This is a genomic window from Synechococcus sp. H55.7, from assembly GCF_047462395.1.
GTDB lineage: Bacteria > Cyanobacteriota > Cyanobacteriia > Thermostichales > Thermostichaceae > Thermostichus.
The window spans coordinates 1-57,028 of the sequence record NZ_JANSJD010000004.1; the positions used below are offsets into that span (position 1 = coordinate 1).

General features: G+C 60.1%; 50 protein-coding genes, 1 tRNA gene, 2 pseudogenes and 1 CRISPR repeat array (1 of these 54 cut by a window edge). Of the genes and pseudogenes, 32 read left to right on the forward strand and 21 right to left on the reverse strand.

Annotation, left to right across the window (positions count from 1 at the left end; genetic code table 11):
- The coding region (locus NW851_RS02540; RefSeq protein ID WP_414336911.1) for a transposase at positions 1-213 on the forward strand (213 nt) is incomplete at its 5' end.
- A gap of 18 nt (positions 214-231) precedes the next feature.
- Positions 232-462: pseudogene (locus NW851_RS02545) on the forward strand (zinc ribbon domain-containing protein); the annotation flags it as partial.
- Between the two features lie 109 nt (positions 463-571).
- Here the strand turns inward: NW851_RS02545 and NW851_RS02550 are convergent.
- The gene (locus tag NW851_RS02550; RefSeq protein ID WP_414335325.1) at positions 572-1,675 is read right to left on the reverse strand and encodes an alpha/beta fold hydrolase; all 1,104 of its coding nucleotides are present in this window, start codon (positions 1,673-1,675) and stop codon (positions 572-574) included.
- Positions 1,676-1,836: 161 nt separating this feature from the next.
- Here NW851_RS02550 and NW851_RS02555 point away from each other — a divergent pair, with 161 nt between their 5' ends.
- The 3 genes from NW851_RS02555 to cbiE are packed head-to-tail and all read left to right on the forward strand — an operon-like array spanning position 1,837 to position 4,755.
- The gene (locus NW851_RS02555) at positions 1,837-2,499 is read left to right on the forward strand and encodes a cobalt-precorrin-8X methylmutase (protein ID WP_414336912.1); all 663 of its coding nucleotides are present in this window, start codon (positions 1,837-1,839) and stop codon (positions 2,497-2,499) included.
- A gap of 33 nt (positions 2,500-2,532) precedes the next feature.
- Positions 2,533-3,507 carry a hypothetical protein gene (locus NW851_RS02560; RefSeq protein ID WP_414336914.1) on the forward strand — a complete coding sequence of 325 codons (975 nt, stop codon included), beginning with the start codon at positions 2,533-2,535 and terminating at the stop codon, positions 3,505-3,507.
- 12 nt (positions 3,508-3,519) lie between these two features.
- Positions 3,520-4,755 (forward strand): precorrin-6y C5,15-methyltransferase (decarboxylating) subunit CbiE, encoded by a 1,236-nt coding sequence (cbiE, locus tag NW851_RS02565; RefSeq protein ID WP_414336915.1) that lies wholly within the window; start codon positions 3,520-3,522, stop codon positions 4,753-4,755.
- Positions 4,756-4,789: 34 nt separating this feature from the next.
- On the opposite strand, the gene NW851_RS02570 is transcribed toward cbiE, so the two are convergent.
- A complete protein-coding gene (locus NW851_RS02570; RefSeq protein WP_414335330.1) occupies positions 4,790-5,386 on the reverse strand; it encodes an NYN domain-containing protein in 597 nt (198 codons plus the stop codon).
- 195 nt (positions 5,387-5,581) lie between these two features.
- Between NW851_RS02570 and sfsA the strand changes: the two genes are divergently transcribed.
- From sfsA to msrA, 3 genes are all read left to right on the forward strand, one after another.
- Positions 5,582-6,301: a DNA/RNA nuclease SfsA gene (gene sfsA / locus NW851_RS02575; RefSeq protein ID WP_414336917.1), complete on the forward strand. Its 720-nt coding sequence runs from the start codon at positions 5,582-5,584 to the stop codon at positions 6,299-6,301.
- A 24-nt stretch (positions 6,302-6,325) separates the two neighbouring features.
- Complete coding sequence (xth, locus tag NW851_RS02580; RefSeq protein ID WP_414335333.1) at positions 6,326-7,111, forward strand: exodeoxyribonuclease III; 786 nt, start codon at positions 6,326-6,328, stop codon at positions 7,109-7,111.
- Between the two features lie 96 nt (positions 7,112-7,207).
- Positions 7,208-7,876 carry a peptide-methionine (S)-S-oxide reductase MsrA gene (gene msrA / locus NW851_RS02585; protein ID WP_414335345.1) on the forward strand — a complete coding sequence of 223 codons (669 nt, stop codon included), beginning with the start codon at positions 7,208-7,210 and terminating at the stop codon, positions 7,874-7,876.
- A 103-nt stretch (positions 7,877-7,979) separates the two neighbouring features.
- On the opposite strand, the gene cysW is transcribed toward msrA, so the two are convergent.
- The 10 genes from cysW to pflB form a co-directional block, all read right to left on the reverse strand.
- Positions 7,980-8,819 (reverse strand): sulfate ABC transporter permease subunit CysW, encoded by an 840-nt coding sequence (cysW, locus tag NW851_RS02590; protein WP_414335334.1) that lies wholly within the window; start codon positions 8,817-8,819, stop codon positions 7,980-7,982.
- A complete protein-coding gene (gene cysT / locus NW851_RS02595; protein WP_414335336.1) occupies positions 8,809-9,621 on the reverse strand; it encodes a sulfate ABC transporter permease subunit CysT in 813 nt (270 codons plus the stop codon). Before cysT ends, cysW begins: the two co-directional genes overlap by 11 nt.
- Positions 9,622-9,627: 6 nt before the next feature.
- Positions 9,628-10,707, reverse strand: a complete 1,080-nt coding sequence (locus tag NW851_RS02600) for a sulfate/molybdate ABC transporter ATP-binding protein (RefSeq protein ID WP_414336919.1) — start codon at positions 10,705-10,707, stop codon at positions 9,628-9,630.
- A 146-nt stretch (positions 10,708-10,853) separates the two neighbouring features.
- A complete protein-coding gene (locus NW851_RS02605) occupies positions 10,854-11,954 on the reverse strand; it encodes a sulfate ABC transporter substrate-binding protein (RefSeq protein WP_414336921.1) in 1,101 nt (366 codons plus the stop codon).
- Positions 11,955-12,110: 156 nt separating this feature from the next.
- Positions 12,111-14,855 (reverse strand): GNAT family N-acetyltransferase, encoded by a 2,745-nt coding sequence (locus NW851_RS02610; RefSeq protein ID WP_414336923.1) that lies wholly within the window; start codon positions 14,853-14,855, stop codon positions 12,111-12,113.
- A gap of 55 nt (positions 14,856-14,910) precedes the next feature.
- Positions 14,911-17,541, reverse strand: a complete 2,631-nt coding sequence (gene adhE, locus NW851_RS02615; protein WP_414336924.1) for a bifunctional acetaldehyde-CoA/alcohol dehydrogenase — start codon at positions 17,539-17,541, stop codon at positions 14,911-14,913.
- Between the two features lie 91 nt (positions 17,542-17,632).
- Positions 17,633-18,043, reverse strand: a complete 411-nt coding sequence (locus NW851_RS02620; RefSeq protein ID WP_414335832.1) for an OsmC family protein — start codon at positions 18,041-18,043, stop codon at positions 17,633-17,635.
- Positions 18,044-18,231: 188 nt separating this feature from the next.
- Positions 18,232-18,984 carry a pyruvate formate-lyase-activating protein gene (pflA, locus tag NW851_RS02625; protein ID WP_414335833.1) on the reverse strand — a complete coding sequence of 251 codons (753 nt, stop codon included), beginning with the start codon at positions 18,982-18,984 and terminating at the stop codon, positions 18,232-18,234.
- A gap of 160 nt (positions 18,985-19,144) precedes the next feature.
- Entirely contained in the window at positions 19,145-19,522 is a 378-nt protein-coding gene (locus tag NW851_RS02630) for a pentapeptide repeat-containing protein (RefSeq protein ID WP_414336927.1), read from the reverse strand.
- A gap of 81 nt (positions 19,523-19,603) precedes the next feature.
- Positions 19,604-21,910 (reverse strand): formate C-acetyltransferase, encoded by a 2,307-nt coding sequence (gene pflB / locus NW851_RS02635; protein ID WP_414336929.1) that lies wholly within the window; start codon positions 21,908-21,910, stop codon positions 19,604-19,606.
- Between the two features lie 397 nt (positions 21,911-22,307).
- Between pflB and NW851_RS02640 the strand changes: the two genes are divergently transcribed.
- Positions 22,308-23,351 carry a VOC family protein gene (locus tag NW851_RS02640; RefSeq protein WP_414334587.1) on the forward strand — a complete coding sequence of 348 codons (1,044 nt, stop codon included), beginning with the start codon at positions 22,308-22,310 and terminating at the stop codon, positions 23,349-23,351.
- A 127-nt stretch (positions 23,352-23,478) separates the two neighbouring features.
- Positions 23,479-24,087 (forward strand): chromophore lyase CpcT/CpeT, encoded by a 609-nt coding sequence (locus NW851_RS02645; RefSeq protein ID WP_414334588.1) that lies wholly within the window; start codon positions 23,479-23,481, stop codon positions 24,085-24,087.
- Between the two features lie 15 nt (positions 24,088-24,102).
- Here NW851_RS02645 and NW851_RS02650 read toward each other — a convergent pair whose 3' ends face one another.
- The 7 genes from NW851_RS02650 to NW851_RS02680 all read right to left on the reverse strand — a co-directional run bounded on the left by NW851_RS02650 (position 24,103) and on the right by NW851_RS02680 (position 30,149).
- On the reverse strand, positions 24,103-24,420 hold the full coding sequence (locus NW851_RS02650) for a hypothetical protein (RefSeq protein ID WP_414336931.1): 318 nt from the start codon (positions 24,418-24,420) through the stop codon (positions 24,103-24,105).
- Between the two features lie 80 nt (positions 24,421-24,500).
- A complete protein-coding gene (locus NW851_RS02655; RefSeq protein WP_414334591.1) occupies positions 24,501-25,112 on the reverse strand; it encodes an ATP-dependent Clp protease proteolytic subunit in 612 nt (203 codons plus the stop codon).
- Positions 25,113-25,146: 34 nt separating this feature from the next.
- Complete coding sequence (locus NW851_RS02660) at positions 25,147-25,434, reverse strand: Uma2 family endonuclease (RefSeq protein ID WP_414334593.1); 288 nt, start codon at positions 25,432-25,434, stop codon at positions 25,147-25,149.
- A 17-nt stretch (positions 25,435-25,451) separates the two neighbouring features.
- Positions 25,452-26,087, reverse strand: coding sequence for an ATP-dependent Clp protease proteolytic subunit (locus NW851_RS02665; protein WP_414334595.1), 636 nt, complete (start codon positions 26,085-26,087; stop codon positions 25,452-25,454).
- Positions 26,088-26,248: 161 nt separating this feature from the next.
- Positions 26,249-28,723 carry an ATP-dependent Clp protease ATP-binding subunit gene (locus NW851_RS02670; protein WP_414334597.1) on the reverse strand — a complete coding sequence of 825 codons (2,475 nt, stop codon included), beginning with the start codon at positions 28,721-28,723 and terminating at the stop codon, positions 26,249-26,251.
- A 119-nt stretch (positions 28,724-28,842) separates the two neighbouring features.
- Positions 28,843-28,916 (reverse strand) — tRNA-Arg (locus NW851_RS02675).
- Between the two features lie 150 nt (positions 28,917-29,066).
- Positions 29,067-30,149: a tocopherol cyclase family protein gene (locus tag NW851_RS02680; protein ID WP_414336934.1), complete on the reverse strand. Its 1,083-nt coding sequence runs from the start codon at positions 30,147-30,149 to the stop codon at positions 29,067-29,069.
- A 213-nt stretch (positions 30,150-30,362) separates the two neighbouring features.
- On the opposite strand from NW851_RS02680, the gene NW851_RS02685 reads away from it, so the two are divergent.
- The 4 genes from NW851_RS02685 (at position 30,363) to NW851_RS02700 (ending at position 36,034) form a co-directional block, all read left to right on the forward strand.
- Complete coding sequence (locus NW851_RS02685; protein WP_414334600.1) at positions 30,363-31,667, forward strand: CmpA/NrtA family ABC transporter substrate-binding protein; 1,305 nt, start codon at positions 30,363-30,365, stop codon at positions 31,665-31,667.
- 475 nt (positions 31,668-32,142) lie between these two features.
- Entirely contained in the window at positions 32,143-32,970 is an 828-nt protein-coding gene (gene ntrB, locus NW851_RS02690; protein ID WP_414336936.1) for a nitrate ABC transporter permease, read from the forward strand.
- Positions 32,971-33,137: 167 nt separating this feature from the next.
- Positions 33,138-35,135, forward strand: a complete 1,998-nt coding sequence (locus NW851_RS02695) for a nitrate ABC transporter ATP-binding protein (RefSeq protein WP_414334603.1) — start codon at positions 33,138-33,140, stop codon at positions 35,133-35,135.
- Between the two features lie 62 nt (positions 35,136-35,197).
- Positions 35,198-36,034 carry an ABC transporter ATP-binding protein gene (locus NW851_RS02700; protein WP_414336938.1) on the forward strand — a complete coding sequence of 279 codons (837 nt, stop codon included), beginning with the start codon at positions 35,198-35,200 and terminating at the stop codon, positions 36,032-36,034.
- 46 nt (positions 36,035-36,080) lie between these two features.
- Here NW851_RS02700 and crn3 read toward each other — a convergent pair whose 3' ends face one another.
- Positions 36,081-36,986: a CRISPR-associated ring nuclease Crn3/Csx3 gene (gene crn3 / locus NW851_RS02705; protein ID WP_414334606.1), complete on the reverse strand. Its 906-nt coding sequence runs from the start codon at positions 36,984-36,986 to the stop codon at positions 36,081-36,083.
- 151 nt (positions 36,987-37,137) lie between these two features.
- Here crn3 and NW851_RS02710 point away from each other — a divergent pair, with 151 nt between their 5' ends.
- The 4 genes and pseudogenes from NW851_RS02710 (at position 37,138) to cas2 (ending at position 39,566) form a co-directional block, all read left to right on the forward strand.
- The gene (locus NW851_RS02710; RefSeq protein WP_414336940.1) at positions 37,138-38,523 is read left to right on the forward strand and encodes a TIGR03985 family CRISPR-associated protein; all 1,386 of its coding nucleotides are present in this window, start codon (positions 37,138-37,140) and stop codon (positions 38,521-38,523) included.
- Positions 38,520-38,655 (forward strand): annotated as a pseudogene (locus NW851_RS02715) (hypothetical protein); the annotation flags it as partial. The gene NW851_RS02710 and the pseudogene NW851_RS02715, both read left to right, overlap by 4 nt.
- 54 nt (positions 38,656-38,709) lie before the next feature.
- Positions 38,710-39,288 carry a CRISPR-associated endonuclease Cas1 gene (cas1, locus tag NW851_RS02720; protein WP_414336942.1) on the forward strand — a complete coding sequence of 193 codons (579 nt, stop codon included), beginning with the start codon at positions 38,710-38,712 and terminating at the stop codon, positions 39,286-39,288.
- Positions 39,288-39,566 carry a CRISPR-associated endonuclease Cas2 gene (gene cas2 / locus NW851_RS02725; RefSeq protein WP_414334612.1) on the forward strand — a complete coding sequence of 93 codons (279 nt, stop codon included), beginning with the start codon at positions 39,288-39,290 and terminating at the stop codon, positions 39,564-39,566. Before cas1 ends, cas2 begins: the two co-directional genes overlap by 1 nt.
- Before the next feature lie 274 nt (positions 39,567-39,840).
- Positions 39,841-42,708: a CRISPR direct-repeat array (repeat unit 37 nt; unit sequence GTTGATCCCTACCTTTTCCCCGCAAGGGGACGGAAAC).
- Positions 42,709-42,771: 63 nt separating this feature from the next.
- Here the strand turns inward: cas2 and cas6 are convergent.
- Complete coding sequence (cas6, locus tag NW851_RS02730) at positions 42,772-43,923, reverse strand: CRISPR-associated endoribonuclease Cas6 (protein WP_414336944.1); 1,152 nt, start codon at positions 43,921-43,923, stop codon at positions 42,772-42,774.
- Between the two features lie 420 nt (positions 43,924-44,343).
- On the opposite strand from cas6, the gene cas10 reads away from it, so the two are divergent.
- From cas10 to NW851_RS02800, 14 genes are all read left to right on the forward strand, one after another.
- Complete coding sequence (gene cas10, locus NW851_RS02735; protein ID WP_414336946.1) at positions 44,344-46,638, forward strand: type III-B CRISPR-associated protein Cas10/Cmr2; 2,295 nt, start codon at positions 44,344-44,346, stop codon at positions 46,636-46,638.
- Positions 46,638-47,351, forward strand: coding sequence for an RAMP superfamily CRISPR-associated protein (locus tag NW851_RS02740; RefSeq protein ID WP_414336948.1), 714 nt, complete (start codon positions 46,638-46,640; stop codon positions 47,349-47,351). The genes cas10 and NW851_RS02740 overlap by 1 nt, the downstream gene beginning before the upstream one ends.
- Positions 47,351-48,574: a CRISPR-associated RAMP protein Csx10 gene (csx10, locus tag NW851_RS02745; protein ID WP_414336950.1), complete on the forward strand. Its 1,224-nt coding sequence runs from the start codon at positions 47,351-47,353 to the stop codon at positions 48,572-48,574. The genes NW851_RS02740 and csx10 overlap by 1 nt, the downstream gene beginning before the upstream one ends.
- Positions 48,571-49,017 carry a hypothetical protein gene (locus NW851_RS02750; protein ID WP_414334138.1) on the forward strand — a complete coding sequence of 149 codons (447 nt, stop codon included), beginning with the start codon at positions 48,571-48,573 and terminating at the stop codon, positions 49,015-49,017. Before csx10 ends, NW851_RS02750 begins: the two co-directional genes overlap by 4 nt.
- 131 nt (positions 49,018-49,148) lie before the next feature.
- Entirely contained in the window at positions 49,149-49,991 is an 843-nt protein-coding gene (csx7, locus tag NW851_RS02755; RefSeq protein ID WP_414334139.1) for a CRISPR-associated RAMP protein Csx7, read from the forward strand.
- Between the two features lie 54 nt (positions 49,992-50,045).
- Entirely contained in the window at positions 50,046-51,020 is a 975-nt protein-coding gene (locus NW851_RS02760) for an RAMP superfamily CRISPR-associated protein (protein ID WP_414334140.1), read from the forward strand.
- Positions 51,017-51,493 carry a hypothetical protein gene (locus NW851_RS02765; protein WP_414334141.1) on the forward strand — a complete coding sequence of 159 codons (477 nt, stop codon included), beginning with the start codon at positions 51,017-51,019 and terminating at the stop codon, positions 51,491-51,493. Before NW851_RS02760 ends, NW851_RS02765 begins: the two co-directional genes overlap by 4 nt.
- Before the next feature lie 89 nt (positions 51,494-51,582).
- A complete protein-coding gene (locus tag NW851_RS02770; protein ID WP_414336952.1) occupies positions 51,583-52,563 on the forward strand; it encodes an RAMP superfamily CRISPR-associated protein in 981 nt (326 codons plus the stop codon).
- Positions 52,564-52,573: 10 nt separating this feature from the next.
- Positions 52,574-53,290, forward strand: coding sequence for a hypothetical protein (locus tag NW851_RS02775; protein ID WP_414334143.1), 717 nt, complete (start codon positions 52,574-52,576; stop codon positions 53,288-53,290).
- 53 nt (positions 53,291-53,343) lie between these two features.
- A complete protein-coding gene (locus NW851_RS02780) occupies positions 53,344-54,240 on the forward strand; it encodes a putative CRISPR-associated protein (RefSeq protein WP_414334144.1) in 897 nt (298 codons plus the stop codon).
- A 316-nt stretch (positions 54,241-54,556) separates the two neighbouring features.
- Positions 54,557-54,895 carry a Grx4 family monothiol glutaredoxin gene (gene grxD / locus NW851_RS02785; protein WP_414334165.1) on the forward strand — a complete coding sequence of 113 codons (339 nt, stop codon included), beginning with the start codon at positions 54,557-54,559 and terminating at the stop codon, positions 54,893-54,895.
- A 17-nt stretch (positions 54,896-54,912) separates the two neighbouring features.
- Positions 54,913-55,212 (forward strand): BolA family protein, encoded by a 300-nt coding sequence (locus tag NW851_RS02790; RefSeq protein WP_414334146.1) that lies wholly within the window; start codon positions 54,913-54,915, stop codon positions 55,210-55,212.
- A gap of 44 nt (positions 55,213-55,256) precedes the next feature.
- Positions 55,257-55,613, forward strand: coding sequence for a phage holin family protein (locus NW851_RS02795; RefSeq protein WP_414334147.1), 357 nt, complete (start codon positions 55,257-55,259; stop codon positions 55,611-55,613).
- 295 nt (positions 55,614-55,908) lie between these two features.
- On the forward strand, positions 55,909-57,028 hold the 5' portion of the coding sequence (locus NW851_RS02800) for a B12-binding domain-containing radical SAM protein (RefSeq protein WP_414334149.1). It continues 437 nt past the right edge of the window; the window shows 1,120 of its 1,557 coding nt (coding positions 1-1,120); it begins with the start codon at positions 55,909-55,911; the stop codon falls past the right edge of the window.

The following is a 57,028-nucleotide window of genomic DNA, read 5'->3' on the forward strand; positions in this document are numbered from 1 at the left end:
AGGGGGACAGGAGCGCGAATTCTATACCTGCCTGTGTATGCGCCGGAATTGAATCCTATTGAGATGATGTGGTCGGTTTTGAAGCATTTTATTCGGCAGTTTTCCAGAGTTGGGAAGTATAGCCTGGAGCAGATAGTGCAGACTTCTTTACTACTGATTAATCCATCCTGCTTCCGAAGTTGGTTTGCTAAGTGTTGCTACTGTACCCCTTGATTCTTTAACAGGCTGTGCAAGGCAGCAAGAGCAGGGGTAAAGGTGGTGGTGCTGCCTGCCTACAGCTCGCAGACTTGTCACCGGTGTTTGTGGATTGGCCAGCGGGAAGGGAAGCGTTTTCGTTGTGTGAACCCGGCCTGTGGCTAGGAAGGGGATGCAGATTTGAACGGTGCCAACGTCATTGCACTTTTGGTGGCTGCCATAAACCAGCCTGGAGGTCCGTGGTTGGCTTGCCAACTGCAGGGCTACTGTTCGCGTCAGCGGCGCGTAGCGCTAAAACCCCACCCGCCTATGCGGTGGGGTAGTTTATCGATAGCAGGGAGGGCACTGCTGAACCTTGGCAGGGCAACTGGCTGGACTAGTCAGCCGCGGGATCCCTGCGAAGGTGGGTGGACAAGTCGGGGAAAGTCTCCAAGCTGGCCGCCCACTCACCAATGAGGGCGTTGACCCAGTGGGGCAGCTCGTCGTGAGCGCAGTGACCCACCCCTGGCAGCTTCACCAAGGTAAGAGCCGGCTGCCAGCGCTTGAATTGGTCTGCCAAAAAGCTGGGCACCGCCGGATCTTCTTGGCCCCAGAGGAGCAAAATCGGCATTTTGAGGGTGGGCAGCAGGCGCTTGGGGCTGTCGAAGCGGCGGCAAAGGATGGCCCTCAGGCTATCCAAAAACACGTGGGCTGCCCCCGGCTCAAAGGCAGGCCTCTGGAAGATCTGCACCAACTCCTCGTCCACCTGCTCGTCCCGTTTGTAGACATTTTTGATCCAGGCCCGCAGCACCTCGGTTTGTCGCAGCCAGTTAAACAAATGGGGATAGGTGAGCGGGCAGCCCAAAACAGCCAGGATCCCTTCGCAAAGGGCTTGAACCAGGGCATCCCAAGGAGAGGGCAATTCTTCCGGGTGAGGCCCATCGGCACAACTGATCAAGCACAAACCCTTCACCATCTGGGGATAGCGGGCAGCCGCGATCACCCCCACCAACCCGCCGATGGAGTGGCCCACCAGGATGCTGGGCTGTTGGATGTGGGCATACCAAAACTCGTACACCTGCTCCACCCACAGATCGACGCTGTAGGCGATCTCCGGCTTGGCGCTTTTCCCAAATCCCAGCAAGTCAAGGGCATAGACGGGGCGCTGGGATCCCAAGGGAACAATGTTATGGCGCCAATGGCCCACCGAGGCTCCCAAGCCATGGATCAAGATGGCCGGAGCCGCCGTCAAGTTCACCTGGCCCTTGGAGGTTTGGGCGCGACTGGGGGTGTAGGTGAAATGGATAGACCAGCCACGCCAGAGCCAGGTTTGGGAATGGCCATAGCGAGGGAGCACGGCAAGGGGATCCCTGTTGCCGACCGAAGAGGGGGCCGGCGCGAGGGGAGGGGAGCTTGCCCCGCCGACAGCAGCAGAGGGAGAAAAGTTGGGTTCAGGCAAGGGAGGAGCGTGTGACAACAACAGGCCCATCTCCACCAGCATAGACCGATCTTAGCGGCTGCTTCGGGGCGTCTAGAGTGGAACTAAAGGGGCGTTTCTCTCAGGTAACCCTTTTGAGCACAGCTTTTCTGGACGTTCTGCGCGACTTTCCCCGAACAAGACTGCTCGCGTCAGCAGGACGTAGAAACCACCCTAGCCGAACCATGGCTCCGCCTGTGGATCCCACGATGGCTGAGATGATGGATGAGACAGCTTGGATAGACCCCATTACGGCGGCCAGCTTTCGCCAGATCGACCAAGAGATCGGCCCCCACCCCTGGCAAGGGATCCCCTATGAGATCGTGCGCCGCGCCATCCACGCCACCGCCGATTTTGAGCTGCGGGATCGCTTTGTGTTTAGCCCCACGGCGGTCGAGGTGGGGCTGGCGGCCCTGCGGCAGCAAAGGCCCGTGGTGGTGGATGTGAGGATGGTGGCTGCCGGGATCCAAGCTGGCCTTGAGGCGCAGGGGATCCCGCTCTATTGCGCTTTGGACTGGGTGGAAGACCCCCCCGCGGCAGGGCAAACCCGCACTGCCCAGGGGATGATCCAGGTGGCCCGCCGCTACCCGGAAGCCATCTTTGTTGTCGGCAATGCGCCCACGGCGCTGCTGGCGCTGGTGGAAGAGATTCGGGCAGAGCGGATCCGGCCCAGCCTGGTGATCGGGGTGCCGGTGGGCTTTGTGGCCGTGGAGGAGGCCAAACAGGCATTGGCACAAACGGATGTCCCCCAGATTCGGGTGGAGGGCCGCAAAGGCGGATCCCCGGTGGCCGCTGCCATCGTCAATGCTCTGCTGCTGGCCGCTCGCCGGGATCCCATTCCCAACTGACTAGAATTGGAACGACATCTTCAGACCTTTCCCATGACCCCCGAACAAGAGGAGTGGCTGATCCGCAACCTTCAGCTCCAACAAGAACAGCTTCAAGAGCTGCGGGCTGAGCAGCAGCGGGCCGCCCAGCGCTTTGAGGCCCAGATGACGGAAATGCGACAGGCCTTTGCAGCCCAGATCGCCGAGATCCGAGCCGAGCAGCAGCGGGCCGCTGAGCGTTTCTCCGCCGAGATCGCCGAACTCCGGGCCGAGCGGCAACAAGCTGCCGAGCGCTTTGAGGCCCAGATGACGGAAATGCGGCAGGCCTTTACAGCTCAGATCGCCGAGATCCGGGCCGAGCGGCAACAAGCCGCCGAGCGCTTTGAGGCCCAGATGACGGAAATGCGGCAGGCCTTTGCAGCCCAGATCGCCGAGATCCGAGCCGAGCAGCAGCGGGCCGCCGAGCGTTTCTCCGCCGAGATCGCCGAGATCCGGGCCGAACAGCAGCGGGCCGCCGAGCGCTTTGAGGCCCAGATGACGGAAATGCGGCAGGCCTTTACAGCCCAGATCGCCGAGATCCGAGCCGAGCAGCAGCGGGCCGCCGAGCGTTTCTCCGCCGAGATCGCCGAGATCCGAGCTGAGCGGCAACAAGCTGCCGAGCGCTTTGAGGCCCAGATGGCTGCAATGCGAGCCGAGCGGCAGGCCATCGAAGCCCAGCTCCAGACCGAAATCCAGGAGATCCGGGCGTTAATTCAGCACAACCAGGAGCGGATTCGCCAGAACGAAGAGCGGGGAGATGAGCTGGAGAGGGCCATCCAGGAGTCTCGCCGCGATATGCAGGCCGGGTTTGCCGAGCTGAGGGAAGCGCAAGCCATGATGATGGAGCAATTTCGGGATCGGGATGGTCGCCTGATCGAGGCTCATCTGGGCTTTATTCGGGAAATGCGGGAGATGCAGCGGGAAGTAGCGGAGCTGCGCCTGGATTTTCTCAACCACATGCGCCAGTACCACCCGCCTGTCGAACGCTAGATGGCGAGCCGGTTGCCTCAGCTTGCGGTCGTAGGGGTAGCTGGAGATGGCTCGGTGGCCTCTTGGGCGATTCCCCCCCTCTCCCAAGCGCAAACCCTGGCCGGGCCCCCCAGCCTGCTGCAGCACTTTGCCGACCATCCGGCCCGCCAGATCCGGCTTACTGGATCGGTGGAAAGTTGGATCCCGCTTTTGCAAAAGGAGCTGGCACAGGGATCCCTGGTTTTATTGGCCAGCGGGGATCCCCTGTTTTTTGGGATTGGGCGCCTGCTGACCCAGTATTTCCCGGCGGAGCAACTGGCTTTTTACCCCCAAGTCAGCTCGGTGCAGTTGGCCCTCAACCGCCTGCAGATCCCCTGGCAGGAGGCCACCATTCTCAGTCTGCACGGGCGGGGAATGGAGCCGTTGGAACCCGCTCTCAAACAGGGATCCCCTGTGATTGTGGTGCTTACCGACCCAGAGCACACGCCAGCCAGCTTGGCCCAGTTCATTGCCGACCTGCGGTTGCCGGTGCGCTACCAGGGCTGGGTATGCAGCCAACTGGGATCCCCCCACGAGCAGATCCTGCCTCTGCAGGAAGGTGAGAACTCCGCTTTCCCCAGCCCCAATCTGGTGGTGTTGCGCCGCGTTGACCCGGAACCGGATCCCCGCCGCTGGCCCCTAGTCGGGATCCCCGACGACCAGTTCCACACCTTTCCCGACCAGCCCGGCCTGATCACCAAGCAACCCATCCGCCTGCTCACCCTGGGGGCCTTGCAATTGCCGCGGCAGGGAGTGGTGTGGGATGTCGGGGCCGGCACCGGCTCCGTGGCCGTAGAGATCGCCCGCCTCTCCCCCCAGCTCCAGGTCTATGCCGTTGAGCGCAACGCCATGGGTATTTGTCTCATCCGGCGCAACCGCCAACGCTTCGGCCTGGAGAACCTGCACGTGATCCCCGGGGCAGCGCCCCAGGTGCTGGCCGACTTGCCGGATCCCGATCGGGTGTTGCTGGGGGGAGGCGGCAAAGGGATCCGCGATCTGCTGCCGGTGGTGGCTGCCCGCCTGCGGCCTGAGGGGATCTTGGTGGCCAACTTTGCCACTCTGGAAACCTGCAGCGAAACCCTGCAATCGCTGCGCTCGCAGGGCTGGCAGGTGCGGCTAGAACACATCCAGATCTCCCGCTCCACAGCCCTGGCAGAAGGCACCCGCTTCGCCCCCCTTAACCCCGTTTACCTGCTGCAGGGGATCCCTTCAACTTTGCAATCTCGCTGAACCCCCTCCTTTGGGGTGGGGGGTGAGAGAAAAATTACCCCTCATCCTCCTCGTCGGTGGTGAACCCGGGTCGGTACAGATAGGAGGGGCGATTGGTCTTCTTAATTTGGTCTTTGAGGGATTCTAGGTCGATGTAGCGATCTGCCAAGTTGATCAGTTGGTCGCTGGTCATGGAACGCAAGCTAACCACCTCCACCCGTGCCCCTTGGTAGCTGACGGCATTGACCGCGTAGGCCAAATCCCCATCGCCGCTCACCAGCACTGCCGTCTCGTACCAACGCACCAGCGACAACATGTCCACAGCAATTTCCACATCTAGGTTGGCCCGCTTGGATCCATCGGGCAGTTGGGTCAGCTCTTTGGTAACCACGCGGTAGCCGTTGCGACGCATCCAGAGCAAAAACCCCTGCTGCTTTTCGTTGTTGCGATCGACGCCGGTGTAGAAAAAGGAGCGCAGAAGGGGAGAACGGCCGGTTAGCGTCTTCAGCAGGCGGGTGTAGTCGATCTCAATGCCCAGTTGCAGAGCGGCATAGAACAGATTGGATCCGTCGATGAAGATGGCCACACGACCACGGTTGTCCTGCAACGGATCCGAAGGCTGAAAGCCGGGATCGGGGTCAAGACGCAACATTCGGCTTTTCTTCTCCAAGTGGTTTTGGCAAAGGGATAGAAAAAGGTAAGGTATTAAAGGATATATGAACAAGGCATCGGCAAAAAAAGGCCCTGGCCGGGGAGATACGTCATTTACCCTAGCGCAGGAAACACCCCACCCCTGGAAGACTTCCAAAATCCTAAAGAAAAAATACTTATCGGAGAGCTCTTGCGAATGACAGGCCAACAGGGGGCGCTGCCCTATCGTTTCCCGACCTCCCTGCACAGAGGGGTGTTGCGCAGCCGCCACAAGCGCTTCTTTGCCGAGGTGGAGCTGGAAAATGGGCAACAGGTAACCGCTCACTGCCCCAACACCGGGCCGATGACGGGGGTTTGCCAGGTAGGGGCACCTGTGTACCTCTCCCATCACCCCGATCCCAAGCGCAAATTGGCCTACACCTGGGAGATGATCCAGGTGGAAGGGGTGTGGGTGGGGATCAACACTGGCCTGCCCAATCGCCTGGTGGAATGGGGGCTGGAACAAGGGTGGTTTCCCCAGTTGGCGGGGTTTTCTCGTTGGCAACGGGAAGTGACCTGCGGCAGGAGCAAAATCGACTTCCTGCTGATAGGAGACTCTGGCTTGGCCTACCTAGAGGTTAAAAATACCACCTGGGCCGTGGGATCCCGCGCCCTCTTCCCGGATACGGTGACGACTCGCGGGCAAAAACACCTGGAAGATTTGATTGAGATCCGCCGGCAAGGCCAGCGGGCTCTGCTGCTGTACTGGATCAACCGTGCCGATTGCACCGAGTTCGCCCCTGGCGCAGAACGGGATCCCCGCTATGCCCATCTGTTTCGCCAGGCGCTGCAGGCGGGGGTCGAGGTGTTGCCCTACCGGATCGCGGTCTCGCCCCAGGGGATCCATCCCCTGGGTTTGGCCAAAATGGTGGCCTGAGCGTTGTCTTGGGAACCTGCTGCTATGCAAGTGGCCACCTGGAATGTCAACTCCATTCGCACCCGGTTGCCGCAAGTTTTGGCTTGGCTAGACAAGCAGGGATCCCTGGATGTGCTCTGCTTGCAGGAGACCAAGGTGGTGGATGAGGACTTTCCCCGCGCCCCCTTTGAGGAGCGAGGCTTTCATGTGGAGGTGTACGGGCAAAAGTCCTACAACGGCGTGGCCGTAATTAGCCGGGAGGTGCCGGAGAAGGTGGAGCGGGGGTTTGGCGCGCTGCTGTCGGCGGCTGCAGACCTGGACGAGCAAAAGCGGCTGATCGGCGCCCTCTACCACGGGATCCGCATTCTCAACCTCTACGTGCCCAACGGCGAGGCGGTGGGATCCGACAAGTACGCCTACAAGTTGCGCTGGCTGGCCACGCTGAAGGACTACCTGGCCGTTGCCCTCAGCCAAGGGGATCCCATCTTGCTCTGTGGGGACTTTAACATTGCCCTGGAAGACCGCGATATCTACGATCCCCAAAAGGCCGGAGAAATCATGGCCTCGGAGCCAGAACGGCAGGCCCTGCGGGAGATCCTGGCTTTGGGGTTTGAGGATGCCTTTCGCAAGTTTAACCCGGATCCCGGACATTTTAGCTGGTGGGACTACCGGGCCGGAGGGTTTCAGAAGAATCGCGGCTGGCGCATCGACCACCTCTACCTTTCTCCCCCGCTCCAGGACAAGGCCACTGCCTGCTGGATCGACGTCGAGCCGCGGCGGCTACAAAAGCCCAGCGACCATGCCCCTGTGGTTGTGGAGCTGGCGGTCTGAAATCCCCAGGCCGCTCCCTTGCCAATCTTTTCTCGAGACAAGAGCGGCTATCTACGCTAGGCTGGTAGATGTTAACGAATGTATCGGGCTACCGCCATGGCGCTCTTTGGTTTTGGCAAACTGAGCAAGAAGCTGACCTTGCCCACGCCGGAAGAGGCTTTGCCGGGCCGCTCCGAGCCAATGGCAATCGTTAACCGGCACTACGTCAAGGGCACGCCCCTAAAGCCCCCTTTTCCCGAGGGCATGGAGCTGGCCCTGTTCGGCATGGGCTGCTTTTGGGGAGCGGAGCGCAAGTTTTGGCAGTTGCCCGGGGTGTTCACCACTGCCGTGGGCTACGCTGGCGGGTATACCCCCAACCCCACCTATGAGGAGGTTTGCACCGGTTTGACTGGCCACAACGAGGTGGTGCGGGTGGTTTACGATCCCAGCCAGATTAGCTACCTGCAGCTTTTGAAGGTGTTTTGGGAAAACCACGATCCCACCCAAGGGATGCGCCAGGGCAATGATGTGGGCACCCAGTATCGCTCCGGCATCTACGTCTATTCCCCGGCACAACGGGAGCTGGCGGAAAAAACCCGCGATCTCTACCAGCAGGCTCTGAGCGCCCACGGCTACGGCCAAATCACCACTGAGATCCTGGACGCCCCAGAGTTCTACTACGCCGAAGACTACCACCAGCAGTACCTGGCCAAAAACCCACGCGGCTACTGCGGCCTGGGGGGCACCCAGGTTTGTCTGCCCGAGATCCTCACCGAGTCTGTCTAAGCCACACCCTAGCCGATGACGGTCATGGCTGCCCTCACCCCCGGCCCCTCTCCCTCAGGGAGAGGGGGGTTAGAGCGTTGATTGCAAGGATCCCAAAAGATGTCTAGAAGATGCGGCGGGAAGGGGATCCCCGCTCCAGCAGCTCCTTGGCCACCAGGGTTACCACCGCCAGCAAGGAGAGCACCACTGCCGCCGCATAGGCCGAGCCCGTGGCATAGCTGCGGTAGGCATCTTCCACAAATAAGGGAAGGGTCTGGGTGCGGCCAATGATGTTGCCAGAGACCACCGCGACAGCGCCGAACTCCCCCATGGCGCGGGCATTGGTCAGGATGACCCCGTACAGGAGTCCCCAGCGGATGTTGGGTAGGGTGATGCGCCAGAAGATCTGCCAGGAATTGGCCCCCAGGGTTTTGGCGGCTTCTTCTTCCTCGCTGCCGGCCTCTTCCAACACCGGCAGTACCTCCCGCACTACAAAAGGGAGCGTGATGAAAGCCGTGGCCAGCACAATGCCCGGAAAGGCAAAGATGACCCGCAGGTTCCAGGATCCCAGCCAACCCTGACGGCCAAAGAGGAGCACCAGCATCAGGCCGGCCACCACCGGGGAAATGGAAAAGGGCAGATCGATCAAGCTGAGCAGCAAAGCCCGCCCCGGAAAACGGCGGCGAGCCAAGGCCAAGGCGGCGCAGAGGCCAAAAAAAGTATTGAGGGGAACAACAACCAGCGCCGTCAGCACCGTCAATCGGAGGGCGCTGAGCAGCTCCCGCTCGGTCAGGTGCTGGAGAAAAGCTGGGATCCCTTCTCGAAACGCTTGATAAAAGATGTTCACCACCGGGATCCCAAGCAGCAGGGCGATGTAGAGCCCGACAATGCCGATCAACAGGCCCGACAGCCAAGGGTTTGTCGATGGCTCCGGTTGGACACCCGCTATCCCGTCAGGTTTCATGGCGACTTCCCCAGGCTTGCAGAAGGTTAATCACCACCAGCGACAAGAACGAGATCCCCAGCATCGCCGTCCCGATCACCGTTGCCCCGGCATAGTCGTACTGTTCCAGCCGCTGGATCACCAGCACTGCCGCGATGAGATCCCGGAAGGGGATGCTAGAGGCGATGATAACAATGGAGCCATATTCACCCACAGCACGGGAAAACCCTAGGGCCACGCCGGTCAACACGGCGGGCAAAATCTGGGGCAGCACCACCCGCCAGAAGGTCTGCCAGCGGGAGGCGCCCAAGCTCCAGGCCGCCTCTTCCACATCTCGTTCCAGCTCCTGCAGCACCGGCTGTACCGTCCGCACCACAAAGGGAAAAGAGATAAACAGCATCGCCACCCCCACCCCCAGCCGGGTAAAGGCAATGCGGATCCCCAAGGGGGCCAAAAGGGATCCAATCCAGCCGTTGCTGCTGTAAACGGTTGCCAGGGTGAGGCCGGCCACAGCCGTGGGCAGGGCAAAGGGCAGATCGATCAACCCCTCAAGGAGCTTTTTGCCGGGGAAGGCGTAGCGCACCAACACCCAAGCCGTCAGGGTGCCCATTACGCCGTTAACCAAAGCCGCCAGCAGCGCGGTTACAAAAGTAACCTCATAGGCGGAGAGGGCCACCGGATCCGTCGCGATCCGCCAGAACTCCGCCCAGCCGACGCTGCTGGACTTGGCGATCAAGGCCGCCAGCGGCAAGGCCAACATCAGGAAGAGATAGCCCAAGCTCAGCCGCCACGGCCAAGACAGTTGAAACCCGGCTTGCTGCAACTTTCCTCAAGCTCCCAGCGACATCGGACTCCGTCCCGCCATTGCCAGCGGGGTCATGGCAGTTTTCTTATCGTTTTTTTTGAGGGGAAAGGCCTTGACCACCTTGGGGCGGACATAGACCTGCTGCCCCACCTGCAGCGGCTGGCTGGCATATTGCTCGCGGCTGAGGTGGGCCCACAGGGATCCGCCATCGCTGAGAATCAGCTCCGCCTGGATCTCCCGCCCCAGGTGGATGATCTCTTTGACCCAAGCCGAGACGCCGCTGCTATTGGGGTTGACCTCGATCTGCACATCGTGGGGGCGCAAGAAGAGCTGGTGCGGGCCCGCCTGGGCCTCGGGAAGCTGGCAAGATAACAGGGAGCGGGGAGAGAGCTCGTTGACCGGGCCGATGAAGCTCATGACAAAGGGAGTGGCCGGGTGATCGTAGATCTCGGCAGGGGATCCCACCTGTTCGATCCGCCCCTGGTTCATGACCACGATCTGGTCGGCTACCTCCATGGCCTCTTCCTGGTCGTGGGTAACCAAGACGGTGGTGACGTGCACCTTGTCGTGCAGGCGCCGCAGCCACTGGCGCAGCTCCTTGCGCACCCTGGCATCTAGCGCCCCAAAGGGCTCGTCCAAAAGCAAAACCTGCGGCTCCACCGCCAAGGCGCGGGCCAGCGCCACCCGCTGCCGCTGCCCACCCGAAAGCTGCGAGGGATAGCGATCCCCAAAACCCGACAGTTGCACCAGCTCCAACAGCTCGTCCACCCGCGCCCGGATCTCGGCCCGCGAAGCTTTGCGGATCTCCAGGCCAAAGGCGATGTTCTGCCGCACCGTCATGTGCTTGAACAGGGCGTAGTGCTGGAAGACAAAGCCGACGTTGCGCTCCTGGACGCTGGCATGGGTGGCATCCCGCCCGGTGAGGAAAATCCGCCCCGTGTCCGGCTTTTCTAGGCCGGCAATCAGGCGCAAGAGGGTAGATTTGCCGGAACCCGACGGCCCCAACAGGGCAACCAGGGATCCCGTGGGAATGGTGAGATCCGTAGGGTGGAGAGCCTGAAACTGCCCAAAACGCTTCGATACCCCTGCAATGGTGATGCCCATAGGTTCTGCCTAGCTAAGGGTTGGCCGGATGGCGCTGCCTATCCCTGAGGAGGTAGGGAGCCTCTAATCTACGGTAAACCTGTCAACAAACCGTTGATACTGCTCCCAGGATACCTTGAATGGGGATGCAAAACAAGGGAGGCTCCCTACAACCCAGCTTGGATGCGGTCAAACACAGCCCCATCGGCAAAGAAGCGGTTTTGGATCGTCTCCCAGCCGCCCAGGTCGGCGACGGTCACCAGCTTCTCGATGGGAGGGTACCGCCGGGCAAACTCTTGCGCCACCGTCGGCTCCACCGGACGGAAACCCACCTCGGCAAAGGCCCGCTGCGCTTCTGGAGTAAACAGGTAGTTCACAAAGGCTTCGGCCACGGCGCGGGTTCCTTTTCGCTCCACCGTGGCATCCACCACGGCTACGGGGTTGTCGATGGAAATGTTGGGATCCGGCACCACGTAGGGCAAGGGCTGGCCGCGCAGGCCGGCCAGGATCACCTCCTGTTCGTAGGTGAGCAGGGCATCCCCCTGCCCTTTTTGGAAAAAGACATCGGTGGCTTCCCGCGAGTCCCGCGGCAGGACGCGGACATTTTTGTAGACCTGGGTGGTGAAGGCCAGGGCCTGAGGTTCAGGGACAGCACTCCAGAGGGCCAAAAAGTTCCAGCGGGCGCCCCCTGAGGTTTTGGGGTTGGCGGTAACCACCTGCAAGCCAGGCCGGGCCAGGTCCAGCCAAGAGTGGATAGCGTGGGGGTTGCCCTGCCGCGTGACGATCACCACCACCGAGCGGGTAACGATCCCTTGGTTGGGCGTGCGGCTTTCCCAGTCCGGTCGAACGAGACCGGCAGCCACAATGCGCTCCACATCCAGGCCCAGGGCCAGAGCCACCACATCGGCATCCAGCCCGTCAATGACCGCCCGCGCTTGTGTGGCCGAGCCGGCATAGCTGCTTTCTACGCGCACCTGTTGGCCGGTCTGGGCCAGCCAGTGGGCCTCAAAGGCAGGGATGATCTGCCGGTAGGCATCGCGGGTCACCGCAAAAGAAGCTAGGAGAATCCTCACTTCCCCTTGGGATCCCACCCCGCAGCCGCCCAGCCCCAGCAGAAGTCCCAGGAGCAGGGATCCCATCGCCAGCCACCGCCCCACTCTCCCCGACCAGGCCACCGCGACAGGTGAGGGGATCCCCAATGGGTTCCCTGCTGTCCCTTCCATGTTCACCCCTATCCCCAAAAACTTCTCCACTTCTGTGTCCCTCACCCCCGGCCCCTCTCCCAAAGGGAAATTGCCCTCACCCCCAGCCCCTCTCCCAAAGGGAGAGGGGAGCTGAAGGGCTTTGCAACCCGTGAGGCTGGCTGCCGCTCTTCACATTCTACGGTAAGCCGGTCGGCAAACCGTTTTTAGGGCCAGGGATCCCTAGGCAGGGCAGGGGGTGGGGAGCGCCGCATCGGCAGCGAGATCCAGCGTGGCCCTGAGGAGGCCGGGATCCTCTGAAGAGGGGAGCAACTGGAACCCCAAGCGCCTGCAGAGGCGGCGCATGCCCTCGTTTTCGCTGAGCACCTCGCCGGTGAGGCGCCGGATCCCTTCGCAGCGGGCCACCTGAATCAAGCGGGTCAGCAGCTCCGTGCCGATCCCCTGTCTTTGGTAGGGATCCGCCACCAACAGGGCAAACTCGGCTTCTTCGGGAGGGCCGTGTTTTTTGGAGAGGCGGCTGATGCCGAGGATTGTAGCTTCTGGCTCCTGTTTTTCCGCCACCAGGGCGATCTCGCGGTCGTAGTCGTTAAAGCAGATGCGAACCAAGCGCTCGTGGGCGATGCGGGCGCTGTATTTGATGGAGTGGAAGTAGCGCAGGTAGATGCTGTAGTCGGAGACGTGGCGGTGAAACTGGATCACCAGCGGCTCGTCTTCGGGACGGATGGGGCGGATGATGATGCCCTCGCGGAAGGGCCAACTGTACTGGCTGGGGTAGGGGCGGATGGCCAACGGCACGGGTGGTTCTTGCTCCGAGCGCAAAATGACGCGGGCATCCAAAGCCAGCAGTTGCTCGCCCGAGGCCAGCAGGGGGTTGATGTCGATCTCTTGGATCTGCCGCTGTTCGGCCACCAGTTGGCTGAAGCGCACCAAGAGCTGTTCCAGCGCTTCCAGATTGACGGCTCGGCGCCCCCGCACCCCCTTGAGGGCCTTGTAGATGAGGGTATTCTCCATCAGGCGGCGCGCCAAGGTGGTGTTGAGGGGGGGAAGGCCAATGGCGCGATCCTGGAACACCTCCACCAGTTGGCCGCCGCTGCCAAACAGCAACACCGGCCCAAACTGGGGATCCTCGCTGCTGCCCAGGATCAGCTCGTAGCCGTCGGTGCGGATCATCGGCTGCACCGTCACCCCTTGGAAGTGCTCTGGCCCTGCTTTCTCACTGACGTTGCGGCGAATCTGGGCGAAGGCCCGCCGCACCGCTTCGGCATCGGGCAGGTTGAGCTGCACGCCGCCCACGTCGCTCTTGTGGGTGAGGGTGTGGGAGTAGAGCTTCAGCACCACCGGGTAGCCCATTTCTGCGGCGGCCTCTACCGCTGCTTCCGGGCTATTGGCCACCCGCGTGGGCACCACCGGGATCCCGTAGGCGGCCAGGATCTCCTTGGACTCGACCTCGGTTAAGAGCCGGCGACCTTGCTGCCGGGCTTGGCCGAGAATTTGTTGCACCCTCTCGCGCTCGACCGCTGTTGCAGGGAGCAGAGTGGGAGTTTCGTAGAGGGCCTTGAGGTTGTCGCTAAAGCGCCACAGATAGCTGAACACCCGTGCCGCCTGATCCGGATAGCGGTAGGTGGGGATCCCCGCTTGGTTAAGGATCTGCTCGCCGGCATCCACCAAGTCTCCCCCCATCCAACTGGCCAGGATGGGTTGGCGGGAGCCGCTGCGCCGCCAGGTCTCTGCCACCTTGGCAGCAGTGGCGGTGGGATCCGTCATTGCCTGGGGGGTGAGGATCACCAAACAGCCCTGGCTGGCGGGATCCCGCAGCACGATCTCCAGCGCCTGGGCAAAGCGCTCCGGCCCGGCATCGCCCAAAATATCAATGGGATTGCCGTGGCTCCAGTGGGGCGGCAGGATGGAGTTAAGCTGCTCCAGGGTTTGGGGAGAGAGCTGGGCCAGGGATCCCCCGGCGCGGATGAGGGTGTCGGTGGCCAGCACCCCCGGTCCGCCGGCATTGGTGAGGATGCTGAGGTGGGGGCCCTGCGGGCGGGGCTGTTTGGCCAGCACCTCCGCCATGTCGAAGAGGTCTTCGATGTGATCCACCCGCAGCACACCGCAGCGGCGGAAGGCTGCATCCAAAACCGCGTCGCTGCCGGTGAGGGATCCCGTGTGGGAAGCTGCCGCCTGGGCCGCCGCCTGGGTACGCCCCGCCTTGATGACAATAATCGGCTTGCTCAGCGCCACCTCGCGGGCCGCCGACACAAACGACCGCGCGTCCCCAATCGACTCCATGTAGAGGACAATGCTGTGGGTATGGGGATCCTCGCCCAGATAGTCGATGAGATCCCCCCAGCCCACATCCAGCATGGATCCCAGGGAGATGAAGGCGCTAAAGCCGACATTTTCCCGCAGGCTCCAGTCCAGGATCGAGGTGCAGAGCGCCCCGCTTTGGCTGATAAACCCCACGTTGCCGGGTCGGGCCATCTGGGCAGCAAAGGTGGCATTGAGGCCAGTGTGGGGATTTTGGATCCCCAGGCAGTTGGGACCAATGAGGCGCAGCTTGCCGCGGGCAGCCTCTTGGATGGCCTTTTCCAGCTCCAGCCCCTCCGGGCCAATTTCCTTAAAGCCTGCCGAGAGGACAATGGCCCCCTTGACGCCGGTCTCGACGCATTCTTGGATAACCGCCGGCACCCCGGCTGCCGGGATGGCGATGATGGCCAGATCCACCGGCTCCGGCAGAGCAGAGAGCCGCTCGTAGGCCCGGATGCCCAACACCTGGTGCCGCTTGGGGTTGACCGGGTAGACCGTGCCGCCAAAGGGGTGGCTGATCAGGTTCCAGAGCACCGTGCGCCCCACACTGCCCTCGCGCTCTGTTGCCCCCACCACCGCCACCGAGCGGGGCAGAAAAATGGGATCTAAGGGGTGGGATCTGGCCTTCCAGATGTCCAGGCTGGGATCGGGGCGGTGCAGCGTAGCCATAGCCGTTGCAAGGAGGGAAGGGAGAAGTACGTTTTGGCGGGGAGGAAGGCCGACCTTAAACCAGAGCCGGCTCCGGCTGGTGGTAGAGGGCAGCCTCCACCCGGCAGCCCCGATAGGCCAAGACGTACAGCTCCTTCATATCCTGAATGAGGGGGTAGCGGGGGTTGGCGCCGGTGCATTGGTCATCAAAAGCCTGCTCCGCCATCGCTTCCAGACGGTCGTAAAAGGCCTGCTCGCTCTCGCTGAGGGCCTCGCGAATGCTGGCCGGGATCCCCAGCTTCCGCTTCAGCTCCTCGATGGCCTCGATAAGGCGCATGACCTTTTCCTCATCATTGGCTCCCCCCAACTGCAGGTAATCGGCAATTTCGGCATAGCGGTGCTTGGCGTTGGGATAGCGGTATTGGGGAAAGATGGCCTGCTTGAAGGGGGCGTCGGTGGCGTTGTAGCGGATGACGTGGGTAATCATCAGGGCATTGGCCAGGCCGTGGGGCAGGTGGAAGGTGGATCCCAGCTTGTGGGCCAAAGAGTGGCACACCCCCAAAAAGGCGTTGGCAAAGGCCATGCCGGCAAGGGTGGCGGCGTAGTGGACTTTTTCCCGCGCTTCTGGATCCTCAGCTCCCTTCTCGTAGGCCCGCGGCAGGTAGGTCATCAGCAGCTTAATTGCCTGCAGCGCCAGCCCGTCGGTAAACTCGCTGGCCATCACCGAGACATAGGCTTCCAAGGCGTGGGTGAGGGCATCGATGCCGCCGTAAGCCGTCAGCTTCTTGGGCATCTTCAGGGTGAGATCCGGATCGACAATGGCCATGCTGGGGGTGAGGGCGTAGTCGGCCAGGGGGTACTTGATCCCCACCCGGTCATCGGTCACCACCGCAAAGGGCGTTACCTCGGATCCCGTCCCGGAAGTGGTGGGGATGCAGACCAGTTGGGCTTTTTGCCCCAGCGGCGGCAGCTCGTAGACCCGCTTGCGGATGTCCATAAAGCGCGTTGCCAGGCCTTCAAACTCCACCTGGGGCTGCTCGTACATCAGCCACATCACCTTGGCCGCATCCATCGGGGATCCGCCGCCCACGGCGATGATGACATCTGGCTGAAACTGGCGCAACTGCTCCAGGCCGCGGTTGATGTTGCTGAGGGTGGGATCCGGCTCCACATCGTGGTAGACATCCCAGTTCACGTGCAGCTCGTCCAAAACCTGGGTAACCGGCTGCAGCACACCCAGCTCGAAGAGGGGCTTATCGGTCACCAAAAAAGCCCGTTTTTTGCCGGCCAACTCCCGCAGCGCCACCGGTAGACATCCCGGCTTGAAGTAGATCTTGGGCGGCACCCGGAACCAGAGCATATTTTCCCGCCGGTAGGCCACGGTTTTAATGTTGAGCAGGTGGCGCGGCCCCACATTGTCGGAGACCGAGTTGCCCCCCCACGTGCCACAGCCCAAAGTTAACGAGGGATCCAGCCTAAAGTTGTAGAGATCCCCAATCGCCCCCTGCGAAGAGGGGGTGTTGATCAGCACCCGCGCTGTTTGTAGGGCATTCTCAAAGTAGGCAATATCATCTCGATTGGCTGGATCGGTATACAAAACAGAGGTGTGGCCCCGTCCGCCAAAATTGACCAGTTGGACAGCAACATCGACGGCGCTGTGGAAATCCTTGGCACGGTAGAAGGCCAAAACAGGGGCCAATTTTTCGTAGGAAAACGGCTCTTCGGGCCCCACCTTGTCCACTTCCCCAATCAGCAGCTTGGTGCCTTCGGGTACCTGGATCCCGGCTAGAGCGGCAATGGTCTGCACCGATTGGCCGACAATAGCTGGATTGAGACGGCCATCCTTGAGGAGGATGCGGCGCACCGCTTGCGTTTGTTCCGGATCCAAAAAGTAGGCCCCTTGATGACAAAATTCCGCCTTCACCTGCTCATAAACGGCCTCCGCCACAATCACCGCCTGTTCCGAGGCGCAGATCATGCCGTTGTCAAAAGTTTTGCTGAGCAAGATTGAACTGACGGCCATGGGAATGTCGGCACTGGTGTCGATGACCGCCGGCGTGTTGCCCGCCCCCACGCCCAGCGAGGGGTGGCCGGAGGAATAGGCCGCCTTGACCATGCCGGGGCCGCCGGTGGCCAGGATCAATTTCACCTCCGGATGCTGCATCAAAGCCTGAGAAAGCTCAATCGTGGGCTCGTCAATCCAGCCAATCAAGCCCACAGGCGCGCCTGCCGCCTCAGCCGCCTCTTTGACCACTTTGGCTGCAGCGATGGTGCATCGTTTGGCGCGGGGGTGAGGCGCAAAAATGATGGCGTTGCGGGTTTTCAGAGTGATGAGGGCTTTGAAAAGGGTCGTCGAAGTGGGATTGGTGACCGGCACAATGCCCGCCAAAAGCCCCACCGGCTCGGCAATGCGCTCGTAGCCAAAGCTCTCGTCCCGCTCAATGACGCCACAGGTTTTCTCGTGTTTGTACTTGTTGTAAATGTATTCAGAGGCAAAGTGATTTTTGATCACCTTGTCTTCCACAATGCCCATGCCGGTCTCCTCTACGGCCAGCTTGGCCAAGGGGATCCGCTCGTTGTTGGCCGCCAGGGCAGCTTTGTGAAAGATTCGATCCACCTGCTCCTGGGTGAAGGTGGCATACTCAGCCTGGGCAGCTTTCACCTGCTGGATTAAAGCTTCCAGTTCCTCGAGATTGGTAACAGGCATAGGTGGATCCCTCCAAAATCACATCCATACGGGTTAAAAGTTGAGGCAACCATTAGAAATTGCTGGAAAACTCCATAGGCTCACTGGCTGGCTAAGCGCCCACAGGTGCGGGAACCTGGATCTCGGTGGTCATTTTTGGGGGATGGGTGAGGGTGTTGTGGATGATGCAAGCGTCGACAGCTTTTTCTAGGCCCTTTTGCTGCCTTTCGTCGAGCGGGATCCCCGTCTGAACGCGAATGCAAATGTTGTCTAAGCGGCTGGGGTGCTCAACTTTATCTGCAGTAACAACCACTTCCAGCCCTCGAGGATCCAACTGCCGCGCTTCCAGATACTTGACGGCATAAAAGCCAACACAAGCACCCAAAGAGGCCAAAAACCACTCCGGCGGCGTCATTCCCTGATCTTGGCCGTGGTTGTCCAAGGGCTGATCGCTGAGGATGCGATGGCCGCGGCTTTCGGCTTGAAATTGAACGCCATTCTGGTAGGTTACGCGCACTTCCACTGGGGATCCCTCCTCTATTTTTCCATCTGCCAGAGTTGACCAGCTCCTAGCCTATAAGTTCAACCTAGCGCTACTTTAGGGGCAGCCTAAGAATTTTAGAGATGACTTTGGGATCAAGCTGATGCAAATGGGGATTGACTCTGTTTTTGTTACTGTTGCTACGGCAATAAACTAAGTCTTAGCAGCCATTAAACCGCCACCAATCCCCGCTCGCGAAAGATTTGCAAAGCGTGGTTGATCTGTTCCGGGGTGGGCGGCTGGACATCGCTGAGGGTGTAGGGCAGTCCCAACTGCTGCCATTTGTATTCCCCCATCTTGTGAAAGGGCAAAACCTCCACCCGCTCCACGTTGGATAGAGTGGCCACAAACTCAGCCAAGCCCTTGATGTTTTCCTCAGGATCTGTTAGTCCAGGAACGAGAACAAAACGAATCCAGGTGGGCTTGTGAATCTGATCCAAATAGCGAGCCAGATCGAGAGTGGGCTGCAGCGAAACGCCGGTAACTTTGCGATAGAGCTCCGGCAGATAGGACTTGATATCGAGCAACACCAAATCAGTATGCTCCAACAAAGGCTTTGCCGTTTCCAGTTGCACATAGCCAGAAGTATCCAAAGCCGTGTGCAAGTCCAGCTCGTGGCAGCGGCGGAAAATCTCGGCCACAAAGTTGGGTTGCATTAACGGTTCCCCCCCGCTGGCCGTGACTCCCCCACCCTTGAGGTAGTAATTGCGGCAGCGCTGGATCTCCGCCATGAGGGAGTCCACCGTCACCACCTGGCCGGCATTGGGATCCCGACAGTCGGGATTGTGGCAGTACAGACAGCGCAGAGGACAGCCCTGTAGGAAGATGACAAAGCGGATCCCTGGCCCATCTACCGTGCCACAGGTCTCGACCGAGTGAATGCGGCCGGTTATCGGCGTCAAGGGGTTGAGCGGGGTATCCATACTTCTATCCTCAATGGCTTTTGCAAAATATCAACTAATCTTGAGGTTTTCTTCCCAATTGCTGGCCATGTTATGCACATCACGGTTTTCTTCCTTATGAAATCTGGACTTTACCCAGACTGTGTTTTTCTTAACGGTTGAAAACCAGTGGAAAGATCTCCTACTGGGAGACCTCCGCCGAGAGGTTGTGCAGGCGATGGGCTTTGGGATCAAAGCCCGCCGGGAAATGGGTATAGGCATCGCAATCGGCGTGATCCAGCAAAGCCCCTTCCAAGAGGGCACCGCGGAAATTGCTGCCAAAAAGCAGACATCCCCGCAGGTCGGCTCCCGATAGGTTGGCGCCGCTGCAATCGGCAAAGCTGAGATCGCACCCCCGCAGGTTGGCGCCTGCCAGGTTGGCGCCGCTGAAATCGGCATAGCGCAGGTCAGCACCAGCTAGGTGGATCCCTTCTAGGTCGGCCTGGGGCAGCTCGATCTCCTGGAAATCTCGCCGTCCCGCTGCGTAGTCTCTAACCAAATCCCCAACGCTATAGTTCATTGAACCTCCTTGCTTGGGGAGGGGGGATCCTTTGCTTTCACCCGGCTAGGGGCAGCCTTCCGGGATCCCCCGCCCCCTCGTTTAGAAGTGCTGATGGAAGGTGCGGTTAATCACATCCAGTTGCTGCTCGCGGGTAAGCTTGATGAAGTTCACCGCGTAGCCGGAAACCCGGATGGTGAGCTGCGGGTAGAGCTCTGGGTGCTCCATGGCCTGCAGCAGGGTCTCGCGGTTGAGGACATTCACGTTGAGGTGAAAGCCGCCATCCCGCATGTAGCCGTCCAGCAGCCCCACCAGGTTGGCAACCCGCTCCTCAGCCGTGCGACCCAGGGCCGCCGGCACGATGGAGAAGGTGTTGGAGATGCCATCCAGCGCGTCGTCGTAGGGCAGCTTGGCCACGGAGGCCAGCGACGCCACCGCTCCCTTGGTGTCGCGGCCATGCATGGGGTTGGCCCCCGGCGCAAAGGGCTCGCCAGCCCGCCGCCCATCGGGGGTGTTGCCGGTTTTCTTGCCGTAGACCACGTTGGAGGTGATGGTGAGAATGGACTGGGTGGGAATGGCGTTGCGGTAGGTTTTGTGCTTGCGCAGCTCCGCCATGAAGGTCTGCACCAATTGCACCGCAATCTGGTCAACCCGGTCGTCGTTGTTGCCGTATTTGGGGAAGTCGCCCTCCACCGCGTAGTCCACCACCAAGCCGCGCTCGTCCCGAATCGCCCGCACCCGCGCGTACTGGATGGCCGAGAGGGAATCCGCCACCACCGATAAGCCAGCCAGGCCAAAGGCCATCGTGCGCAGGATATCCCGGTCGTGCAGGGCCATCTCCAGGCGCTCGTAGCAGTACTTGTCGTGCATGTAGTGGATGATGTTCATGGTGTTGACGTAGGTCTTGGCCAGCCAGGCCATCATCTGCACCAGGCGCGGCCACACCTCGTCGTACTCCAACACCTCAGAGGTGATGGGGGCATAGGCCGGGGCCACCTGCTCACCGGAGATCTCATCCCGACCGCCATTGATGGCATAGAGTAGGCACTTGGCCAGGTTTACCCGCGCCCCAAAAAACTGCATCTGCTTGCCAATGCGCATGGCCGATACGCAGCAGGCGATGCCGTAGTCATCCCCCCAGTAGGGGCGCATCAGGTCGTCGTTTTCGTACTGGATGGAGCTGGTTTCGATGGAGACCTTGGCGCAGTAGCGCTTGAAGGCTTCCGGCAGCCGCTCCGACCAGAGCACCGTTAGGTTGGGCTCCGGCGCCGGCCCCAGGTTGTAGAGGGTGTGCAGCATGCGGAAGCTGGTCTTGGTGACCAGAGGTCGCCCATCCAGCCCCATGCCGCCAATGCACTCAGTTACCCAGGTGGGATCGCCGCTGAAAAGCTCGTTGTACTCCGGCGTGCGCAAAAACCTGACCATGCGCAGCTTCATGACAAAGTGGTCAATGAGCTCCTGGGCCTCTTCTTCGGTGAGGATCCCGGCCTGCAGATCCCGCTCGATGTAGATGTCTAGGAACGTGGAGACCCGCCCCAGGGACATGGCGGCACCGTTTTGCTCTTTGACCGCTGCCAGGTAGGCTAGGTACAGCCACTGGATGGCCTCGCGGGCATTGGTTGCTGGCCGGCCCAGGTCAAAGCCGTAGCTGGCCCCCATTTCCTTGAGCTCGTGCAGGGCTTTGATCTGCTCTGAGAGCTCCTCCCGCAGGCGGATGGTCTCTTCATCCATCGTGTCCAGGTCGAGGCTGGCTTTTTGCGCCTCCTTGTCTTCAATCAGCCGATCCACCCCGTAGAGAGGTACCCGCCGGTAATCACCGATGATGCGGCCCCGCCCATAGGCGTCCGGCAAGCCGGTGATGATGCCAGAGCGGCGGCAGCGGCGCATCTCCTCCGTGTAGGCGTCGAAGACCCCGTCATTGTGGGTCTTGCGGTATTTGGTAAAGATCTCCTTAACCTTTGGATCCAGCTCGTAGCCGTAGGCCTTGAGGGCCGTCTCTACCAGGCGGATGCCGCCAAAGGGCAGGATGGCCCGCTTCAGGGGCTTGTCTGTCTGCAGACCTACAATTTGCTCCAGCTCCCGGTCGATATAGCCCGGCGGGTGGCTGGTGATGCTGGAAGGAAGGTCGGTGTCGGCATCCAAAACCCCCCGCTCCCGCTCCAGCGCCATCAAATCCTTAACCTTGGCCCACAGCCGTTGGGTGCGCTCGGTGGCCGGCGCCAAAAAGCTTTCATCCCCGGTGTAGGGAGTGTAATTGCGCTGAATAAAATCTCGGACATCGATGCAGCGCTGCCACCGTCCCGGCAGAAAATCTCTCGCAACTGCTTGATCAGATACTTTGCGTTCTGTATTTTTTTCGGCCTTCGATTCTGTAGACAAAGCTACAGAACGCTGCGCGCTCGCTATCATAACAATCCTCCCAACTATGACGCCTGACAACTCCGCCAATAGGCTGACAATAGGGCAAGGCGGCGCCCCAGCAACTGCCAAAAGCTACAACAATCTTTGCAAAAGAGAGGGCCTGGTGACTGACTTGAGGGAGAGCTTTTAGCAACTCTGCTGTTTCTTTTTTTGGATGTTGGCCATACACCTCGCCCACTTCAATTTTAGTCCTTTGCCCTGCGAAGATGTTTTTGTGGGCGCATTTTTAAGCGTGTTTTTAATGTTGTCTTAAGGGTTTGCTGGAAAGGGTTTTGACCTTTTCCCTTGCCAAAGGGCCAGCCTATGCTGGGTTAGGGCGGCCCCGGTTACCTGTTGCCGGGAAAACACCAGAACACCTGGCGTTCGCGTTAGCCGTGCGCTTTCTATGAACCAGTCCATTCGAATTGTCCAAGGGATCCATCACCTGCACTTCTACCTTTGGGATCTGCCCCGTTGGCGGGAACACTTTTGTCGGGTTTGGGGCTTCCGACTAGAAAGCGAGGCCGGCAACACCCTGGATCTGCGGCAGGGATCCCTGCGCGTGCGCCTGTCTCAGCCGGCACGGGCGGGGGACGAGGTGGATCGCTATTTGCAGCAGCATTCGCCGGGGGTGGTGGATGTGGCTTTGGCGGTGGGGGAGCAGGAGCTACCGGCCTTGGCGGAGCTGTTGCGGGGGCGAGGCGCCCCAGTGGAATGGATCCCGGCAGCAGCGGCGCTCTGCCTCCACACCCCCTACGGGATCCGGCATTCTCTCGTCCCCGGCCCCTCCAACGTCACCCCTGCGGAAGCAGGCCTGTTCTCCCATTGGGATCACGTGGTGTTGAACGTGGAGCAGGGATCCCTGCAGGCGGCAGCCGACTGGTATGGCCAGGTGCTGGGCTGGCGGCATCTGTACCGTTACAGCATCCACACCGACACCTCTGGCCTGGAAAGCGTGGTGGTAGGGGATCCAGAAGCCGGGATCCAATGGGCCATCAACGAACCCACCTGCGCCGCTTCTCAGATTCAGGAGTTTTTGGATGCCCATGGTGGCCCGGGCATTCAGCACGCGGCGCTGCACAGCCCGGATATCGTTGCCAGCCTGCGGCGGTTGCGGCAGGGGGGAGTGGACTTTTTGCAGGTGCCGCCGCAGTACTACACCAGCCTGGAAAGGGAGTTGGGGTTGGCGCTCCGTTCCGCCCTTGGACAGGCCATCTCCTGGCAAGACCTGGTGGAGCAGCAGATCCTTTTGGATGCCACCCTGCCCGCCTCTGATGGCCAGGATCGTCCCCTTCTGCTGCAAACATTTACCCAACCTCTATTTGGCCGGCCCACCTTTTTCTTTGAAGTCATTCAACGGCTAGGCCGGGCCACAGGCTTTGGAGAGGCCAATTTTCAAGCCCTGTTCGAGGCCCTGGAGCGGCAACAGCGGCAGCGACAACAGCTATGACCAGCCAAGCCAATCTTGACCTCTCCAGACAAGATCGAGGCGGCCCCTACTGCTCGGCCCCCACCCCCCCTTGGCATAGCCGTACAATCGAGAAATCCCTGAAGACAGGCAACCCTCTTTCCTGCCCATGACAGCTTCTGCTGCGGCAACTGCCGATTCCGACTTGCAGACCTTGGCCGATTGGCTAGAAGGCTACTACAGCAACCGCGCCCAAGCCATGGCAGAACCGGTGTGGTTTGTGCCGGTCAGCCTCTGGTACGTGCGCCTACCCCGCTTGTTTTCAGAGGGGATCGGCTTTTTTACCGAGCAATTTAACGAGCACACGCCGGGCCGGTTTTACCGCAGCCGAGTGCTGCAGTTGTTGGCGGATCCCTTGCGGATCGAGAACTACAAGTTGCGGGATCAAGCGGCTTGGGCAGGCGCCTCTCAGGATCCGCAGCGCTTGGCGCAGCTTTCTCTGGCAGACCTGGAGCATTTGCCCGGCTGCCGCATTTTGGTGGAAAAACGTCCCAACTGCTTTCATGGCCAGATGCTGCCGGGCGGCGGCTGCCGTCTCAACCCCGGCGACAGCACCTACATCCACATCGAGTTTGACCTCACAGCCCAAGAATTCATCACCTGGGATCGCGGCTTTGACGCCACCACCGGTCAGCAAACCTGGGGATCCCGCGCCGGCCCCTACCGCTACCAGAAAGGGATCCCTCCTCGCCCTTGGGGAGAGGGGAACAGGGGGTGAAGGCCAGATCAAAGGCTATGGGAACAAAAAAGGAAACAGGTCGCGCAACCCTTTGCGCAGCCTGAGCAAAAAGATCAGCCGCTCCACCTCTGGAGAAACAGATCCGGTTTCGGGCCGGGCCCCCAGCGCTGCTTGGAGTTGCAGAGCTTCGCCGGCGGTGAGGGGCTGATTATCGACCGGAGAGCGAGCCTGCAAATCTGGCTGAGCCCGCAGCACCTCCTCAGGGAGCTCAAAAGCCGGGGGCAAAGCCAAAGCTGGATAGGGGGGATACAGCAGGAACACCAGCAGACCGGCCCATCCACTGCTCCTTCTGACCCAATGCTTTCGGTTCACTGGATGCCAATCTCCCGGTTCACTCCGCTTGATTCGGAATCTTGCCCAGGTCTTCTTTTTGCGGCGAGCCAAAATCCCCCTTAGCTGGCCATGGCTTCCGAGCGCTCTTGGATCACCCGGTCGACAATTCCATAAGCCTGGGCTTCCGTGGCCGAGAGGTAAAAGTCTCGCTCCACATCCCGCTCGATTTTCTCCAGCGGTTGGCCGGTGGTTTGCGCCAAGATCTCATTCATGCGCCGTTTGACCCGCAGAGTTTCGCGGGCGCGAATTTCGATATCGCTGGCCTGGCCTTGGATCGTGCCCAGAGAAGGCTGGTGCAGCATGATGCGGGAGTGGGGCAGGGCAAAGCGTTTTCCCTTGGTGCCGGCAGCCAGCAAAAAGGCCGCCATCGAGGCTGCCTGGCCCACGCAAACGGTTACGATGTCCGGCTTGATGTGGTTCATGGTGTCGTAGATGGCCATGCCCGCCGTCACAGAGCCGCCCGGAGAGTTGATGTACATCACAATGTCTTTTTGCGGATCCTGGGAGTTGAGGTAGAGCATCACCCCCACGATAGTATTGGCCAAATTGTCATCGATGGGCTCGCCAATAAACAAGATCCGCTCTTGGTAGAGGCGGTCGTCGAGGCTGATCCACTGGCTGTAGGGCTCACCGGGCAGACGGTAGGGAACGCGGGGCACTCCAATCGGCATAAGTTTCTCCTGGCAAAGTATGCAGCACGGAACACTACACAGAACGACGCGCTTGCAAGATTTCTTCCACGCTCAAATCTAGCTGGGGCAAAACCGAGGCAACAATGCGTTCAGGGCCGGTTTTAACCTCGTCTTCGTATTCCCCACCAACCCAGCGCAACACGGAAACCGACTGCTTAGCGGGATCCCCAATCCAGTATTCCGGGATCCCACCGGCAGCACAGTCTTTGCGCTTGTCTTGATAATCGCGTTTTTCATAAGGCCAGTTCGTGAGGCGTAGGTACCCCTCCGCCGTTAAAGGCTGTGCAGGGACTTGAACCATCGACGGAGCCCTCTGTTTTAATTTTTGGCTGTTGCCAACTTCGGCAAGACTTTGGAGCTGGTCAACACCTGGTCGATGAGGCCGTAGGCTTTGGCCTCTTCCGGAGTCATGAAAAACAGCCGCTCCGTGTCCTTCTTGATGCGCTCCAGAGGTTGGCCCGTGCTGCGAGACAATTCCTCCAGCATCATGTTGCGCAGGGTCAAGATCTCGCGGGTGCGAATTTCAATATCGCTGGCCTGTCCGCGAGTGCCACCGTAGGGCTGATGCAGCACGATCGTGGCATTGGGCAAGCTGGCCCGGAACCCTTTGGCGCCCGCCGCCAACAACATGGCTGCCATACCGATGGCATTGCCAATGCAGATGGTATGCACCGGCGGCTTGATGTAGTTCATCGTATCCAAAATGGCAAACGCTGCCGTGTCGTAGCTGTAGGTGCCCGTCGAGTTGATGTACATCTTGATCGGCTTTTCCCGATCCTCGTACTGCAAATACAGCAGTTGTTCCACAATCAGCTTGGTGACGTTGGCATTCGACTCCTCTGCTAGGGGCAGGCCCAGGTAGACAATGCGCTCCTGCAACAGCAGCGAGGCCAAATCGGGAGGCGGAGTCCGAACCGGAGCGCCGCCATAGTAGTAGTAGGTCGATTGCACCATGCCAAAGTTCTCCTACGGCCAATCCCTTGACTCTAAAGACAACTGCCTAGAACAGCAACACAGACGAAGGATAAGAGCAAGGGATCCGAGAACAGCAGCGGATCCCTTGTCTTCCTAGCAACCAGAACCTGAAGGGGAGACACAGATGCCCCGCCGCAGCTTTACTCCGCTCCCTGCGGCAAGAGAACCCGCTCCGGCTGCGTGACCAGCACCTTGGGCTTGCGCTCCTCGTCCACATCGATGAGGACTTCCGAGCCCTCTTTGACGTGGCCGGTCAAGATCTCTTCCGCCAAGATGTCTTCCAACAGGCGCTGAATAGCACGGCGCAGCGGACGCGCCCCATAGCTGGGGTTGTAGCCCTCCTCCACCACCAAGTCTTTGAAGCGATCGCTGACCGTGAGGCGGATTTTCTTCTCCGTCATGCGGTCGAACACTTCCTTGAGCAGGATGTCGGCAATCTGCTTCACCTCGTCCTTGGTCAGTTGCCGGAAGACAATGATCTCGTCCACCCGATTGAGGAACTCAGGCCGGAAGTACTGCTTCAGCTCTTCGTTTACCAGGTTGCGGATGCGGTTGTAGTTTGCATCTTCGTCGTTGGTGTTGAACTCGAAGCCGAGGCTGCCGCCGCCCTTCTCGATCACCTTCGAGCCGATGTTAGAGGTCATCACGATCAGGGTGTTCTTGAAGTCCACCGTGCGGCCCTTGGCGTCGGTCAGGCGGCCATCTTCCAGGATCTGCAGCAGCAGGTTGAACACATCCGGGTGGGCCTTCTCGATCTCGTCGAAGAGCACCACCGTGTAGGGACGGCGCCGCACCGCTTCCGTGAGCTGGCCCCCCTCGTTGTAGCCGACATATCCGGGCGGGGATCCGATCAGCTTGCTGACCGTGTGCCGCTCCATGTACTCCGACATGTCGAGGCGGATCATGGCCGACTCGGAGCCGAAGAAGTAGGCCGCCAGGGCCTTGGTCAGCTCGGTTTTGCCCACTCCCGTCGGGCCGGAGAAGATGAAGCTGGCGATGGGGCGGTTGGGGTTTTTCAGCCCCACGCGAGCGCGGCGGATGGCGCGAGAGATGGCCCGCACCGCCTCATCTTGGCCGATGATGCGCTGGTGCAGGGTTTCCTCCATGTGCAGCAGCTTCTCCGACTCGCTCTCGGTCAGCTTGGCCACCGGCACCCCTGTCCAGGCGCTCACCACCTGGGCGATGTCCTCTTCGGTGACCTCCGGCATCTCCTCGCGGCTGCTTTCCTCAGCCTTCTTGGCAGCAGCAATGGCGCGGATCTGCTGCTTGATCTCCATCTCCCGATCCCGCAGCTCACCGGCCCTGTCGAAGTCTTGGGCCCGCACCGCGGCATCCTTCTCCTTGAGCACCCGCCGCAGCTCCTGATCCAGCTCCCGCGCCGCCGGCGGCAGTTGCGAGTTGATCAGGCGCACCCGTGAAGCCGCCTCGTCGATGAGGTCGATGGCCTTGTCCGGCAGGAAGCGGTCGGAGATGTACTGGTCGGCCAGCTTGGCCGCCGCATCCAAAGCCGCATCGGAGATCTTCAGCTTGTGGTGTTGCTCGTAGCGCTCCCGCAGACCAAACAGGATCTCGATCGTCTCTGAAACGCTCGGCTCGCCCACCATAATCGGCTGGAAACGACGCTCCAGAGCGGCATCTCGCTCGATGTGCTTGCGATACTCATCCAGCGTGGTGGCGCCGATGCACTGCAGTTCGCCGCGGGCCAGGGCGGGCTTGAGAATGTTGGCAGCATCGATGGCCCCTTCGGCAGCCCCGGCCCCGATGAGGGTATGCACCTCGTCGATGACTAGGATGATGTTGCCGGCGTTGCGGATCTCATCCATGATTTTCTTGAGGCGCTCCTCAAACTCGCCGCGGTACTTGGTGCCGGCCACCAACAGGCCGATATCCAAGCTGATCACTCGCTTGTCGGCCAAGATATCGGGCACATCCCCCTGCACAATGCGCTGGGCCAGACCTTCGGCAATGGCGGTCTTGCCGACGCCCGGCTCGCCGATGAGGACGGGGTTGTTCTTGGTGCGGCGGCCCAAGATCTGGATCACCCGCTCGATTTCCCGCGTCCGACCCACCACCGGATCCAGCTTGCCCTCTTGGGCCAATTGGGTGAGGTTGGAGCCGAATTCGTCCAGGGTTGGCGTTTTGGTGCGGCTGGAAGACCCACCCCCTGCCGTCACTTCGGCGGTCTCGCCCAACATGCGGATCACCTGGGTGCGCACCTTGGACAGATCCACCCCCAGGTTTTCCAGAACGCGGGCGGCTACCCCTTCCCCTTCGCGGATCAGGCCCAGGAGCAGGTGCTCAGTGCCGATGTAGTTGTGGCCGAGCTGGCGAGCTTCCTCTAAGGAGAGCTCCAGCACTCGCTTGGCGCGGGGAGTGAAAGGGATCTCGACAGCCACAAAGCCGGATCCCCGGCCAATAATTTTCTCGACTTCAATGCGGGCGTCCTTCAAGTTCACTCCCATGGACTTGAGAACTTTGGCGGCGACCCCAGTGCCCTCGCCGATTAACCCCAACAAGATTTGCTCGGTGCCAACGAAATTGTGACCTAACCGTCTGGCCTCCTCCTGGGCCAGCATGATCACCTTGATGGCTTTTTCTGTAAAGCGTTCAAACATGATCCTCGGGCTCCCTACGCCTGCATCAAGGCGGACTTGATAGGCCTAATCCTAACACAGGATTCAGGCCAACTAAGGTAGGGTAAATACCCCAGACGAAAAATCATCTGGGATCGTGACGCGCCTGGAGAGATTTGAACTCCCGACACCGTGGTCCGTAGCCACGTGCTCTAGTCCACTGAGCTACAGGCGCAAGCTATCTACCTACAGGAAAAGCAAAACAGCCACGGTTGAAGACCTGCCTCTCCTCTTCAGAGATGGACGCCTATCAGTGTGGCTTAGGTATTCTAGCACAAGAGCGTTTTTGGGAAAGTCCAAGGGGGGTGTAGATATCCGCCAAGGTTCAACAATGCCCTGGCCAGGAGCGCAGAACTTCTCCCCCCACCTCGAGGCCGGCTTGGGAGCTGCTGGCCGTGAGCACCTGGATCCAGACTTGGCCGTTGCGCCGCCACAGGCGGGTTTGTAGATGCCCGGCCAAGGTGTCGCGGCAGTTGCGCCGCATCCCTTGCGGGCCAGGGGTGAAGACGGTTTGCCCAGGCTGCTGTGTATGACCTTCTACTTGGATGCACCAGTGGGATCCCTCACCGCGCACCTGCCAGGATCCCCAGGGATCTACCTGCCAGCTTAGCCGCGCTTGGCCGGGCCGCCATTCCAAAAAAGGCTGGGATCCCCACCCATGCAAGCTGATTAAGGCGACTTCTTCGGGGCGGGTGAGCACCTGTCGCTCGGCTCCGGCGCAGGTGAGGCTGAGGCCGAGATGGTCGGGAAAAGCGTTGCACTGGATCCAAAACCAGCGACGAGGGAAGCTCTGCCCCCAGTTTTTTTCGGCGTAGGCGGGGGCCTGCTCGAATGCGTAGCGCCTGCCCCGCCACTCCACCCAGCCGCTGGCCAGGCCGTGGCTCATCAGGATCTGCCAGCCCGGCTCAAAGATGGGCAGATAAGACCAGGCTCCCATGGTGGCCCGCGGCGGGATCCCATAGGCGCAGCAGGGTTGGATGCGATAGAGCCAGCGAACCGGCTCGGCCCGGGTGGGATCTGGCAGGATCCCTTGGTTGAGGTGGGCGCTGTATTGGTAGCCGCTGGCGGTGCGCTGGAAAAAGGTGAGGGGCTCCTGCAGCCCTCGCCAGCTCTCGCCTGGCCCGCCGGAGTGCCCCAAGGCCAGATGCCGCCAACTGGCCCAGAAGCGCTGCGGGTTGGGGAAGGTGCGCCACTGCAGCTCCTCGTCCGGCCCCAACACCTGCGCCATGCCTCCTCGCCTGGGATCGATGGCGTACATGAAGGCAAAGCTGAGGGGCGGATCCCCGGGCAAGGTGACACGGCTGTACCAACCTTCAAAAAACGGCTCGGCACAACCGTCCCAGTGATAGCCGGCATGGGGCAGGGATCCCCCATCCGTTGAGCCGTTTTGCTTAAAGCCCTCTGCCACCGGAGAGCAACTCCTTCGAGAATCGCCAAAAGATAGGGAAAAACCTATAGATACCAAAAGAATAATTGTATTGTTTCTATGCCTGTCTGCTTTTAGGATATCAACCAAGCTGAGATTTAAGGATTTCTTTACGAGGGGAATCCGTCGGTCTAGCGGCTTGAACTGGAAAGGTTTTGCTTGGCGCTCACATATTCTGTCAAAGATGAGGTGATCATGACATCACGTCGCAGCTTTTTATTGTCCGCGGGTGCAGCCACAGTGGGTGGGCTTGTGAGTGGCAGCCTAGCACGGGCCAGTACGGGCTACTGGGTTGCTCAAGCCAGCGGCCCGGAAACCCCCAACCTCAGGCTGGGTTTTATTCCGATTGTGGAATCTGCCCCTCTGATCATCGCCAAGGAGAAGGGCTTTTTCGCCAAGCACGGCATGACCGGCGTAGAGGTGTTGAAGCAGGCCAGTTGGCCGGCAGCCCGCGACAACGTGGTGATCGGCTCGGCGGGTGGGGGCATTGACGGCGGCCAGTGGCAGATGCCGATGCCCCATATGATCCACATCGGTGCCATCACCAACAACCAGCCGGTGCGCATGGCGGTTCTGTGCCAGTTGATCACCCAAGGCAACGGGATTGCCATTGCCGGAATGCATGCGGGCAAGGGCTTGGGGCTGGATGTTTCCGGAGCCGCAGACTACATCAAAAATTTCAGCGCCAGCAACGGACGCAAATTCAAGGCCGCCCATACCTTCCCCAACGTCAATCAAGATTTTTGGATCCGCTACTGGCTGGCTGCTGGGGGGATAGATCCGGATCAAGACATCGACCTGTTGGCGGTACCCTCTGCCGAGACGGTGCAGGGGATGCGCAATGGCACCATGGATGCTTTTAGCACCGGGGATCCCTGGCCCTACCGGATTGTGGCCGATAAAATCGGCTTCATGGCGGCTCTCACCCAGCAGATTTGGCCTTTTCACCCTGAAGAATACTTGGCCATTCGCGCCGACTGGGTGGAGAAAAACCCCAAGGCCACGCAGGCCACTTTGATGGCGGTCATGGAAGCGCAGCAATGGTGCGACGATCCGGCCAACCGTGAAGAGCTGGTGCGCATCCTTTCGGGGCGTGCTTATCTAAATGTGCCGGTCGAGGTTCTCACGCCTCCTTTTCAGGGCAAGTACGAATTGGGAGACGGCAAGCCGGCTGTTCAAGATTTCAGCGCCGGGCCCCTGTACTGGGAAGATGGGCGGGGCAGCGTCTCCTATCCCTACAAGAGCCATGACCTCTGGTTCTTGACGGAATCGCTGCGTTGGGGCTTCCACGCTCGCTTCCTCAAGGATCTGGATACTGCCCGCCGTCTGGTGGATGAGGTCAACCGCGAAGATCTCTGGCGCGAGGCCGCCCAGGCTTTGGGGGTGAAGAACATTCCCAGCAACACTTCGCGAGGAACGGAGCGTTTCTTCGATGGGGTGGTGTTTGACCCTCAAGATCCCCAGGCCTACTTGAACAGCCTGAAAATCAAGAGGGCCTAGTCTCGGCTCAGGTCAACATAGACGTGCTTCTTGTGTAGTAGAGATCCAGACCATTGGTGGGATTCCATTGAGTTAAAAAAAGCTGGGCCGAGCTGCCCGCTCCCATCAAGTTAAACTGTTAGCCTTGCGCCTTTTAAAGGATTCTGATGAAGATTTCTGAACGCTATGGCGAGGATCGGCTATGTTAGCTCTACTTCACGTTCCGCGGGAATACTCCAGGGATCCCTGCTTCGAGAGACCGGCTCAGCCCCACTGGGACAAGCTCATCCTCTCGATAGCGATGGGGGCGCTGATTTTACTGATTGTTGTGAGAGTTTTGTCGAGCTTGCAGTCCTTGTGTTTGCCCGTCCAAGGAAAAGGCAAGTCTGATCCAAGTTCGTGCTCTGTTGCCAGCACTCTGTAGAACCCCTCGGTCGAGATGTTCTGGGGGCGCAGCAACGGAGAACTGTGTAAAACCCTATCCTCTCTAGGAGCCATGACGACGACACTTTCTTCTCCGGCAAAGTCTTCGACGGCCAAGTTTGACTTTGCCAAGTATCGGGATCAGATCCTCCCTCCCGTGGTTGGCATTGCGGGATTTTTGTTGATCTGGCAACTTTTGTCCAGCGCCAACCTGATCCGGCTGCCGGGGCCATGGGATATTTGGATGGATGAGCGCAGCCGTTATCTAATCCTGCATCCTCTGTATCGCAACAGCGACCTCGACCAAGGGCTGCTGTGGCAAACCTTGGCCAGCCTGCAAAGGGTTGCCATCGGCTACTGCAGCGCTGCCTTGGTGGGCATTGCCCTGGGGATCTTGGTGGGCAGCAGCGTGTGGATCAACCGCGCTTTGGATCCCCTCTTCCAATTTTTGCGCATGGTGGCTCCCTTGGCCTGGGTGCCCATCTCCTTGGCGGCTTTGCAGCGCAATGAGCCGGCTGCCCTGTTTGTTATTTTCATCACCTCGATCTGGCCCATTTTGATCAACACGGCGGTGGGGGTGAGGCAGATCCCGGAAGACTACATCAACGTTTCTAGAGTGCTGAGGCTTTCCAAGATAGACTTCTTTTTTAAGGTGCTGTTGCCCTCTGCTTTGCCCTACATGTTCACAGGTTTGCGGGTTGGCATCGGTCTCTCCTGGCTGGCGATTATTGCTGCAGAAATTGTCATGTCTGGCGTGCCAGGGATCGGCTTTTTTATCTGGGATGCCTACCAGCAGAATTATGTAACTGAGATCATCGTTGCTGTCATCTACATTGGGGCGGTGGGCTTGCTTTTGGATCGGCTGGTGGCTGCCCTGCAAAACAAAATAGCCAATCGCTAGCCCCGTTTGCAGATCTTTTCACTGCATGTCCATCCAATTGAGTTGGGATCCCTCTTCCATTGTCTTTGAGTGTTTGCTCCAATCCGCTCTTCAAAAAGAGTAGAATTGAGGTCTGGGATCCGAGTTGCCGAGCAAATTGAGAGTATCTACAGGTGGGGAGGTCTTCTGTGTCTGTACTGGTCAGTGTAGAGCAAGTGGAAAAAGCGTTTGGTCTGCCTGGGGGCCAAGAATATCTTGCTCTCCAAGGGATCGATCTCCAAATTCACCGCGGGGAGTTTGTCTCCTTAATCGGCCACTCCGGCTGCGGCAAGTCCACCCTGTTGAACATGGTGGCGGGGTTGTCTTTGCCCACCGGAGGGATCGTGGCTTTGGATGGACACACCATCACCGTTCCCGGCCCCGATCGCATGGTGGTGTTTCAGAATTACTCCCTTTTGCCTTGGCTAACGGTTCGGCAAAACATTGCCCTGGCCGTAGACGCTGTGCTGAAAAACTACTCCCCAGCAGAGCGTCAGCAGATTGTCGAAGAACATATCGATCTGGTTGGTTTGCGGCAGGCGGCGGATAAGTTCCCAGCGCAACTCTCAGGGGGCATGAAGCAGCGGGTAGCCATCGCTCGCGCTTTGGCGGTAAGGCCCAAGGTGTTGTTGTTGGACGAGCCCTTTGGCGCTTTGGATGCCCTTACACGGGGGAATCTGCAGGAGCAGTTGATGCGCATCTGCGAAGAACATCACGTGACTACCCTCATGGTTACCCACGATGTGGATGAAGCCGTCCTGCTCTCGGATCGGGTGGTGATGCTGACCAACGGGCCGGGATCCCGAATTGGCAATATTTTAACCATCGATATTCCCCGCCCCCGCCGCCGGTTGGAGGTGGTCAATCACCCCAGCTACTACAGCTATCGCAGCGAGATCATCTACTTTTTGAACCAGCAAAAACGGATCAAGCAGTGGCGGGCCCGCCGCAGCACCGTGGTGGCCAGGCACGGTTTGGAAAAGATCAACTTGGAGATTGGCTTTGTGCCCCTGACCGCCTGCGCCCCGCTGGCGGTGGCCAAAGAAAAGGGGTTTTTTGCCAAACACGGCCTGGAAGAAGTCAATCTGGTGCGGGAAACCAGTTGGCGAGGGATCCAAGACGGCATCCAGGGAGGTTACTTGGATGCGGCCCAAATGCCCGCCGGCATGCCGGTGTGGATGTCTCTGGGCGGCGGGGACAATCCGCCTCAGCCGGTGGTGACTGCCCTTACCTTGACCCGCAACGGCAATGCCATTACCCTGCACAGGCGCTTCTACGAGCAAGGGATCCACACGCTGAGCCAGTTGAGGGCTTACATCTTAGATAGCCCCAGCCGTCGGCTGACCTTTGGGGTGGTGCATCCCAGCTCCATGCACAACTTGCTGCTGCGCTATTGGCTGGCAGCCGGCGGGATCCACCCGGATCACGATGTTGTGCTGAAAACCCTGCCCCCGGCCCAGATGGTGGCCAACCTAACAGCCGGCAACATCGACGGCTACTGTGTAGGAGAGCCTTGGAACTTGCGGGCCGCTCTGGAGGGCAGCGGCTTTACGGTGGCTACAGATTTGGAGATTTGGCTGGGCCACCCCGGCAAAGTGTTGGGGGTGCGCGAAGAGTGGGCCAGGGCCTATCCCAACACCCACATTGCCCTGGTGAAAGCGTTGCTGGAAGCCTGTCGCTACTGTGAAGATCCGGCCCACCACGACGAGATTCGCGAGCTGCTCAGCCGCCGCGCCTACCTGAGCACTGATCCTTCCTACATTCACCTGGGGGATCCCCAGCGCCTGCTCTGTGACCTAGACATGCCAATGCGGGAATATGCCCACCACCGCTTCTTTCTGGGTGCCGGCAACCGTCCCAGTCGCACCGAGCATCTGTGGATGATGACGCAAATGGCCCGCTGGGGGGATCTGCCCTTCCCGCGCAACTGGGTAGAGATCGTGGAGCGGGTGTGTCAGGTGGGAGTCTTCAGTACGGCGGCCCGCGAGCTGGGGCTGGATGTGTCTTACCAACGCCAGCCCATTCAATTGTTCGACGGGATCCCTTTTAATGGTGAGGATCCCTTGGCTTACCTCAACAGTTTGGCGATTAAGCACGACATTTACGTAGCCGAGGTTGCTTGGGATCGTCGTCCCGTGTTGCTCTAGAGATCTCCTTGGTAAAAGCACGTTCCCAGTTGTGAGAAAACGATGAATTGGAGCACCCCACGATGACTGCCCTCTTGACAACCTCTACCCCAGCAGCCACAGCCGCAGAGCCCTACTTAACCCTTGAGAATGTCAGCAAGAGTTACCCAACTCCTAAGGGGGAGTATCCCGTATTGCGCGATATCAACCTCAGCGTCTGTGAAGGAGAATTTGTTTGCATCGTTGGGCATTCTGGCTGTGGCAAAACCACCCTGCTGAATATGGTTTCTGGCTTTACCCAGCCCACCGGCGGCTCGGTAAAGCTCAAAGGCCAGCCGATTACAGCTCCTGGGCCAGATCGCATGGTGGTGTTTCAAGGGTATGCCTTGTTGCCCTGGCTCACAGTTTATGAAAATGTTTACTTGGCTGTTCAGGCGGTGTTTCCCCAAAAGAGCCAGTCAGAAAAGCATCAAATTGTAGAAGAACACCTGAATCTGGTGGGACTGGGGGAAGCAGCCCAGAAATATCCCCCGCAAATTTCCGGAGGGATGAAACAGCGGGTGGCCATTGCTCGTGCCTTGGCAATCCGCCCAGCAGTGCTGATTTTGGATGAACCCTTTGGGGCTTTGGATGCCATCACCAAAGAAGAACTTCAGGAGGAGCTGTTGCGCATTTGGGAGGAACATCGCTGCACAGTTTTGATGATTACCCATGACATTGACGAGGCACTGTTTTTGGCCGACCGTTTGGTCTTGATGACCAATGGCCCTGCGGCCACCATCGGGCAAATCATCTCTATTCCCTTCCCGCGTCCTCGCGACCGCGAGCGAATTTTGGAGGATCCACAGTACTATCGCCTGCGCAACTCTGTCCTCAGCTACCTCTACGGTCGTGAGGCCAACCCTGAAGCGGCTAACTAAGAGCTGCAAAAACCCGATCTGCAAACCCCAGCTGGAACTCCTGCCCTTATCCTGCTGAGCCGACCAAGCTGCGCACGGCCTGCAGCAGCTCAGCAGGAAGTGGAGAGCCGGGATCCCAGCACAGCTCCAGTTGGTTGGGATCCCTGGGCAGATCTTCCTGGCAGGGGCCCGTGTGCAGGACGGCCACACACCGCAGGTTGCCCCGATCCCGACAAAACTCGTGCCAGAGGGGGATGGCCGCCGGATCCCGGCTGACCAAGAGGTAATGGGAGCAGGCTTCCAGGATCGGCTGCTTGTGGGGATCCACCTTGCCGCCCACATCCACGATCACCAAGCTTTTTTGTTGGCGCAGGGCGAGGATGGCCTGGGCGTGGAAGCTGAAAAATTCAGGGGTCAAACGTCCCCGGTAGCGGTGCTTGAGGATTTTGGCTTCTTCCGGCGGCAGATCCAACGTCCAATTTCCTTCCCCATCCCAGTGGGCCCGCTGTAGATAAACGTTGGGATCCTGGGGCAGCAGGGCCTCGAAAAGAGCGCGGGCCAGGCGGCTTTTACCGCTATCCGGAGGGCCCACCACCATCACTGCCGCCGCCAATTCTGAGCCTGGCCTGCCCTGCACCCAGGGGATGATCTCGCCCACCTGCACCTCTGGGCTGTGGCTGGAGACCACCACTGCCCCCAGGCGCGGGTCGTAGCAGGCCACCCAGCGGGTGAAATGGCACTCATGCACCAACCAGCCGTAGAGCCAAATGGGGGCGCGCCCGCTCAGCACCACTCCCAAGCGGGGGTCGATCCCCCCAGGCAGACGCAGTTGGGCCAGGTCTTCCGGGAAAACCAGCCGATCCGGTCGGGTCAGCTCGATTTCAATCACCTGAAACGATAGCCCGCCAAGATGGGGTTTCTGCGGCCAATGGGCCAGATAGCCAGACCGCAACTGCAGTGCTACAGCAGCCATAGCAATGGGGACGGAACGACAACAGACTGGCTCCAGTATGGAAAAGATTGGAATCGGGAGCTTCCAATTGTTGGCAGAGTAGGGGCGAAGGGATCCGACCTTGGTCTGTGCCTTGCCCTGGAGGGGGGAGATGAACGGAGGGGAGTTGCCTTTGACGGCAGAAGTATTGCGCTGGCTGGCGGGCGGACAGTTGCCAGAGCGCCTGGAGCGGGCGGTGCGTCTGTGGGTGCTGCTCCAGTGCCTCTATGGCGAAAACCGCTGGCCGGATCTGCCGCAGACCTTTGGCTACACCCACATCCGCGATCGTCTCTTCTCGCCCCACCACCCCAAGCAGGATTTGCCCCATGGGATCGCCTGCCCAGATCCCGGCTGCATTTGCCAGAAGCCCCTGAGCTTTTGGCTAAAGGATCCCGACCTGGTGGCCGCCTTGAAAGCTGAAGTTCCCCATCTGGAGACGCTGCTGGCTAGCCGGCCCTTTTTCAAGACCCACCGCACCCTGCGCAAAGAGCTGGACTACCTGGCCGCCCGGGGCTGGCTGCAGCCAATCGAGGCCAACTCCAAGCGAAGAGATAACTTTCGCTGCCGCGCCGCCGGGGATCGCCCCTCCTTGCCGACGGCTGCCTCGGCCTTGACGTTGTCGGGCGGCCAGCTTGAGCAGATCTACCACGTCCTCAGCGACGTGGCCTTTGTGCATCCCGACGTGCAGGTGTTGCTGGACGATATCTGGAGAGGTCATCAACACCGGCAGCGGCGGCTGTTTGTCTGGTTTGAATACATCCTCTCCGACGAACAGCAGGAGCGGGTGGACGAATACCAAAACCAGCTAGAGGCCTTCTGGACAAAACCGGCGGCAGGGCTGATCCGCTTTGATTACGAAACCCGCCAGCACGGGATCCAAAGGGTTTTCACCTACCCGGTTTGCCTGTTTTATGCCCGCCGCGCCAAGTATTTGGCGGCCTTTGGTCAGCTCCCGCAGGCTGCCGGATCCCTGGGCTGGCACAACTTTCGCCTGGATCGCATTTGCTCGCCTCGCCTGACGGTGGTGCCCTGGTCTGACCCTGCGGTGCCGGCAGAGCTAGTGGCCCGCCAGAAGCAGGGGAACCTGCCCACCCCCGAAGCGGTGCAAGCGGCCTGGGAAGAGGCCTGGGGATCTGATTTCTATCTGCCCAAGGCGCTCTTGATTTTGCGCTTTGCGCCGGAGTTTGCCCGCCGCTACGTGGACAACACGGTGCGCCACCCCACCTTCCAGCCCATTGCCTACGAGCGGATCCCGGCTTTGGTGCGGCGGGAGGTGGCCGATGCGGGGGAACGGGAAAAGATCCTGCACATTCTCCGGCAGAGGCCGGCCAGCGACCGCTACTTCCGCGCCTATGTGCGGGTGGGAGACACCAATTTCACCATGCGCCTGCGGGACTGGCGACCCAACGGCGAAGTGATTGCCCCTCTGGCCTATCGGGAACAGATGGCCCAAGAAGCGCAGGCAGAGCTGGGGTTTTACCGGCCCGAGTTGGCCCTTGCCAAACCCGCCTGCCCATGACCACCCTCTATTTAACCGAGCCGGGTACCGTGGTTCACTGCCAGAACCAAAGCTTGCTCATTCGGCGCCGCGGCCAAGAGCAGCTTTGCCGCCTGGCCGAACTAGAGCTAGTGGTGGTACTGCCCGGGATCCAGTTGACCGCCGCCGCTCTGGCCCAACTGCTGGATCGCAGCGTGGAAACGATAGTTGGATCGCGCCGCCACTTGCCCAGAGCGGGAAGCCCTGATGGGTCTGGAGGGCCATTGTGCCCGCATCTATTACCAAGCTCTCCAGCACTGCTTCTCGCCCGAGTGGAACTTCAGAGGCCGCAACCGCCAGCCGCCCCTCGACCCGATTAACGCGCTCCTCAGTTGGGGCTACGGGGTGCTGCTGGCACGGGTGTTCCCGGCAGCCGTCATGGCCGGCTTGGATCCCTACCTGGGCTTTTTCCACACCAATTTGCCCTATCGCCCCAACCTAGTGCTGGATCTGATGGAAGAGTTTCGGCCCTTGGTAGTGGATTGGGCCGTAATCCAGCTCATCAAGGCTGGCCTGCTCACCCCGGAAGATTTCGAGCCGTCGCCGGATGGGACAGGCGTATGGCTGGGATCCCTGGCCAAAAAGCTGTTTTTGGGTGAGCTGGAGCGCCGCTTCCGCCAGCCGTTGCTCTATCCTCCCCAGTCGCGTCGCCTAGCCCTGAGCCAAATTGTGCTGGAGCAAGCCCGCTGGCTGGGCCGTTGCCTGGTGAGCGGCAACCTGGAGTACGAAGCAATGGAGCTGCGCTGATGCTGTGGTTGGTTTGCTACGACGTGGTGGACGATAAGCGCCGACACCAGTTGGCCAAGTGCCTGGAGCAGTGCTGCCAGCGAGTGCAACGCTCCGTTTTTGAATGCCCCCTGGACACTGCCGAGCTGGAAGAGAAGCTGGAAAAGTCGTGGCTGCCTCTGCTCAACCTCCAGGAAGATAGCCTGCGGGCCTACCCTCTGGATGCCAGCGCCAAACAACGCACCAAGGTCTTCGGGGGGCCTCCCCCCTACGAGCCGCCGGACTACCTCATTTTTTGAGGTTCTCAGCTCGGCCAAAATTGTAAAGTTTTGTGCGCAATCCGTCGGGGCGAGCCATTGCTAGCTTTTCTTTGCCGGCGCCAGTTTTTAAGAGGGATCTAGTAGCTTTTGCCGGGATTGGCGCGAAAATGTAGCATAATGCCCCTAAAAGAGCGAATTCTCCGACTTGCGCTTATTTGCCAAAGCGATGTTAATATCTGTGTCGGGAAGTCTCCGTACTCCCTCGCAAACGCACCTTGAAAACCGCATGAGTTCAGGCTTTTCCGGGGGTAGGGTTGATCCCTACCTTTTCCCCGCAAGGGGACGGAAACACCACCCGCTCACCAATCCCATACCCAGGAACGTACATGGTTGATCCCTACCTTTTCCCCGCAAGGGGACGGAAACCCGCCCCTTGCAGGGCACGCTCCACCTCGGACTGGGTCAGGTTGATCCCTACCTTTTCCCCGCAAGGGGACGGAAACTTGTCTGAGTTGGGTAATGACGTCCTCGGGGACGTCCCGTTGATCCCTACCTTTTCCCCGCAAGGGGACGGAAACGTCTGGCCCCCTTGCTTGCGGGTGGCCAAGGCGCCTGGTTGATCCCTACCTTTTCCCCGCAAGGGGACGGAAACTTCCTTCTTCTTTTTCTTCCGCTGAGGCTGTTGGGCTTCGTTGATCCCTACCTTTTCCCCGCAAGGGGACGGAAACGGGCGGCAGAAACTGCATCTGGACACGGAAGCAACGTTGATCCCTACCTTTTCCCCGCAAGGGGACGGAAACCTCTCGCCCAACGCCGGTGCCGCGCCGCCAGCCTCTGTTGATCCCTACCTTTTCCCCGCAAGGGGACGGAAACGGTCTTTGGCGTCCACCCAAAGCCCCTGGATCTCGGGTTGATCCCTACCTTTTCCCCGCAAGGGGACGGAAACTTGAAGCCCCGCACGAAGGATTGGACGACCGAGATGATGTGTTGATCCCTACCTTTTCCCCGCAAGGGGACGGAAACTCCCCCGTGTAGGGGTCGTGGGTATCGCCGGGCTCCAGGTTGATCCCTACCTTTTCCCCGCAAGGGGACGGAAACCCGGTCGTAACTGGGTGAATCGGTGAGGGGCAAGCCAAGCGTTGATCCCTACCTTTTCCCCGCAAGGGGACGGAAACGTCGGGTGCTCGATCCGGCTGCAGAAATAGTAGGAGGAATCGTTGATCCCTACCTTTTCCCCGCAAGGGGACGGAAACCGTTTTAACCGCTTACTGAAACCCGCACTCAGCGGGGTTGATCCCTACCTTTTCCCCGCAAGGGGACGGAAACCACCGCCTGGGGCGTCGGCTCGACGCCGTAGACGGCGGCCAGGTTGATCCCTACCTTTTCCCCGCAAGGGGACGGAAACAGCATTTGATAGTGCTGCTCTGGGTAGCGTTCCAAGGGTTGATCCCTACCTTTTCCCCGCAAGGGGACGGAAACAACGCTTGAACGTTGAGCCGCGTGGGCCGACGTGGTCGAGTTGATCCCTACCTTTTCCCCGCAAGGGGACGGAAACCCTGGGCGTCGTCGCCCTTGGCGTCCAGGTTCTTCCGGAGAGTTGATCCCTACCTTTTCCCCGCAAGGGGACGGAAACACGCGCTGGTTTTCCGGAATCCAGCGCAGTTGAGTCATGGCCAGGTTGATCCCTACCTTTTCCCCGCAAGGGGACGGAAACGCTGCGATAGCCGCTCGCGATGAGCGGTGACAATCTCTGTTGATCCCTACCTTTTCCCCGCAAGGGGACGGAAACACCTTGCGTGCAGCCTGCAGCTGGGCCACCAGGTCTTCGTGTTGATCCCTACCTTTTCCCCGCAAGGGGACGGAAACACGCCTCGGCGTAGTCGACCTTAGCGGTGTCGCCCTCAAGTGTTGATCCCTACCTTTTCCCCGCAAGGGGACGGAAACGGCGCGGTGGCGCTGGAGGGCGAAGCCGAGTGGACGAGCGACGTTGATCCCTACCTTTTCCCCGCAAGGGGACGGAAACGGCGCGGTGGCGCTGGAGGGCGAAGCCGAGTGGACGAGCGACGTTGATCCCTACCTTTTCCCCGCAAGGGGACGGAAACGCAGGATCCCGGCTTTGAAAGCTGTAGAGAACAAAAGGTTGATCCCTACCTTTTCCCCGCAAGGGGACGGAAACGGCGTAGGGACAGCTGAGAGAATTTTTCGCCCTGGGGTTGATCCCTACCTTTTCCCCGCAAGGGGACGGAAACGCGTACCTCCAAAGAACAAAAGGGGGTGGCTTCTGCCAGTTGATCCCTACCTTTTCCCCGCAAGGGGACGGAAACTTGCCTGCCCAGCCGTTCTCAATAGCCTCGGATAGCCCCTCGTTGATCCCTACCTTTTCCCCGCAAGGGGACGGAAACCGCGGCTCGATAAGAGCCACGTTGGTTGCTCCCAATGTTGATCCCTACCTTTTCCCCGCAAGGGGACGGAAACCCATAAGCAGCGCTTCGGCTGCTTGGCCGTTAAGCAAACGCGTTGATCCCTACCTTTTCCCCGCAAGGGGACGGAAACTTCATCTTGGCTCCTTGGGCCTCAGCCCTGATTGATGTTGATCCCTACCTTTTCCCCGCAAGGGGACGGAAACAGCGGCAAGACCTCATCCGGCCCCAGGAGACAAACCCGGTAGCGCGTTGATCCCTACCTTTTCCCCGCAAGGGGACGGAAACCGGTGTTGGCGCTGGTCCTTGTAAAACTCCGCGATGTGTACTAGTTGATCCCTACCTTTTCCCCGCAAGGGGACGGAAACTCCTCAGAGTTGTCCGGCTCGTTCTCCTCTAGGGGAGTGCCGTTGATCCCTACCTTTTCCCCGCAAGGGGACGGAAACCGTGGGCGTTGAACCGAAACGGCGCGTTAGCCGTAGCGTTTGTTGATCCCTACCTTTTCCCCGCAAGGGGACGGAAACAGAGGCGGCTGGCGGCACGCACGGCGGCGCGACACTCCTCAATGTTGATCCCTACCTTTTCCCCGCAAGGGGACGGAAACGTAAGGGAAATCGACAGCGACATCGACCCCGATTTGATCCAGAAGTTGATCCCTACCTTTTCCCCGCAAGGGGACGGAAACCCCAAGACGGTCTCCCCCGTTTGGGGGTTCAACCGCTCTGTTGATCCCTACCTTTTCCCCGCAAGGGGACGGAAACTAGGCACCTTGGGCAAAGACAGTCTCAGGGCTTACGGCTTTTTCCGACTTCTAGGCGGGATCCTTATCGAGCAGATGAGGGATCCATCGTGTCGGGTGCAGAATGGAGAGCTCGCCGGGCCAGTTTGACATAGGTCTTCACCGTCTCGTAGGGCATCTCCAGGTCGGCGGCAATCTGCTGCAAGCTCTCTCCTAGCTCTCGTCGGGCCAAGATTGTTGCCCAAAGTTGGGCCGTCTTTTCGGCGCGGGATCCCCCTTGGCGTTGCCGCTGACTGAGGAAGAGGGCGCTCAGCTCCTCGATGCGCCGGGCCAGTTGCTCTTCCCGGCAAAGGACGGGGGTGGCGGGCAGCTCTTCGGCCAGCCAACCGAGGCGGGTTTGCCCCAGCCCAAAGGGGGTTTTGTGGCCGGTGCCGCAGTAGGGGGCGAAGTGGATCAGGGCCTGGAGCTGCTGCTGCAACAGTTCAGACGCGCGGGAGGAGACCGCCAACTGTACACAGCCAACGAAGCCCGTCACGGATCCCTGGCGCCCGGCGGTGGTTTTAACCGATTCCAGCCGGTGCCGCTGGATGACCACTTCCCCATCCACCCAATCCAGAAAAGGCTCCACCTCGATGGGCAGGCCGGAAAAATCGTTCCAACGGCGCAAATAGCTGTGGAACAGGTTGCGAGGCACCGGCAGCGGCAAATGGTGGCCGCGGTGGCGAAAGCTGGTGGGCGAGATGAAAGAGAGGCTCCAGGAGCGATGGACAAGGGGCTGCTCCAGCAGTTGACGGTAGGTGCGCGGGGGGATCGAGATCTTCCATCCCAGGATTTGCAGCGGGGATCCGCGCAACTCCAGCCAGGGGGGCAGCCGTCGGCACCATTCCCGCAGCCACTCCACCACTTGGGGGTTGAGGGCGGTGATCGACCAGCGGAAGGGGATCTGGGGCGGGATCAGCAGTCGCCCACTCTGCTCGCGCAAGGGCCCCATCAGCCGGGAGAGGGTGAAGGGTTTTTCCGATTCTCCGTCGTGCAAATAGGCAGATAGCTGCGGATCCATCTGCTGCACCTCGCCCAAAAACCAGGCGTGCAGCCCTTTAGCGTAGTGGGGATCCAACAGGTAGGGCTGAGGGGCCTGCACTTCCAGGGTGATCCCCACCAGCTCGGATCCCGCCGGCCACTTGCCGCTTTCTGCTCCGGCGATGGGTGGCTCTGAAAAACTCAACTTGGTCAGCATAGGCCCAGCCAATTTTTGCTCATCCCCAGTCAATAGCAGCCCCTATCCAAAATCAACCCAGAGCCACTTTTCCTTTGAGAGGATTTGAGAAGGGATCCCTTCCAATTTGCTTTACCTTTAAATCGCTGGCTGGGCCAACCGAAAAAAGTCTTGAATCTGTTGGCAATGGATCTAAATCGGCCTATACTGTCTCCCAGTCTGGAGTAGCAAAATGCAACCATCAGTCACTGCTGTCGCCTCTCTCTGTCGGCTGCGATTCTCTGCCCGCGTGGCTGCTATGGCCGACGCCGTCTTTTTGAAGCGCCTTTGGTTTTTATGAAGGATTTGTGAAGTTCAAGGATCGCCCCAGTCAAAAGTCGGGTTCGGATTTGCCCGCAGGCACAGAAGCTGCGTTCTATTCTTTTTTGCCAGGTGTTGTCCATGACCGCTACCTCCTCTACCTCCCCCGTGCCCATCGCCTTGGCCTGGTGCCTGGCTTGGGGAGAAGGGCGGGATCCCCAATTCCCCTTGCCGATTCTGCAGCAGATGTGCGCAGCCATCCGCACCGACGACGCAGCCGGGATCCCGGAAGCGCTGCAACCTCTTTGGGCGCAGGTGCGCCAATTTCAGGAGAGCGTGGCGGCAGCAACCTTTCCCAAAACCTTGGCAGAGCTGCAATCGCGCTATCCGGAGCTGTGGCGGCAGACCACCCGCATCGGCTTGGTTTACGGGGGGGCCACCAAGATCAAGGGCTACGTTTTCGAGTCCGCCAAACTGCCGGAAATCCGCGGCGCCTCGGCCCTGTTGGATCGCATTAACCTGGTGGATCTGCCCGCCTTCTTCGGGGATCCTGAGCAAACCTACTTGGGGTGGGAAGCCTTGGGGGAGGAGTCTCAAGCAGAGCTAAGGGACTACGTGAACCGGCGGATCCGGCCCTGGCTGCAGCAGCACTACCCGGCTTTGGCGCAGGCTCTTATTCCGGAGCTCCTCATCTACTCCACCGGCGGCAACCTCTTGGCCTTCTGTCCGGCGGCCTATGTGGACGACCTCTGCGAGGCCATTGAGCGCCGCTACACCGAAGAAACCCTCACCGCCAACGCCTGTGCCGTGGGATCCGCCTTTCGGCTGCTGGAGCTGCGCTACGGCCTGCTGCGGGATCCCATCGAACGCACCCCTTGGCTGGACTGGTTGGCCCAACACCAGGCCCACCCCCTGGTGAGGGCCTACTTTGGAGATGGCAGCGAAGCCGGCTTCCAGACCCGCAAAAGTTTCAACGAGCTGGTGGGCCACCTGGCTGCCCGCTTCCAGCACCGCCGCAACGGCAATCCGGATCCCGGTCGTCCCAGCCGCGCCCATCCTGCCTTTTTTGAAACCCACCCCTACCTGCGCCGCGACAGCACCGACCGCCGCCCGGCCCTGGCCAAAGCCGACCTGCCAGGTCAGCCCTGGCTCTCAGAGGCTACGGCCCGCAAAGCGCTGGTGGGCCGCCAGGCCAAGCGCCTGGAGACGGGCCAGCAGGGGTGGTTCCGCAAATTCCCCAATTGGGATCCCGGCTTTGTGGAAAGCTGGGTAACGCGATTTGCCCGCTTCCTCGACTCTCCCGCCGGCGAGCCCTACCGGGAGCGCTATTTGCAGCCCTACAGGGGATCCGGCCCCGGCGAGGCGCAATCGCTGCGGGAAGTGGCCAACGCCAGCCAGGGCTTTGTGGCCTACCTCTACGCCGACGGCAACAATATGGGCGGCTACGTGCAGCAGATCCAAACCCCAGAGGCCTACCGGCAATTTAGCCACGACGTTTCCGAGGCCACGGAACAAGCCGTTTACCGCGCCCTTGCCCAGCACCTGCAGGCGCACCGGCTGCGGGGCCTGCCGCCGGATCCAGAAACCGGCAGAGACCGCAACGGCGAGTGGATCCACCCCTTCGAGATCCTGACCATCGGCGGGGACGATGTGCTGATGGTGGTGCCGGCCCACAAGGCTCTGGAGATCGCCGCCACCTTTTGTGAGCAATTCGAGCAGATCCTGCTGGCCAAATCGGCCACCTACGCCGCTCGCTCCCTCGGCCAGGTGCCGCACCGCTACCCGGCCGACAGCCCAGACCAGCTCTGCCGGCTCTCCACCTCGGCAGGCGTGCTGTTTGCCTCGGAAGACACCCCCATCTACTATGCCGAAAGGCTGACCGAACAACTGTTGAAATCTGCCAAAAGCCGCGCCAAAAAGCTGAAGCCCCGCGACCAAGACTTCTCGGTGGCTACCATCGACTTTCTCTCTTTGAAATCGGTGACTTTGATCGCCTCCAGCATCCAGGATTTTCGCCAGCAGGCCCTGGAGATCCGCCAGAACGGCCACCTCCTCAAGCTCTACGCCGGCCCCTACACCGTCCCGGAGATCCGCGGGCTGCTGAGAACGGTGCAAGCTTTGCAGGCGGCGGATTTTCCCCGCTCCCAGCTCTACCAAATCCGCAGCTTTTTGGAAAAAGGCAAGCGCACCGCCACCCTCAACTACCTCTACTTCCGCACCCGGCTGGGCCAAAAAGGGCAGCCGCTGATCGAGGCCTTTGAACGCACCTGGTGCAAGGCCAAAACCAACGACGGCCACCTCCCCCCCTGGATGTACGTGGCGGCGGAGGGGGAACCCACCTACGAGACCATCTGGCGAGATCTGGTGGATCTGTACGCTTTTGTGCAAAAACAGCCCCAGGTCGAGGGCCGGCCCGTTCCTGTGGAGGTGAAGTGATGGTTCGGCTGGCAGAGCTGCCCCAAACGAGCACCTCTATCCCTTTGAAGGCCACCCTCGCCTCGGCCCTGGCGGTGGGATCCGGCGGCTCCAGCGGCTCCCTGGCGGACAAGCCCCTGCTCAAGGATGCCTACGGCAGGCTGCTCATCCCCGGCTCCCAGTTGAAGGGAAGGCTGCGCCACGAGTGCGAAAAGCTGGCCCGCGGCCTCGGCTGGGCCATTTGCCGCTCCCCCGACCCCGATCGCATGTGTCCCAAGCGGGAGGGGAGCGACGGCCACTTCGACCGCCCCGAATACCAGGTCGAGGGCTACGCCGGATCCCATTGCCTGGTCTGCCAGATCTTCGGCAATCCGGCCCTGCCTTCCCGCCTCTGGGTAGAGGATCTTGTCTGTGAGGTGCCGCCGACGGCGCTGGAACTGGCCCTCCGCCCAGGAGTCACCCTCAACCGCCGCCGCCGCACCGCCGAGGATCAGCGGCTCTACCTCATCGAGACCTCGCCGGCAGCCGAGCTGATCTTCTCCGGATCCCTGCAGCTTTTGCCCGACTGCCCTCCCTGGGGCAAGACCCTGCTGCGGGCGGCCCTGCACCACATTGGGGCGCTGGGGGGCAGCAAATCTGCAGGCTTGGGTTGGTTGCACTGGGATCCCCAGTCTCTAGCTGCCCTGCAGCCCAATGATGCAGATTGGGCCTTTTTGGCCGGAGGAGGGAGCTGATGGAGGCCATTGAAATCACGCTCACTGCCGAGTCTCCCCTGGCCATCGGTCGGCAAAAGCCGGGCGGCTCCATCAGCGAGGCCCAGGACTTCATTCCCGGCAGCGTGATCCGGGGGGCCTTGGCCGACCTCCTGCTCCGCCAAAGCCGGCGCCGCCCCGGCGAGGCCCTGACAGGAGATCTGGCTGCCCTGTTCACGGAGACCCGTCCGGCGGTGTTTACCCATGCCTATCCGGGATCCGGCAGCCGGGTTTTGCCGGCCACGGCCTTCAGCTCCAAAAACAACCCCGGCTTCCGCTCAGAGGCGGGCAAAACGGGGGTGTTCGACACACTGCTGGATCGCTTCTGCTCGCAGCGGCTGGGGATCCCCTTTGATCCAGCAGAGCCGGATGGCTCCGGAGGCAGGGTGGAGCCCTTCGGCGGCTTTTACAGCCAGGAGGGGGGATCCCGCTACCGAAGGGTGGCCGTGTCCAAGCGCCTGCTCACGCGGGTGGGGATCAACCGCCGCCGCGCCACCGCCGCCGACCAGATCCTCTACAGCCTGGAGGTGATCAACGAGGGCCGGGCTGGGCGAGATGGGAGCTTACAGCCTTCCCTCTTCAGCGGCCACATCTATCTGCAGGATCGCGAGCTGGCAGCAGCCCTCGCCGGCTACCTCAACACCCACGCCCGCCGTTTGTCCTTGGGAGGGGGGGTGTCGCGGGGGCTGGGCCGGGTCAGCCTCGCCGCTCGACACCTGAGGAACCCGAAGCCCTCCCTGGCTGAGCGGGTGACAGCCTTTAACCAAAAGCTGCAGCAGCGCTGGAAACAATGGCAGGTGTTTGGGGATCCCTGGCAGCCCTTGCCGCCGGAGCGGCAGTACTTCTCCATCGGGCTGCAGTCGGGGGCCATCCTCAAGGAGCGCTGGCAGCGCACCACTGTGCTCACGCCGTCAATGCTCCAGGAAGAGGCCAACTGTGAGGACAGATCCCTGGTCTTGGAGCTGGCCTGCAGCAGCTACGCCTATGTTTCCGGCTGGAACGCCGCCTGGGGGCTTTTTAAAGATGTAGAGCTGGTTACAACCCAGGGCAGCGTCTTCCTGCTGAGCACCACGCAAATGGAGCGCTGGATCTCGATTTTGGCGGAGATGGAATACTGGGGCATCGGCGAGCGAACCGCGGAAGGATTTGGCCAAATTGAAGTCTGTAGTCTGTTCCATCATCATTTCTGGGAGAACCCGCTATGACCTTCGCCACCAGCGAGAGCAAACTGGAGCAAAAACAGGAACTTGAGATCCAGCGGCACATTCGGCTGGCCGAAGATGAGCTGGTCGCCAGAATCCAAACTGCCTTGGATAACTTTAAAGATCTGGACAAATTGGAAGAGGCCCAGTACCGCAATTTGTTGCATGTGGCAGCTTCCACCGAAAGCTCAGAGGTGATCAAGAACTTCTTGCGCTACCAGATGGGGCGAGACGAAAAGTGGGGTCGGGGCAAGAACTCCTTGGCCGAAGCCATCATCAAAGACATCGACAACTGGATCCATCAAAAGGCCCTCGCCATTGCCAGGGAGGCCGGCGTTGAGAAAACATCCCCCAAAGTCAACGAGATCAAAATCGACTTGATCCGGCGTTACCTAGGCTATGGGGCGCGCTACCTCAAGTACAAGCGAGAAGGGGGAGGATCTTAAGTCGTGACCAGTTGTGCCCTTGAGGGTGTCGTCTCGACCTTTCGGCTCAGCCAGTTGAAAATCATCCCCATCCTGTTTGCCGAAGCCGTAGTGGAGCGTTAACTTCAGCCTTAACCTGATTTGAGGGAACGATGTTCGACGTTTTCAAAAACCGCTTGGAGATCACCGGCACGCTCACCACCGTGACTGCCCTGCACATCGGGGTGGGCCGCTCCACCGAGCCCATCGGCTCCGATCTGCCGGTTCTCAAGGACGCGCTGGGCCGCCCGCTTATCCCCGGCTCCAGCCTCAAGGGGGCGCTGCGCTCCCGCCTGGAGAGTTTTTTGCGCGGCATCGATCCGGCGCTGGCCAGGGATCCCAGCGAGTTGACCAGTAGCGAGCAAGTCCGGTTGGTCAACCAAATTAAGAACACCTACAAAGACGACGACGCAACCCTGACGCAAAAGCTGATCGAGGCCACCGACTGGGTCTCGCAGGCGTTTGGATCCCCTTGGCTGGCGGGCAAGGTGCAGATCCGCGATTTGCCGGTGGTGCGGGAAGCCTGGTTTGGCCAGTACCAAGAGCGGGATGGTGTGGCCATCGATCGGGATACGGAGACGGCGGCAGAGGGCAAGCTCTACGACTTTCAAGTGGTGCCGGCCAACACCCCCTTTCAGTTCCATGCCGTTGTCGAAAATGCCGAAGCATGGGAGCTGGGCCTGCTGGCCATCGGCTTGCACCAATTGGAAACGGAGCAGATCCCCTTGGGAGGGGGGCGCTCCCGCGGCTTGGGGGTCGTCCGCCTGGAGATCGGGGCGGTCTATTGGTTTGACTCAGAAGGGGATCCGCGGCGGCTGCTGACCTATCTGCAAGAGCTGGTGGCCGGAGAGCGGCACCCCCTCAGCCCGGAAGAGGCTGCTGCCTTGCGCCAAGACTGGGTGGAAGCCCTGGTTGCCAAACTAACCGCTGTCGCTCCCGTCGGCCCCCGCAGCTAGCGCAAGGGCTGGGCGAAAACCCTCTTGTTCCTCTTCAGTGAAGGATCCCAGGCCATGCACAAGCGCTACGTTAACCACTGCACCCTCTGCCTCACCCTCAAGCCGGATGGCCCTGTGCTCATCAAAGCGGGCAAACAAGGGGCGGATCCGACAAAACCCGATATGGAGTTTGTGGAAACCTATCGCGGCGGCGGGCGGACAGTCTATTTTCCCGGCAGCTCCCTCAAAGGGGCCATTCGCGCCCACGCCGAGCGCATTGTCCGAACGGTGGGCGGCGACAGACGGCCTGAGGGGAACAAGTTGCAACTCTGGGCCAGCGATCCCCTCGACCAAAAGGCCAACCAGTGGCTGGAAAAAATTGCCGAGTCCCACCGAGTTTACGCCCTCTCTTCTTTTACGGACCAGATGTTTGGCAACACGGCCATCGCCAGCCGGGTGCGCATCGAGGATGCCTATCCCAAGCCGGGGACACCTCTGCGGCTGGAGGAACGCAACGGGGTGGCCATCGATCGCGTCTTCGGGTCGGTGGCGGTGGGGCCGTTTAGCTACCAAGTCTGTGTCGAGGGATCCTTTCAAACCAAGATTCACCTGAAAAACTTTACCCTGGCGCAACTGGGCCTGCTGGGGCTGGTGCTGCGGGATCTGGACGAAGGATGGTTTGGGATCGGCTTTGCCAAATCCCGCGGCATGGGCCGCGTTCGGGTGGAGTACGAGTGGGCGACGGTGGACTACCCGGGCTGCCTGGTGGAGGAGGGGAGCCAGGAGCTACGGCTGCTGGGATCCCAGCTTGCCTGGCCAAGGGGATCCCTGCTGGGGGCGGGCGAGTTTCTCAGTCCAGAAGAGGCGGGCAAATACGGCTTTGCCAAACCCGATCGCCAGTTAGTGCCGGTGGGGGCGGAGCCGATGCCCTTGGGCTTTGGGGCGCGGCTGACCTGGGAGCAAACGTCTGAGGCCAAGGTGGAGCACCTGCTGGCCGCCGCCGTTAAAAGTTGGGCTCAGCTCTTGCAAACGGAGGCCAAAGCGGTATGAAACCAGCCTACGTAGCCGCCTACAAGGTTCAGGATCTGGCCGCTTGCAACGGCGGGACGGCGTCCTCGCTTTCCGAGATCCTCTCGGCCTGTTTTGCCGCCGCCGAAGAAACCTACACCTTTTTGCGCTGGCCCCACCGCGTCAGCGGCATTCAGGTGGGGATCCCGCCAGATCTGGTCTGTCAAGAGGGACAAGTCTTCTGCCAACAACGGGAGTTGCGCTGGAAAAGCACCCCCCGCGGCTGGGATCTGCTGTATCTGGGGATCCAACCTCCTCCCGACTTCTTTGTGCCGCTGGCCGGGGAGTGGCAGGGGGAGGATCGCGAGGCCGACCTGTACGGATCCCAAAGTCCGGAAACCCGCTTCCCCCAAGGTCTCAGCTATCCGAGGTCTCTCAAGCTGGGCCAGCGCTACTTTCGCGATGGGCGCACCGCCCGCGTTCACTTTGTTGCTCTCATCCCGAGGTCAAGATGACTCCCCAAGGCCCCCGACCCTTGCCCGCCCATTCTGCTTCTGCCAGAACGCCCGCCGGCAGCCGAGACCGGGGTGGAGGTGAGCAGGCCATGGCTCCCAAGCCCTACGAGCTGATCCCCTTTCCCCAGCAGCCCCCCAAGCTGGAGCGGCCCGCTGGCCACGCCAAGTTCCATCCCGACAAGTTGCACGGCACCCTCTTTCTCACCCTGACGGTGCAGACCGCTCTCCACATTTCCACCGGCCACCTGGCCTTGGGCAGCGACGTCGGCGTCAACGGGATCCCGGTGCTCAAAACCATGACCACCACCCCCGACGGGCGGCTCAAGATCCAGGGCAGCTCCCTCAAGGGGGCCATCCGGGCCATGTACGAGGCGATCACCAACAGCACCCTTGCAGTGATCACCAGCCGCTACAGAAATCAGATCCCGCCGGAGCGGCACCCCTGCCGCCAGAAGGAGCGGCTGTGTCCTGCCAGCCGCGTTTTTGGCGCCCTCAACTGGCAGGGGCTGGTGGAGTTCAGGGATGCCGTTGCCACTGGCACCGGCTCCGGCGGCGGATCCCTGCCCCCGCTGTACCGTCCCCGCCCCGACCAGCGCAGAGCCTACTTTGAAAACGGCAAGGCGGTTGGGCGCAAGTTTTATTACACGCACCGCAGGGCTTTGCAGAGCCATCAAAAGGGGACGCCCACCCAGCAGGCGGTGCAAAATACGGTTTTCAAAACCCAGATCCACTTCAAAAACCTCACTCCTGCCGAGCTGGGCACCTTGTTCACGGTGTTGGGTCAGGATCCCGCGCATCCGCTGCTGCTGAAGGTGGGGGGCGGCAAGCCTGTAGGACTGGGATCCCTGCAGGTCACCCTGGACAAGATCGAGCGGCCCCGCAACTTGAAAGAGCGCTACAGCCGCTACGATCCCCCACAAGCCGATACCCTAGAAGGAGAAGCCCTCAAAGCCTTTGTGCAAAAGCAGATCCAAGCTGCCCAGGGCTACATCCTGCCCGATCAGCTTCGGCAGTTGGCCGCCATCCTGAGCCCCACCCATCTGCGCGAGCCGCCCACCACCGCCTACTGAGGGTGCCTCTATGCTGTCAGCTCCGGTCGATCTCAGCCCCCAATCTTGGGATCTTGCCCACGGCATCGCCATGACTTTGGCGAAGGAAAGGGTAGATGTCAACGAATTGAGCAAGTGCCTCGCCTACCTCCGCTCGGTGGCCCATCTCCCCGACGCGGGATCCCGTTTCTTCCGATTCACCGGCGAGCTGGTGCGAGAAACTGGCCTCCACCGCAGCAACGAAACCCCACGCTACTACCGACTCATCGACCAAACCTGTAAAAGGTACTTGCAACCTCTGCAGGATAGGCCGGCTGAGATGCTGCAGATCCTGGGCTGGGCCGCCCGCCTGGCCCGCTACTACAAAGATGGGGGAGTGCCGATCGGCGAGATCCCGTCCCCTCCCGATCCCAATGGCGGTCGTCCGACCCATTCCCGCGGCGGCGAGGCCAAGCCCCAGCCAGAGGCACTGCGGCCCAAAGAGCAACCTGAACAAAAGCAGGCTCAGCCCCAAGTTGAAAATGCAGCAGCTTCTACCAAGGCCCGCTTCAAAATTGGGCAACACCTCAAGGCCAGCATCACCAATATCAAGGGCAACGAAGTGACCTTCCAAATCGTGGATACGGATATCAAGCTCACCCAAAAAGAGCCGAAACAGGCCGGATCCCTGGCGGTGGGGCAAGAGGTGGAGGTAGAGGTGCTCGACTTAAGGGGAGATGGTAGAGTTCGCAAAGTAAAGCTGCTCTGATCGCGAAAGGGGACGGAGCCCCTAAAAACTTCGAGAAAGTTAGGGGATAACCCATGCAGACCATCCTCATGACCGTGGGCACCTCTTTGCTCACCAACCCGGACAAAGACCTGCAGCCGCAACGCCCTTGGGTCGGCCAAAAAACCATCGGGGATCCAGAACGGGCCTTGGCCTGGATGAAAAAGACAGAACTGGAGCTGATCAGCGCCGAAACCAACACCTACTACCGGCTGGATCCCACTCCCCAGGATGCCTTGATTTTGCTTTACTCCGAAACCCCTGAGGGGCTGGAGTGTGCCCAGATTTTGAAACTCTTTTTTGAAGAAGCGCTGGGCCAACAACAGGTTTCCCTGGTGCCCCTCCCCGGCGTCAACTACGAGCTAGAGGGATCCTCCCTGGAGCGGATGGCCGAGCTGTTGCAACAGTTGGCGGAGAGCGCCAAAGGGATCGTCACCTTCGCCGCCACCGGGGGCTTCAAAGCCCAGGCCATGATCATGGCCGTGGTGGGCAGCCAATTGGGGATCCCGGTCTGCTACATCCACGAGCAATACAAATCTTTGGTGTATTTGCCCTATCTGCAACCGCAAGTCCAGCCGCGGATCCCGCGGGCGGCTCTCCCCGATTCCGGTCGAGATCGCTCCCAGGTCATCCAATTGCGGAGCGACAGCAGCCATCACCGCCCTCGCAGTTGGGTCAAGGTGGAAAAGCTCCTGCGCGACCTTCCCTGGGTGGATCTGGTTCGCTACGACTCAAATGCCTACGCTGCCCCCAAAAACGGCGTCAAAGCCGCCAACCGCAAAACCGAAGATGGCCGCCACGTTTTGTGGATCCATCTCCACGAAAGCCAGGACACCCACCTCGCCGTCCGGGTAGAGACCACCGGCTACACTCCCGACCACCTGGAGCAGGCTGCCGCCGAGTTGCGGGAGCGCTTGGGTCGTCTGCTCTGATGAATTCCACTTCCCCCGGTTACAACCCTTACCCAGATCCAGGGTCTGGTTTTGGGCGGCAATTTCCCCTTCTCCTCATTTCATTATTTTGGCGCCGCAGGGCCTGAAACCTGTGTCCAGCAAGGGATCGACCAGGTCAACAGAAAAATCAGGGTTTGGGGGCTATCGCCGACCCTGTCGCTGAATTTTCGCTAAAGAATTCCTCGGCCTGGCCGTGGGGAGAGTGCCAAGCATGTTAGAAGTGAATCAAAATGAGATCACGATAGGAGCCTGGTTTGCCTGTCGTCTGTTGTTGTCATAGTGGCTGAATACCATGCTGGATCCCCTTTTGGAAGAGAAAATCCGTGACCAAATCCGCACCCACAAGGTGCTGATCTACATGAAAGGCACCCCAGAGATGCCCCAGTGTGGGTTTTCCTATGCCGCCGTTCGTGTGCTGGAGAGTCTGGGCTTTCCCTACACGGCGATCAACGTGCTCGAGGATCCCGAAATTCGTCAGGGGATCAAAGAGTTTTCCAACTGGCCTACTATCCCGCAGATCTATATTGACGGCGAGTTTGTGGGCGGCTGCGACATCCTGCAAGAGATGCACGCCCGCAACGAGTTGCGCCCTCTGGTCGAGGCGGCTTTTGCCAAGGCAGGCGCCCAACCTTGAGGGCCGCAGGGGATCCCATGCTCACCTCGGATCGCCTGCGACAGCTCTTGGCTGAGAAGCTGCAAGCCCTCTACGTCCACGTGGAGGACGAGTCGCACCGCCATGCTGGCCATGGGGGACGGCAACAGGGATCCGGGGGGCACTACCGCGTGCAGGTGGTGTCGCCCCTGTTTGCCGGCAAAACTCCTCTGCAACGGCATCGCCTGGTGTACGCCGCCCTGGCCGAACAGATGGGTCAGGGCATTCATGCACTGGCGTTGCAAACTTACAGCCCCGAAGAGGTCTCTGCAGAAGGGATCCCTAAGCAGATCGGCTAGCATAGGGGGCAAGATTGCGGCCCTGTTGGGGCAGAGGAGGGAGCATGGCAACTCTGTTGGCCACCTGGCTGATGTCAGCCTTGAGCGTGATGATTTTGGCTTGGCTTTTGCCCGGGATCCACGTCTCTGGGTTTGGGGGTGCTTTGGTGGCAGCTCTGGCCATTGGCCTGGTCAATGGTTTGGTGAGGCCGTTTCTCCGGTTGATTACCCTGCCGATTACAGTTCTTACCCTGGGTTTGTTTTGGCTAATTTTGAACGGCATTTGCCTGGCCATCGCCGACAAGCTGGCCGGGGATGCCTTCAATATCGATAACTTTGGTTGGGCGTTCCTCGGCGCGATAGTACTTTCCGTCGTCAGTGGCTTGGTTCAGCGTGTTTTTGAGCAAGGTGTGCAGAGCTAACTGTTCCGTAGCCATAGAAGGCCAGAGTCGATACTATTTTCTCAGAAAAATTGAGGCAATGCTTTCTCTTCAGTAACCCCTAAAGATCAACCTAGATTCTTAGTTAACAATTGTCCAGAAAAGCTTTTTGAAGGTTTAGGCACCCAGAGGGTTTGCCAGTCCACAGTTTGCTAATGCGAAGGAAATATTGCCAGCAAGCATCTCACAAAAGTTTTTGCATCAGCTTTATCTGAGGCTATTTGTTAGGAGTGCTGAACAAATGGAATCCTTAATCTGCGATTAGGAGCTGATGGGTATGAAGGCGTTGCTGCTCTATCCCCGCTTTCCCAAGTCTTTCTGGTCTTACAATCGCACCATCGAGATGGTGGGGCTAAAAGCGCTGATGCCGCCGCTGGGCCTGATCACCGTTGCCGCTCTGTTGCCCCAGGATTGGGAGATTCGCTTTGTGGATCGCAATGTCGCCCCCGAGACGGAGGCCGATTGGCAGTGGTGCGACCTGGTGATCCTGTCGGCCATGCTGGTGCAGAAGCAAGACTTTCACGCACTCATTCGCAAAGCGGTGCAGTTGGGCAAAAAAGTAGCTGTGGGCGGCCCCTATCCGACTTCTGTGCCCCAAGATGCCCTGGAATCCGGGGCTCACTATTTGGTTTTGGACGAAGGAGAAGAGACCATACCGGCTTTTGTCAAGGCTCTAGAATCTGGGCAAGAAGCGGGCATTTTTCGAGCCACAGAAAAGCCAGACGTCACCCAAAGCCCCCTGCCGAGATTTGACCTGCTGCGCATGGATCAATACTTCATGATGTCGGTGCAATTCTCGCGGGGTTGCCCCTTTAATTGTGAGTTTTGTGACATCATCTCTCTTTATGGGCGCAAGCCGAGAACCAAGGAGCCAAGCCAAATGCTGGCCGAGCTGCAAGCCCTCTACGACCTGGGCTGGCGAGGTTCGATTTTTGTGGTAGATGACAACTTTATCGGCAATCAGCGCAACGTCAAGCGATTTTTACGCGAGCTGATCCCGTGGAGCAAGGAGCATAACTATCCATTTACCTTTATGACAGAGGCTTCTGTCAACCTAGCTGAAGATGAAGAGTTGATGCAGTTGATGGTAGAAGCGGGGTTCTATGCGGTCTTTCTGGGTATTGAGACCCCAGACCAAGACAGCTTACAGATGACTCAAAAGCTACAGAATACCCGCCACCCCCTGGTAGAGGCTTGTCGCAAGATCAACGATGCCGGGCTGTTGATCTACGCCGGGTTTATTCTGGGCTTTGACGGAGAGCGGCCAGGTGCGGGGGAGCGCATCCAGGCTTTTGTCGAGCAGACCGGTATTCCTCAGCCGATGTTGGGGATTTTACAGGCTCTACCCAACACCCAACTGTGGAATCGCCTCAAAAAAGAGCAGCGGTTGCTGGAGG

What these genes read in the sequence shown, in the direction of transcription:
- NW851_RS02655 (WP_414334591.1), bottom strand. Translation starts at nt 25,112, where the DNA reads ATGCCGATTGGAGTGCCCCGCGTTCCCTACCGTCTGCCCGGTGAGCCC.
- NW851_RS02740 (WP_414336948.1), top strand. Translation starts at nt 46,638, where the DNA reads ATGGTTCGGCTGGCAGAGCTGCCCCAAACGAGCACCTCTATCCCTTTG.
- ntrB (WP_414336936.1), top strand. Translation starts at nt 32,143, where the DNA reads ATGACGACGACACTTTCTTCTCCGGCAAAGTCTTCGACGGCCAAGTTT.
- NW851_RS02750 (WP_414334138.1), top strand. Translation starts at nt 48,571, where the DNA reads ATGACCTTCGCCACCAGCGAGAGCAAACTGGAGCAAAAACAGGAACTT.
- NW851_RS02770 (WP_414336952.1), top strand. Translation starts at nt 51,583, where the DNA reads ATGGCTCCCAAGCCCTACGAGCTGATCCCCTTTCCCCAGCAGCCCCCC.
- NW851_RS02700 (WP_414336938.1), top strand. Translation starts at nt 35,198, where the DNA reads ATGACTGCCCTCTTGACAACCTCTACCCCAGCAGCCACAGCCGCAGAG.
- NW851_RS02630 (WP_414336927.1), bottom strand. Translation starts at nt 19,522, where the DNA reads ATGAACTATAGCGTTGGGGATTTGGTTAGAGACTACGCAGCGGGACGG.
- crn3 (WP_414334606.1), bottom strand. Translation starts at nt 36,986, where the DNA reads ATGGCTGCTGTAGCACTGCAGTTGCGGTCTGGCTATCTGGCCCATTGG.
- NW851_RS02610 (WP_414336923.1), bottom strand. Translation starts at nt 14,855, where the DNA reads ATGGCTACGCTGCACCGCCCCGATCCCAGCCTGGACATCTGGAAGGCC.
- NW851_RS02685 (WP_414334600.1), top strand. Translation starts at nt 30,363, where the DNA reads ATGACATCACGTCGCAGCTTTTTATTGTCCGCGGGTGCAGCCACAGTG.
- NW851_RS02645 (WP_414334588.1), top strand. Translation starts at nt 23,479, where the DNA reads ATGACAGCTTCTGCTGCGGCAACTGCCGATTCCGACTTGCAGACCTTG.
- NW851_RS02665 (WP_414334595.1), bottom strand. Translation starts at nt 26,087, where the DNA reads ATGGTGCAATCGACCTACTACTACTATGGCGGCGCTCCGGTTCGGACT.
- NW851_RS02560 (WP_414336914.1), top strand. Translation starts at nt 2,533, where the DNA reads ATGACCCCCGAACAAGAGGAGTGGCTGATCCGCAACCTTCAGCTCCAA.
- NW851_RS02670 (WP_414334597.1), bottom strand. Translation starts at nt 28,723, where the DNA reads ATGTTTGAACGCTTTACAGAAAAAGCCATCAAGGTGATCATGCTGGCC.
- NW851_RS02660 (WP_414334593.1), bottom strand. Translation starts at nt 25,434, where the DNA reads ATGGTTCAAGTCCCTGCACAGCCTTTAACGGCGGAGGGGTACCTACGC.
- csx10 (WP_414336950.1), top strand. Translation starts at nt 47,351, where the DNA reads ATGGAGGCCATTGAAATCACGCTCACTGCCGAGTCTCCCCTGGCCATC.
- adhE (WP_414336924.1), bottom strand. Translation starts at nt 17,541, where the DNA reads ATGCCTGTTACCAATCTCGAGGAACTGGAAGCTTTAATCCAGCAGGTG.
- NW851_RS02600 (WP_414336919.1), bottom strand. Translation starts at nt 10,707, where the DNA reads ATGGGCATCACCATTGCAGGGGTATCGAAGCGTTTTGGGCAGTTTCAG.
- pflB (WP_414336929.1), bottom strand. Translation starts at nt 21,910, where the DNA reads ATGATAGCGAGCGCGCAGCGTTCTGTAGCTTTGTCTACAGAATCGAAG.
- NW851_RS02550 (WP_414335325.1), bottom strand. Translation starts at nt 1,675, where the DNA reads ATGCTGGTGGAGATGGGCCTGTTGTTGTCACACGCTCCTCCCTTGCCT.
- msrA (WP_414335345.1), top strand. Translation starts at nt 7,208, where the DNA reads ATGGCGCTCTTTGGTTTTGGCAAACTGAGCAAGAAGCTGACCTTGCCC.
- pflA (WP_414335833.1), bottom strand. Translation starts at nt 18,984, where the DNA reads ATGGATACCCCGCTCAACCCCTTGACGCCGATAACCGGCCGCATTCAC.
- NW851_RS02760 (WP_414334140.1), top strand. Translation starts at nt 50,046, where the DNA reads ATGCACAAGCGCTACGTTAACCACTGCACCCTCTGCCTCACCCTCAAG.
- NW851_RS02775 (WP_414334143.1), top strand. Translation starts at nt 52,574, where the DNA reads ATGCTGTCAGCTCCGGTCGATCTCAGCCCCCAATCTTGGGATCTTGCC.
- csx7 (WP_414334139.1), top strand. Translation starts at nt 49,149, where the DNA reads ATGTTCGACGTTTTCAAAAACCGCTTGGAGATCACCGGCACGCTCACC.
- NW851_RS02765 (WP_414334141.1), top strand. Translation starts at nt 51,017, where the DNA reads ATGAAACCAGCCTACGTAGCCGCCTACAAGGTTCAGGATCTGGCCGCT.
- NW851_RS02555 (WP_414336912.1), top strand. Translation starts at nt 1,837, where the DNA reads ATGGCTCCGCCTGTGGATCCCACGATGGCTGAGATGATGGATGAGACA.
- NW851_RS02795 (WP_414334147.1), top strand. Translation starts at nt 55,257, where the DNA reads ATGGCAACTCTGTTGGCCACCTGGCTGATGTCAGCCTTGAGCGTGATG.
- sfsA (WP_414336917.1), top strand. Translation starts at nt 5,582, where the DNA reads ATGACAGGCCAACAGGGGGCGCTGCCCTATCGTTTCCCGACCTCCCTG.
- xth (WP_414335333.1), top strand. Translation starts at nt 6,326, where the DNA reads ATGCAAGTGGCCACCTGGAATGTCAACTCCATTCGCACCCGGTTGCCG.
- cas6 (WP_414336944.1), bottom strand. Translation starts at nt 43,923, where the DNA reads ATGCTGACCAAGTTGAGTTTTTCAGAGCCACCCATCGCCGGAGCAGAA.
- NW851_RS02790 (WP_414334146.1), top strand. Translation starts at nt 54,913, where the DNA reads ATGCTCACCTCGGATCGCCTGCGACAGCTCTTGGCTGAGAAGCTGCAA.
- NW851_RS02780 (WP_414334144.1), top strand. Translation starts at nt 53,344, where the DNA reads ATGCAGACCATCCTCATGACCGTGGGCACCTCTTTGCTCACCAACCCG.
- cas10 (WP_414336946.1), top strand. Translation starts at nt 44,344, where the DNA reads ATGACCGCTACCTCCTCTACCTCCCCCGTGCCCATCGCCTTGGCCTGG.
- NW851_RS02570 (WP_414335330.1), bottom strand. Translation starts at nt 5,386, where the DNA reads ATGTTGCGTCTTGACCCCGATCCCGGCTTTCAGCCTTCGGATCCGTTG.
- NW851_RS02640 (WP_414334587.1), top strand. Translation starts at nt 22,308, where the DNA reads ATGAACCAGTCCATTCGAATTGTCCAAGGGATCCATCACCTGCACTTC.
- cas2 (WP_414334612.1), top strand. Translation starts at nt 39,288, where the DNA reads ATGCTGTGGTTGGTTTGCTACGACGTGGTGGACGATAAGCGCCGACAC.
- cysW (WP_414335334.1), bottom strand. Translation starts at nt 8,819, where the DNA reads ATGAAACCTGACGGGATAGCGGGTGTCCAACCGGAGCCATCGACAAAC.